Here is a 54,488-nt window from a genome sequence, read left to right on the forward strand (position 1 = left end):
CACCGGGGCCGCAAGCGCTCTTTCATCCCGCCCCGCCCCCACTCCCACCGTACAGGCCTGCCCATGTCGACCGCGATCCATCCCATGCTCAACATCGCCGTGAAGGCGGCCCGCGCGGCAGGCTCCATCATCAACCGGGCGGCGCTGGATCTGGACGTGCTCAAGGTCGGCAGCAAGGGCCCGAACGACTTCGTCTCCGAGGTCGACCGCGCCGCCGAGCAGGCCATCATCGAGACCCTGCTCGACGCCTACCCCGGCCACGGCATCCTGGCCGAAGAGTCGGGGCGCGAACACGGCTCGCGCGACAGCGAGTTCGTCTGGATCATCGACCCGCTGGACGGCACCACCAACTTCCTGCACGGCTTCCCGGTCTACGCGGTGTCGATCGCGCTGGCGCACCGCGGCGTCGTGCAGCAGGCCGTGGTCTACGACCCGACGCGCAACGACCTGTTCTACGCCTCGCGCGGCCGCGGTGCCTACGTCAACGACCGCCGGCTGCGCGTCTCCAAGCGCACGCGGCTGTCGGACTCGCTGGTCGGCACCGGCTTCCCGTTCCGCAAGGGCGACAACTTCAAGCGCTACGTGAAGATGTTCGAGGAGGTGATGCAGAGCTGCGCCGGCCTGCGCCGCCCGGGTGCTGCCGCGCTCGACCTGTGCTACGTCGCCGCCGGCTACTACGACGGCTTCTTCGAGACGGGCCTGAGCCCCTGGGACATCGCCGCAGGCTCGCTGATCATCACCGAGGCCGGTGGCCTGATCGGCAACTTCACCGGCGAGTCCGACTTCCTCTACCAGCGCGAAGTCGTCGCCGGCAACCCGAAGGTCTACGGCCAGCTGGTGCAGATCCTGGCGCCCTACACCCGCATCATCAAGGACGCCGAAGCCGCCACGCCGGCCGCGAACACCGGCGCGAAGCCGGACGCGACCGAGGCCTTCATCGCCGGCGCCGAACCGGCGGCACCGGCAGCGCCGGCCGAGAAGAAGCGCCCGCTGCGCATCCGCAAGGCTGACCTGGCCAAGCCGGGCGACGCGCCGGTCTGATCCGCGGGCGCCGTCGGCGCCCCATTTCCGGCGGCCAAGCCGCCGGGCCCCCGCACCAGAACCGGACGCCAGTCCGCACCAAATCGCCCGCGCCGGTCCGGCCGCGGGCGCCTGCGCACGTCCTTGATGCGCAGGCCTTGCATACAAGCCAGGTCGACAGCTGGCACGTTCTTCGCTGGGTGGCGGGCGGCCGATCGACGGCCGCCTCCGCATGAACTCCAGCGAGATCGCCGACCGCATCGTCCAGGCCATCCTGGCCCAGAAGCTCGCCCCGGGCAGCCGCCTGGGCGAGCAGGCCTTGTCGCTGCTCTTCGACTGCAGCCGCACGCTGGTACGCGAGGCGCTGATGCAGCTGGCCGCGCGCGGCATCGTCACCGTCAGCGCGCGCCGCGGCTGGTACGTGGTGCAGCCCTCGGAGAGCGAGGCCCGCGAGGCCTTCGAGGCCCGGCGCGTCATCGAGACCGGCCTGATCCGCAGCGCCGCGCCGATGACGCCGGCCAAGCTCGACAGGCTCAAGCGCCACATCCGCGACGAGCAGGCCTCGCTGGAATCGGACGACGTCGGCCGGCGCAGCTACCTGCTCGGTGAGTTCCACGTCTGCCTGGCCGAGTGCCTGGGCAACCAGCTGCTGGCCGACACGCTGCGCGACTACACCGCGCGCACGACGCTGATCGCGATGCTCTACCAGTCCACGCACGACGCCGCGCACTCGTGCGGCGAGCACGTCGAGATCGTGCAGGCGCTGGAGGCCGGCGACAGCGCGCGCGCCGAGACGCTGATGGCCCGCCACATCGGCAACGTGCAGCAGGCGCTGCGCCTGGACAGCACACCCGAAGACCCGCTGGCCGAACTGCGCGCCGCGCTGGCGCCTGTGGCGCCGGCCCGGGTGCCGCGCCACGGCGCGCAGCGCCCGCCGGACGACGACGACGATTCCTCACCCCCCTCCACCTACCTGGGAGCCGTTCTATGAAGACCACGAAACGCCACCTGCTCGGCCTGGCCGCGGGCCTCGCGATGGCCGCGATCGCCGGCACCGCTCAGGCCCAATCGGCGCTGGACAACGTGATGAAGTCGCGCCAGATCCGGATCGCGATCCCGACGGACTTCCCGCCCTACGGCTTCGTCGGCGTGGACATGCAGCCCCAGGGCCTGGACGTCGACATGGCCGGCTACATCGCCGCGAGGCTCGGCGTGAAGCTGGAGCTGGTGCCGGTGACCAGCGCCAACCGCATCGCCTACCTGCAAAGCCGCAAGGCCGACCTCGTGATCTCGACGCTGGGCAAGAACCCCGAGCGCGAGAAGGTGATCGACTTCAGCGCCGCCTACTCGCCGTTCTTCCAGGGCGTCTTCGCGCCGCGTTCGATCGCCGTCGCCTCGCTGCAGGACCTGGCCGGCAAGAGCATCGCCGTCACGCGCGGCGCGATCGAGGACCAGGAGCTGACGCGTCTGGCGCCGGCCGGCACCGACATCCGCCGCTTCGAGGACAACAACGCCACCGTCTCGGCCTTCGTCTCGCGCCAGACCCAGCTCATCGCCACCGGCGTGTCGGTGGCCGAGACGCTGATGCAGCGCAATCCGCAGCTCGGCGCCGAATACAAGCTGCTGCTCAAGGACAGCCCGAACTACATCGGCATCGCCAAGGGCGAAGACGCGCTGCGCGCCAAGGTCAACGAGGTCATCGCCCAGGCCAAGGCCGCCGGCGAGCTCGACAAGCTGGCGCAGAAGTGGCTGAAGCGCCCGGCGGGCAACCTGCCGCAATAAGGCCCGCGAGCGCGAGCGCACGATGTCCGTCGAGTTCGACTTCCTGGCCGTCCTGGCCGACTGGCCGCTGCTGCTCGAGGGCGCGGCGTGGACGCTGGGCCTGACCGCGGTGTCGGCGGTGCTCGGCGTGGGGCTGGGCATCGCCTGCGCCTGGGCGCGCACCGAGGGCGCGGCGCCGCTGCGCTGGGCGGTGGGCGGCTACGTGGAGCTGATCCGCAACACGCCGTTCATCGTCCAGCTGTTCTTCGTCTTCTTCGGCCTGCCGGCGCTGGGCCTGCGGCTGACGCCGGAGTGGTCCAGCGTCATCGCGATGGTGCTCAACCTGGGCGCCTATGCCGCTGAGATCGTGCGCGCCGGCATCGCCGCCACGCCGCGCGGCCAGGTCGAGGCGGCGCTGAGCCTGGCGCTCACGCGCGCCCAGACCTTCGTGCACGTCGTGCTGCCGCCGGCGCTGCGCCGCGTCTGGCCGGCGATGGTCTCGCAGATCATCATCGTGATGCTGGGTTCGGCGGTCTGCGGCCAGATCGCCACCGAGGAGCTCAGCTACACCGCCAACCTCATCCAGAGCCGCAACTTCCGCGCCTTCGAGGCCTTCATCGTCGCCACGCTGATGTACCTGGCGATGGCCGTCGCGGTGCGCCATCTGCTGGACCGCATCGGCCGGCGCCTGCTGTTCGGAGGCCGGCGCTGAGCGCCGGGGGCACGCATGGTCGAGTTCACCCTCTGGGACATCCTGCGCAACCTGCTGCTGGCGGCACGCTGGACGGTGGCGCTGTCGCTGATCGCCTTCGTCGGCGGCGGCCTCGTCGGCCTGGCGCTGCTGCTGCTGCGCTCGCTGGACCGGCCCTGGCTGCAGCTGGCGGTGCGCGCCTACGTCCAACTGTTCCAGGGCACGCCGCTGCTGATGCAGCTCTTCCTGGCCTATTTCGGCCTGGCGCTGCTGGGGCTGGACACCTCGCCGTGGTTCGCCTCGGCGCTGGCGCTGACGCTCTACGCCAGCGCCTTCCTCACCGAGATCTGGCACGGCTGCGTGCGGGCCGTGCCGCGCGGCCAATGGGAAGCGGCGCAGAGCCTGGCGCTGAACTACCTGGAGCAGATGCGCCACGTCGTGCTGCCGCAGGCCGGGCGGCTGGCGATCGCGCCGACGGTCGGTTTCCTGGTCCAGGTCATCAAGGGCACGGCGCTGGCGTCGGTCGTCGGCTTCGTCGAGCTGACCAAGGCCGGCACGATGATCACCAACGCCACCTTCCAGCCCTTTCTGGTCTACGGCTGCGTCGCGCTGCTGTACTTCGCGCTCTGTTTCCCGATCAGCCACTACTCCCGCGTCATCGAGGCCAAGCTGCATGTCAAGCATTGAAACGGCGAGCGCGCCGGCGGTCAGCATCCGGGGGCTGCGCAAGTCCTATGGCCCGAACGAGGTGCTCAAGGGCATCGACCTCGAGGTCAGTCCCGGCGAGGTCATCGCCATCATCGGCAAGAGCGGCTCGGGCAAGAGCACGCTGCTGCGCTGCATCAACGGGCTGGAGACCTTCCAGAACGGCGAACTGCAGGTTCAGGGCCAGCCGCTGCTGCATCACGACGCCCGGGCGATGCGCGAGCTGCGCCGCCAGGTCGGCATGATCTTCCAGCAGTTCAACCTGTTCCCGCACCTGAACGTCGGCCGCAACGTGATGCTGGCGCCGGGCCTGGTCAAGAAGGACAGCGGCCCGGCGCTCGAGGCGCGCGCACGCCAGCTGCTGGAGCGCGTCGGGCTGGGCGACAAGTTCGCGGCCTTCCCGGACCAGCTCTCAGGCGGCCAGCAGCAGCGCGTGGCAATCGCGCGCGCGCTGGCGATGGAGCCCGGCGTGCTGCTGTGCGACGAGATCACCTCGGCGCTGGACCCGGAACTCGTCGGCGAGGTGCTCAACGTCGTCGAGCGCCTGGCGCAGGAGGGCATGACGCTGCTGATGGTCACGCACGAGATGGGCTTCGCGCGCAAGGTCAGCGACCGCGTGATCTTCATGCACCAGGGTCAGGTGCACGAAATGGGGCCGCCGGCCGAACTGTTCGCCGCGCCGCGCACGCCCGAACTGCAGCAGTTCCTGGCGTCCATCCACTGACGCGGCGGGCGCTCAGCTGCCGCTTTCGAGCCTGAACACCGCCACCGACTCCACCAGTTGGGCCGACTGCTGACGCAGGCTGGCCGCTGCCGCGGCGCTCTGCTCGACGAGCGCGGCGACGATCTCGTGCATGCGCGTGCCGGCCTGGTCGACCAGTCCGGCGCCCGATTCGGTCTGCTCGACGCTGCTCGCGATCAAGCACTTGATCTCGCGTGCCGCAGCCGCCGCGCGCTGCGCCAGGCTGCGCACCTCCCCGGCGACGACGGCAAAGCCGCGGCCCTGCTCGCCGGCACGCGCCGCCTCGACGGCAGCGTCGAGCGCCAGGATGTTGGTCTGGAAGGCGATGCCGTCGATGACGCCGGTGATGTCAGCGATACGCTTGCTGCTGTCGCTGATGCCGCGCATCGTCTCGACGGCGCGGGCGACGACCTCGACGCCAGCGCGCGCCACGTTGCTCGCGTCCCGGGCCAGGCCGTTGGCGCGGGCGGCGCTCTCGGCGTTCTGGCGCACGGTGGACCCCAGTTCGTCCATCGTCGCCGCCGTCTGCTCCAGTGCGCTGGCCTGCATCTCGGTGCGCTGGCTGAGGTCAGCGTTGCCGGTGGCGATTTCGGCGGCGCCGGTGGCCATGCTGTCGACGTTGCGGCGCACGTTCTGCACGATCTCGGCGAGACGGTCGCGCATCACGCCGATGGCCGACATCGCACTGGCCACGTCGCCTTCGGCCTTCGGCACCTGTACCGCCAGGTTGCCTTGCGCGATCTCGCCGGCCACGCGCACCACATCGGCTCGGCTCGCCGCCGAGCTGGCGCACCAGGCCGCGGGTGATCAGCAGCGCCATCGCGACGCCGAGCCGCGCCGGCGGCACGCCGAGATGGTCGACAATCCCGGGGTTTCGCGCCGCGCCCTGCAGAAGAACGATAAGTCCTTGATCCGCATGAACAAACCCGACGCCCCCGAGCACACGCCGATGATGGCGCAGTACCTGCGCATCAAGGCCGAGTTCCCCGACACGCTCGTCTTCTACCGGATGGGCGACTTCTACGAGCTGTTCTACGACGACGCCCGGCTCGCCAACCGGCTGCTGGACATCACGCTGACGACACGCGGCCAGAGCGCCGGCGAGCCGGTGGTGATGGCCGGCGTGCCGGTGCATTCGGTCGACAGCTACCTGGCGCGGCTGCTGAAGTGCGGCCAGGCGGTCGCGGTCGCCGAGCAGGTGGGCGAAGTCGGCGCGAGCAAGGGCCCGGTCGAGCGCAAGGTGGTGCGTGTCGTCACGCCGGGCACGGTCACCGACAACGAACTGCTGGCCGAACGCTCCGACACGCTGCTGCTGGCGGTGCACCGCCAGCGCAACAGCTGGGGCCTGGCCTGGCTGGGGCTGGCCAGCGGCGAACTCGGCCTGACCGAATGCAGCGAGCGTGAACTGGCCGCCTGGCTGGCGCGGCTGCAACCGGCCGAACTGCTGCACGACGGCGAAGGGCTGCCCGCGGCACTGGCGCAGGCCAGCTGCGCCCGCACCGCGCGCCCGGCCTGGCAGTTCGACAGCACGCTGGGCGAACGCAAGCTGCGCGAGCAGTTGCAGGTGGCGACACTGGCCGGCTTCGGCGCCCAGGAGCTGAAGGTCGCGCACGCCGCCGCTGCGGCGCTGCTGAGCTTCGCGGAGCACACCCAGGGCCGCGCGCTGGCGCATCTGCGCACGGTGGCGGTGCCGCGCTCCAGCGAACTGCTCGAACTGCCGCCGGCGACGCACCGCAACCTCGAACTGGTGCAGACGCTGCGCGGCGAAGACAGCCCGACGCTGCTGTCGCTGCTGGACAGCTGCCGCAGCGGCATGGGCAGCCGCCGGCTGCGCCACTGGCTGACGCACCCGCGGCGCGAGCGCAGCGAAGCGCGTGCACGCCACGACGCGATCGCCTGCCTGATCGGCGAGGGTTTCGAGCCGCTGCGCGAAGCGCTGCGCGGCGTCAGCGACGTCGAACGCATCACTGCCCGCGTCGCGCTGCGCCAGGTGCGCCCGCGTGAACTGGCCGGGCTGCGCGCCACGCTCGCCGGCCTGCCGGCGCTGCGTGCCGCGGCCCCGGCCGGCAGCGCGCTGCTGGCCGAGTGGCAGGCGGCGCTGTCACCCGACGAGCAGCTCGCCAACATCCTGTCGGCGATAGCCGACGAGCCGGCGGTGATGCTGCGCGACGGCGGCGTCATCGCGCCCGGGGTCGACGCCGAACTCGACGAGCTGCGCGCGATCAGCCAGAACTGCGACGCCTTCCTGCTCGACCTGGAAGCGCGCGAGCGCGCTCGCACCGGCATCACCAACCTGCGCGTGCAGTTCAACAAGGTGCACGGCTTCTACATCGAGGTCACGAGTTCCGGCCGCGACAAGGTGCCGGCCGACTACCAGCGCCGCCAGACGCTGAAGAACGCCGAACGTTTCATCACGCCCGAGCTGAAGGCCTTCGAGGACAAGGCGCTGTCGGCGCAGGAACGGGCGCTCGCGCGCGAGAAGTGGCTCTACGAGCAGGTGCTGGACGCGCTGCAGCCGCAGCTGCCGGTGCTGACGGCGCTGGCGCGCGCGCTGGCTTCGCTGGACGCGCTCGCGGCGCTGGCCGAACGTGCGACGACGCTGGGCTGGTGCCGGCCCGAGTTCGTGCCCTACCCCTGCATCGAGATCGAAGCCGGCCGCCATCCGGTGGTCGAGGCCCGGCTGCGCGAGACCGGCGCCGGCCCCTTCATCGCCAACCACTGCCGGCTCGACGCGAAGACCCGGCTGCTCGTCATCACCGGCCCGAACATGGGCGGCAAGAGCACTTTCATGCGCCAGGTGGCGCTGATCGTGCTGCTGGCGGCGATGGGCTCCTACGTGCCGGCCAGCGCCTGCCGGCTCGGGCCCATCGACGCGATCCACACCCGCATCGGCGCCGCCGACGACCTGGCCAACGCCCAGTCGACCTTCATGCTGGAGATGACCGAAGCCGCGGCCATCGTGCACACCGCGACCGAACACAGCCTGGTGCTGATGGACGAGATCGGCCGCGGCACCAGCACCTTCGACGGCCTGGCGCTGGCCGCGGCCATCGCGACCCAGCTGCACGACCGCAACCGCAGCTTCACGCTGTTCGCGACCCACTACTTCGAGCTGACCGAGTTCCCGGCCGGGCACGAACGGGCGCTGAACCTGCACGTCGGCGCGGTCGAGAGCGGCCACGACATCGTCTTCCTGCACCAGATCGAGCCCGGCCCGGCCAGCCGCAGCTACGGCGTGCAGGTGGCGCGGCTGGCCGGCATGCCGGCGGCGCTGATCCGCCAGGCGCGCTCGACGCTGGAGGCGCTGGAAGCCAAGGCCCAGGCCGGCCAGGCGCAGGTCGACCTGTTCGCGGCGCCGCCGGCCGCGGCCCAGCCCGAGCCCTCGGCGGTGGAAGCGGCACTGGCGACGATAGACCCCGACCGGCTGGCGCCGCGCGAGGCGCTGGACGCGCTTTACAAGCTGAAGGCGCTGCTGGGCTGAAACCCGGGCGCGGTGCGCCGCGTGCCGAAGTCACGGCGCCGCACGCCACCCCCCGCCGCCCCGGCGGCGGGGAAGCGCGCGCCGCACGACGGGCTGTTACGCTTCGCGCCTCGTTCTTCCGCTGCCCGGGCAACCCCGCCCGCCCCCAGGCATGACCTACTGCGTCGGCATCCGGCTCGAAGCCGGACTCGTCTTCCTCTCCGACTCGCGCACCAACGCGGGCCTCGACCAGATCAGCACCTATCGCAAGATGATGATCTACGAGCGCCCCGGCGACCGCTTCATGGTGATGCTGTCGGCCGGCAACCTGAGCATCAGCCAGAGCGTGCGCGAGATCCTGCAGGTCGAGAAGCTGGACAACGGCGACGAGGAGCCGCTGACGATCTGGAACGCCCGCAGCATGTTCGACGCCACGCGTGTGCTGGGCAGCGCGGTGCGCCGCGTCTACCAGCAAGACGGCCCCTCGCTGAAGGCTGCCGGCGTCGACTTCAACGCCAGCATGATCTTCGGCGGCCAGATCCGCGGCGAGGCGATGCGCATGTTCCTGGTCTATTCGGCCGGCAACTTCATCGAGGCCACGCGCGAGACCTGCTTCTTCCAGGTCGGCGAGAGCAAGTACGGCAAGCCCATCCTGGACCGCGTGCTGACACCGGAAACGCCGCTGGCCGAAGCCGCCAAGTGCGCGCTGGTGTCGATGGACTCGACGCTGAAGTCCAACCTCTCGGTCGGCCTGCCGCTGGACCTTGTGGTCTACCGCGCCGGGGCACTCGCCGCGCCCGACCACGTGTGCATAGACGAGCACAACCCGTACTTCCGCATGATCCGCAGCACCTGGGGCCAGCGGCTGCGCGAGGTTTTCGAGTCGATAGACGACCCGCGCTGGGACGGCGGCGACGCCGCGCACCCGCTGCTGAGCCGGCATGCGCGTTACGAGCCGATGCGCAAGATCAGCCACCCCGGTGAGCGGATAGTGTGAGCCCCGGCCGCCTGGCGGCCGCCCCCTGGGGGCTACCTGACCGGACCGGGGGACCCGGATCCGGTCAGGCGCGTTAACACCGCCGCTCCCCCTGGTCGCCTGTGGCGACCTGTCCCCGCGGGGGATATCCGGGCTCGCTGTCGCTCAGCTGTCCCGCCGGAGACCTGGTCCGCGCCCCGCTTGTCGACGATCATTCGCCCGTCACGGAAACCGGAGATGGCCACGCAGCAGTTTCCCATCGTCTTCTCGCACGCCAACGGCTTTCCGGCCGGGACCTATCGCGTGCTGTTCGAGCACTGGCGTGCCGCCGGGCGCGAGGTGCTGGCCGTGCCGCGTTACGGCCACGACCCGCGCTACCCCGTCACCGGCAACTGGCCGCACATCCGCCAGCAGCTGCTCGACTTCGTCGAACAGGCGGCGCCCGGGCGGCGCGTGCACTTCGTCGGCCATTCGCTGGGCGGCTACCTGAGCCTGATGGCGGCCTGCAAACGCCCCGACAGCGCCGCCGGTGTCGTGATGCTCGACTCGCCGGTGCTCGCCGGCTGGCGCGCACACAGCGTGCAGGTGGCCAAGGCGACGCGGCTGATCGGCCGCATCTCGCCCGGCAAGGTGTCCCAGGCACGGCGCCAGCACTGGCCCACGGCCGAGGCGACGCTGCAGCATTTCGCGCAGAAGTCGGTGTTCGCCCGCTGGGACCCGCGTGTGCTCGCCGACTACGTTGCCAGCGGCACCGAACCCGACCCGGCCGGTGGTGTGCGCCTGGCTTTCCACCGCGACGTCGAGACGCGCTTCTACAACACGCTGCCGCACCACCTGGGCGAACTCGTGCGCCGGCATCCGCCGCGCTGCCCGGTGGCCTTCGTCGGCGGCACGGTCTCGGCCGAGGTGCGCCAGGTCGGCATGGCGGCGACACGTGCCGTCTGCCGCGGCCAGGTCGAGTGGATCGCCGGCAGCCACCTGGTGCCGATGGAGCAGCCGATCGCCGTCGCCGACGCGGTGCTGGCGCGGCTGGCTGCGGCCGAGGCGGCGGCATGAAGACCTTGCCGCTGCGGCTGGTGCCCGGTGCCGACCTGCGGCGTGAACTGGAGGCGGCGCTCGCGGCCCACGGCGTCGAGGCGGGTTTCGTGCTGCAGGGCATCGGCAGCCTGCAGCCGGCGGTGCTGCGCCTGGCCGGGGCCGAGGCGACGGTGTCGCCCGCAGGCAGTGTCGAGCTGCTGACGCTGGCCGGCAGCGTGGGCCCCGGCGGTTCGCACCTGCATGCCAGTGTCTCGGATGCGGCGGGCCGCGTGCTCGGCGGCCACCTGGGCTACGGCTCTGTCGTGCACACGACGGCCGAAGTGCTGCTGGCGCTGCTGCCCGACTGGGCTTTCAGCCGCGAACCCGACGCGACGACGGGCTACGCGGAACTGGTGGTCCGCCAGCGCTGAACGCTCAGGCGGCCGGCTGGCTGGCGGCGGCCATCACCGGCGCCGCGGCAGTGGCCTGGGGCGAGGCCAGGAAGTCCACGCTCTGCAGCACGCCCAGGGTCATCATGGCAGCCAGACCGAAGGCGGCGGCACGGGCGACGATGCTGTCTTTCATTTCGCTTCTCCATCGGGTGACGTTGTCGATGGAGTGAACTCTAGGCAGCACCCCGGCGTGCCGCGAGCCGCTTGCGACGAAGCGCCGGGCGCCGGCGACGAACTGCAGCCGGCGCCGCTTCAGCCGCGCCAGACGACGCACTCGCCGTGGCGCGGCGGCGCCGGCCAGTCGCGTGCGGCGAAAGCGCTGCAGCCCGGCTGCACCGAACGCAGCGTATTGAGCCAGCCGGCGTGGCCGACGAGCAGGCGCACGCCGCGCTGCGCACCGGCCCAGGCGTGCACCCGCGCGGCCAGCGCCTGCAGCGGCTCGCCGCCGCCCGGGGCGTAGGTCCAGAGTTCGTCCTGCCAGCGTTCGACCTCCTCCCAGGCGATCTCGCTCCACAGCCGCCCGTCCCAGGTGCCGAAGTCGAGTTCGACCAGGCGTGCGTCGACCTCGACGCGCCAGCCCCAGCGCCGCAGCCAGCGGCCGACGTCGCGGCAGCGCGCCAGCGGCGACACCACGGCTTCGTGCGGCAGGCCGTGGCGCCGCGCCGCGGCGCGGATGCGGTGCGCCAGGCGTTTGGCGCGGCGCCGGTCCACCGGCAGGTCGGTACGGCCCAGGCAGCGCCCGGCGGCGCCGAGCACACGCGGATGGCGCCAGGCCCAGAGTTGTGCGCCTTCAGCCATGCTGCATGCCCGCCAGGAAACAGAGATAGACCGCGAGTTCGGCGACCTGCTGGGCCGCGCCCAGCGTGTCGCCGGTGTAACCGCCCAGGCGCTTGGACAGCCAGCGCGCCGCCAGCAGCGTCACCGCGCCGACGACCAGCGCCGCCACCGTCGTGTGCGCCAGGTCCAGCCGCCACAGCACCGCCGCGGCACCGGCGGCCGCGCACCAGAGCACGACGATGGCCAGCGTGCCCCAGCTCGCCTGCTGCGCCAGCGGTTTGGACTTGGCGTGTTCCAGGTCGCCGGCGTAGCTCAGCAGCCGCAGCAGCAGCACCGGCACCGCACGCGACCAGGCGTGCGCCAGCGGCAGGATGGCCAGGGTCGCGAGGAAGTCGCGTGTCGCCAGCCCGTGCAGCGCCGCGGCCTTCAAACCGAGCATCGCGACCAGGCCGCAGGCGCCGTAGCTGCCGATGCGCGAGTCCTTCATGATCGCCAGCGCCTTCTCGCGGCTGACGGCGCCGCCGAGCGCGTCGCAGGTGTCGGCCAGGCCGTCCTCGTGGAAGGCGCCGGTCATCCAGACGGTGGCCAGCATGGACAGCCCGACCGCCACCGGCGCCGGCCACAGCGGCGCGGCGAACCACAGCACCGCGGTGCCGAAGCCGCCGACCACCAGCCCGACCGCCGGGTAGTAGCGCGAGCTGGCGTGCATCAGCTCCGGCCGCCAGCCCACCCAGGCCGGCACCGGCACGCGCGTCAGGAACTGCAGCGCGACGAAGAACAGCCTCAGCTCATGCAGCACTGCTGACCTGCGCCGATTCGAAGCTGGCCATCTGCTCGAGGATCAGCTCGCCCGACTTGATCAGCGGCCAAGCCAGTGCCGCACCCGAACCCTCGCCCAGGCGCAGGCCCAGGTCGACGAGCGGGCGCACGCCCAGCAGCGACAGCCAGCGGCCGTGGCCGTTCTCGGCCGAGCCGTGCGAGAACACGCAGGCGTCGAGCACACGCGGCTCCAGCGCCGCCGCCACCGCCACCGCCGAGGTCGTGATGAAACCGTCGACGACGACCAGGCGGCGCAGCGCCGCAGCCTGCAGCACCGCGCCGACCATGGTCGCGATCTCGGGGCCGCCGAGCGCGGCCAGCGCCGCCAGCGGCGCCGTCGCGTCGGCGTGGCGCTCGAGCGCCCGCTGCAGCACCGCGACCTTGTGCGCGACGCCGTCCGGGGCCAGCCCGGTGCCGCGGCCGGCGCACTGCTCGATCGACAGGCCGGTGAGACGCGCCATCAGCAGCGCCGCCGGCGAGGTGTTGGCGATGCCCATCTCGCCCAGCAGCAGCACGTTGCCCGGCAGGTCGCGCACGAAGGCGGCGCCGTTGGCGATCGCGGCTTCGCACTGCGACTCGGTGAGCGCGGGCGCCAGCGTGCTGTCGGCGCTGCCGTGGCAGCACTTGGCCGCGGCCAGGCCGGGCGCCGGCGCGAAGTCGGTCTTCACGCCGCAGTCCAGGATGGTCAGCGCCAGGCCGTGCTGGCGCGCCAGCACCGAGATCGCGGCGCCGCCGGCCAGCATGTTGTGCACCATCTGCACGGTGACTTCCTGCGGGAAGGCCGAGACGCCCTGCGCGGCGATGCCGTGGTCGCCGGCGAAGATCACCAGCTGCGGTGCTTCCAGCCGCGGGTTCTCGCGTCCCTGCACCAGCGCCATCTGCAGCGCCAGCGCCTCGATGCGGCCGAGCGAGCCCTGGGGTTTGGTCTTCTGGTCGAGCCGGTGCTGGACGCGCGCGGCGAGGACGGGGTCTTGGAGGTCGGGCAGGGAGAACTTCATGACGGCAGGCCGCCGGTGGCGGCACGATCGGTGGAGCGGCTCCGGCACGGCGTTCGCACGCCGCGCCGGAGGGTGTGTCGCAGGACTCGGGTGATGCGACGCCGGCCGTCCCGCGATGCCGGCGCCTCGTCCCGGGTGCACCCGGGACGGTGTTTTCAGGCGAGCAGCAGGCGTTCGAGCGCACCCGGCACGAACGCGTCCTCGATGTGGTCGGCCAGGCCTTCGAACACGCTCTGCAGCGTCGGCACGGTGTCGCCGTAGAGCGCACGCAGCACGTTCGGCGACTCGAACAGCCCGTGCGCGTAGACGCCGAGCACGCTGCCGCGCTGCCAGCCGATGGCCAGGCCCTCGGGGTCGTGCAGCACCGCTCGCGCGGCCTCGGACAGCGCGACGCTGCGGCCGCAGTGGATCTCGTAACCCGCGGCTTCGACACCGGCGAGCGCGCCCCAGGCGCCGTCGGCGGCACCGAAACGCACGCGCGCCGGCTGAACGTGTTTGTCGGCGACGAAGCCGGTGGCCAGCGGCAGCAGCCCCAGCCCGGCGGCCGAGAAGCCGGCTTCGCCGTCGTGGCCCTCGGGGTCGGCCAGCGTCTGGCCCAGCATCTGCAGCCCGCCGCAGACGCCCAGCACCGGGCCGCCGGCGGCGGCGTGGCGCTGGATCGCGCTGTCGAAACCGCGCGCGCGCATCCAGGCCAGGTCGCCGCTCACCTGCTTGGAACCGGGCAGGATGATGCAGTCGGCGCCTTCGAGCTGGGCGGCGTCGCGCACCCAGTGCAGGCGCAGGCCGTCGATGCGAGCCAACGGCTGGAACTCGTCGAGGTTGCTGATGTGCGGGTAGGCGACGATGGCCACGCGCCGGCGTGCCGGGCCGCGGCCCAGCGGCGCCTCGTCGAGCAGGCCGTCCTCCTCGGGCAGGCCGTGGTCGCGCCACATCGGCACCACCGCCAGCGTCGCCACGCCGGTGCGCTGCTGCAGCTGCTGCGGCGCCGGCGCCAGCAGCGAGGCGTCGCCGCGGAAGCGGTTCAGCACGAAGCCCGCGAGCTGCGGCCGCAGGTCCTCGGGCAGCAGCGCCCAGGTGCCGTAGAGGTGGGCGAAGGCGCCGCCGCGGTCGATGTCGGTGACGAGCAGCGCGCGTGCGTCGGCCCAGCGCGCGGTCTGCAGGTTGACGTAGTCGTGCGCGGCCAGGTTGGTCTCGGCCGGCGAGCCGGCGCCTTCGATGATCAGCAGCTCGTGGCGACGCTGCAGCCGCTCCAGGCTGTCGCGCGCGGCGGCGGCGAGCAGGGCGCTGCGTTCGCGCCAGCCGGCGCGCGACAGCCCCGGCTCGACACGCCCGTGCAGCAGCACCTGGCTGGCGGTGTCGCGCTCGGGTTTGAGCAGCACCGGGTTGTGTTCCACCGTCGGCGCCAGCCCGCAGGCCAGGGCCTGGAAATACTGCGCCGCGCCGATCTCGCCCCAGCCGCCGTCCAGCGCCGGCACGACGCGTGCGTTGTTGCTCATGTTCTGCGCCTTGAACGGCGCGACGTCGACGCCGCGGCGTGCAGCCCAGCGGCACAGCGCGGTCGCGAGCCAGCTCTTGCCGGCGCCGCTCGTCGTACCCCAGACGATCAGCGCCCTAGCCTTCTTGTCCATCTCGAATCAGGTTCCCAGGTCGGGCAGCGCCATCGGCCGGGCGCCGCTGCGGTCGATACGCACCGCGCCGCCGAAGGCGTGCACGAGCGCGGCGTGCACGACCGGGTCGTCATGGGCGCCGTGCGCGAGCACACGCCCGCCGCACAGCACCAGCAGCCGGTCGGCGTGCAGCGCCAACGGCAGATCATGCAGCACGCTGACCACCGTGTGCGTGCGCCCGAGGCGGCGGAACAGCCGGGCCAGCGCCACCTGGTGCGGCGCGTCCAGGTGCGTCGTCGGTTCGTCCAGCAGCAGCACCGGCGCTTCGGTCGCGAGCGCACGCGCCAGCAGCACACGCTGGCGTTCGCCGCCGGAGAGCTGCTGCAGCCGGCGGTACTGCCAGTCGCGGCATTCGGTGGCGTCCATCGCCGCGTCGACCGCGGCTTCGTCGCGCGCGCCGGCCGTGCCCAGCAACCCCAGGTGCGGCATGCGGCCCAGCATCACGGTGTCGCGCACGTTCAGGTCGCCGCTGGCCTCGCCGCCCTGCGCCAGCCAGGCCAGGCGCATCGCACGCTCGCGCGGCACCCAGTCGGCCAGGCGGCGGCCGTCGAGTTCGACGGTGCCGCGCTGGTAAGGCAGCAGGCCGGCGAGCACCCGCAGCAGCGTCGACTTGCCGGCGCCATTGGGGCCGACGATGGTCGTCCAGCCGGTGTCGAGCACGCAGCTGACACCCGAGAGCACTTCGCGTGCGCCCAGACGGGCACCGACGTCGACCGCGATCAGGTTCACCGCAGCCCCCGCTTGTGCAGCAGCCACAGCAGGTAGCCGCCGCCGAGCACGGCGGTCAGCACGCCGACCGGCAGCTCCTGGGGCGCGATCAGGCCGCGCGCCAGCACGTCGGCGCCCAGCATCAGCACACCGCCAGCGGCGGCGCTGGCCGGCAGCATGAACCGCTGCGGCGCCGGCGCGAAGCGCCGCACCAGGTGCGGCGAGACGAGGCCGACGAAACCGACGAGCCCGGCCTGCGACACCGCCAACGCCGTGCACAGCGCCAGCAGCACGACCAGCAGCAGCCGCAGCCGCGGCAGCGCCAGGCCGAGACTGGCGGCGCTTTCTTCGCCCAGGCCGAGTGCGTCCAGCGCACGCGCCAGGCGCCAGGCCGGCGGCAGCGCCAGCGCCAGGCCGGCGGCCAGCAGCGCCACGCTCTGCCAGCCCAGGAAACCGGTGGAGCCGAGCATGAAGCTCTGCTTGCCGCGCATCGCGTCGGGCGACCAGGTCGTGATCAGGTCGCTGGCGGCGCCGAGCACGACGCCGACGACGACACCCGACAGCAGCAGCCGCAGCGGCTCCTGCGCGCCGCGCGCCAGCACCAGGGTCAGCGAGACGCCGGCGAGCGCGCCGACGAAGGCGGCAACGACCAGACCGATGCGCGCCAGCCACTCGACGTTGGCCAGCGCCAGCGCGTGGCCGCCGGCGGCGCTGGCCGCCAGCACCAGCACCACGGCCAGCGACGCGCCCGAGCCGGTGCCCAGCAGATAGGGGTCGGCGAGCGGGTTGCGGAACAGCCCCTGTGCGATCGCGCCGGCCAAACCCAGCAGCGCGCCGACCAGCAGCGCGCCGAGGGTGCGCGGGGCGCGGATCTGGCCGACGATCAGCTCCATCGGCACGCCGGCGTCGGTGTCGCGCCGCCAGGCAGTCGGCGAGCGCGAGTGCGGCTTCGCCCATGCGCGGGCCGGGGCGGATCAGCAGCAGGTAGCGCTCAGGGCTGAAGGCGCAGACCTGGCCGGTCTTCAGCGCGCGCATGCTCGTCCAGCCGGGACGTGCCGGCATCTGCGCCGCCTCGCGCTCGACGGCCATCACGACGTCGGGCGAGCGGCGCACCAGGTATTCGGGGTTCAGGCGCGGGAACGGCCCCAGTTCGGGCGGCACGACGTTGGCCATGCCCAGGCGCGTCAGCGTTTCGCCGATGAAGGAGGTGGCGCCGGCGGCATAGGGCGCCGACTCGACCTCGAAGTAGACCGTCTTGCCGCGCAGCCGCGCCGGCACACGCGCCACGGCCGCGGCTTCGTCGCGCTGGATCGCCGCCCAGACCTGGGCCGAGCGCTGCGGCTCGCCGATCAGGCGCGCGATCGCGTCGAGCGAACGGCGCACGTCGGCGTGGCTGTCGCTGTCGAACACCAGCACCTTCAGCCCGAGCGCCTCGAAACGGTCGGCGACACGCGCCGAGCGCGCCGCCAGCACGACGTCCGGGCGCAGCGCGACGACACGTTCGATGCTGGCGTCGTCGAGCCCGCCCAGGCGCGGCAGCGCGTTCACCTGCACCGGCCAGTCGGAATAGCGGTCGACGCCGACCAGGCGCTCGCAGGCGCCGAGCGCGCAGACGGTTTCGGTCAGCGAAGGCAGCAGGCTGACGATGCGCTGCGGCGGCGCGCCGCGCCAGGCGACGCCGCGGTCGTCGTGCAGCGGCTCGGCGGCCAGCGCCACGCCGCCGCCCACGAACACGGCGGCCAGCAGCAGGCGGCGCAGCGCGGCGATCAACGCGCCCCCTTCAGCGGCAGTTCGAGCCCGGCGACCATCAGCGTCACACGCGCGCAGGCGGCGCCGATGCGCTGGTGCAACCGGCCGAGTTCGTCGACGAAATGCCGCGCCTGGCGCGACATCGGCATCACGCCCAGGCCGATTTCGTTGGAGACGAAGATCACCGGGCCGCGCGCCGCGGCCAGTGCCGCGAGCAGCGCCTCGCTCTCGGCCGAGGCGTCTGCGGGCGCGCCGTGCATCGGCATCAGCAGCCCGGTGAGCCACAGCGTCAGGCAGTCGACGACGACCAGCCGCCCCGGCGCCGATTCGGCCTGCAGCGCTGCGGCCAGCGCACGCGGCTCTTCGCGCGTGGCCAGGCCCGGCACGCGCACGGCCCGGTCGGCGCGGTGGCGCGCGATGCGCTCGTGCATCTCGTCGTCGCCGGCCTCGGCGGTGGCGATCAGCACCGCGCTGTGGCCGGGCAGCGCCAGCCAGTGCGCGGCACGCAGCTCCGCGCAGCGCGACTTGCCGCTGCGGGCGCCACCGAGGATCAGCTCGTGCATCGCGGGCCTCCTGCCGGTGGCGGCGTCAGACGCCGCCTTCGTAACGCAGGCCGAGCCAGAACTGCCGGCCCGGGCCGCGGTAGTAGGCGGCCGGCTCGATGTCCTCGTCGGTCGCGTTGAGCAGCCGGCTCTCCAGCATCCAGCCCTTGGCGAAACGCCAGCCGGCCTTCAGGTCCAGCGTGGTTTCGGCGTCGAGCGCGCGGCTGTCGGGGCGGGCCCCGACACGCAGCACGCTGGCGCCGGCGCTCCAGTCGGCGTGGTGCCAGTCGACACCCAGCGTCTCCTGGTGCGCCGCGCGCCGCGGCAGGCGCGCGCCGGTGTCGCTGTTCTTGGCGTCGAGGAAGTCGACCTGGGCGCGCAGCGCCCAGTCGCCCAGCGCCTTGGCGCCGGACAGCGTCGCGCCCTGGAGACGGGCACGCGAGGTGTTGCCGGCGCAGCCATAGTCGAAACCCGGGTCCGGCGGGCAGAAGCTGCGGTCCGGCTGGTAATTGATCAGGTTCTTCACGCGGTTGCGGAACACCGTCAGCCCGGCGCGGTCACCGCCGTCGGCCCATTCGAGACCGAACTCGAGGCTGCGGCCGCGCTCGGGCTTGATGGTGTCGACGCCGTAGTACGGGTACAGCAGGTCGTTGAACGAGGGCGCGCGGAAGCTGTTGCCGGCGAGCGCACGCAGCCGCCACTGCGGCGTCAGCGCGAAGCTGCCGCCCAGGCGGCCGGTGGTCTCGCCGCCGTAGTCGGAGCTGTCGTCGCGGCGCAGGTCGGCCTGCCAGGAGAAGCGGCCGGCCGTGCCCGTCCAGGACAGCACGCCGATGTCGGTGTCGCGCTCGCCCCGGTAGTCGTTGGTCCTGGCGTCTTCATCCAGGCGCTCGACGGCGGCGACAAACTGGCCGGCGGCGGTCTGCCAGGCCAGCTGCGCCAGCGCATGGTCGCGCGTGGTCTTGAAGCGTTGCGGGCCGAAGGTCTTGCTGCGCATGTCGTCGACGCTGCGGTCCACGCGCACCGTGGCCACCAGCCCGGCGGCCAGCGTGCCGCGCCAGTCCAGCGCAGTGGCGTCGACGTCGAGCTTGTCGCGGAAGTCGGGCGCGACGCCGCTGGCGGCGCTGTCGACCTGGGTCTCCAGCCGCGAGCGCAGCAGCGCCAGGCCGATGCGATGGCCCGGCGCGGGCGCGTAGCCGATGCGCAGTTGGCCGCTGTCGCGCGTGTAGCCGTCGTCGTCGGGGTTGTAGTTGCTGAACGGGGCGCCCGGACGCAGCGAGCTGTCGCCGTCATCGTGTTCCTGGGCCAGCGAGGCGGCGATGTCCCAGGCGCCCAGCGTGGTGCTGGCGCCGGCCGACAGCTCGCGCGCGCCGCGGCTGCCGAAGGCGGCGGCGGCGTCGAAACGCACGCCGGTGTCGGCACGGCGGGTGATGATGTTGACGACGCCGCCGACGGCGTCGGCGCCGTACAGGCTGGAGCCGGGGCCGCGCAGCACCTCGACGCGTTCGATCTGGGCCAGCGGCAGCGCCGCGACCGACGGGTCGGCGAGCGTCGCCGAGCCGATGCGCACGCCGTCGACGAGCACGACGGTCTGGCTGCCGGTGGCGCCGCGGATCATCACCGAGGTCGCGGCGCCGGGGCCGCCGTTGCGCGAGATCTGCACGCCGGCCTGCTCGCGCAGCACGTCGGCGAGCGAGGTGGCGGCCGAGTTGCGCAGCGTGTCGGAGTCGATGACGACGACGTCGGCCGCCAGTCGCGAGACCGACATCGGCTCGCGCGAGCCGGTGATGACGATGGTTTCGGCGGATTGCGCCGCGGCGGACGCCGCGACGATGGCACAGGCGACCGCGACGACGGTGCGGCGGTCGATAGGGGGAACGAACAAGATGGCCTCCAGCCGCACACCCCGTGCGGACGGTGATGAAGCAGCCATCGCCGTCGGCCGGACCACGCGCTGAGCGCACCTCGGCCCGGGTCGCGAACGGACTGGGGGCCTCGGGACTCGTGCGCGCCGCCCACCGCGACGCTGGCATCCCTGGCATCGGGCCGGTATCCGGGCTCGCGAGTGCCGGTCTTCGCGTCGATGCGAAGACCGAAGCCGTCAGCGCCTTCCCAGTCCGTAGCAGGACCAGTGGCTGCAATGCTGACCGCACCTCGCCGACCGTTGCGGGGGCAGCGCCGGTTTTGCCGCGTGATCCTCTGGAGGACACGCCGCGCACCGGCTTCCCGTTCAACCCTTCCGACACCTGCCGTGCGGAAGGGCACCTGATGCAAGCGGGGCGGAGTCTAGCACCGCCGCTGTGCCGCCCGACTCGCCCGAGTGGCGCGCCGGCGCGCCCCGGGCCCGTGGGGGCGCCCGCCTATAATCACGCTTTACCACCCGGGCACACGCTTGCGCGTAGCTGCCCCACGCGACATGACCAAGTTCGTCTTCGTCACCGGCGGCGTGGTGTCCTCCCTCGGCAAGGGAATCGCTGCGGCGTCCCTGGCGGCGATCCTCGAATCGCGGGGTCTGAAGGTCACCCTCATCAAGCTGGACCCGTACCTCAACGTCGATCCGGGCACGATGAGCCCGTTCCAGCACGGTGAGGTGTTCGTCACCGACGACGGCGCCGAGACCGACCTGGATCTCGGCCACTACGAACGCTTCATCACCACGCGGATGAAGCGCACGAACAACTTCACCGCCGGCCAGATCTACAAGAGCGTGCTCGAGAAGGAACGCCGCGGCGACTATCTCGGCAAGACGGTGCAGGTGATCCCGCACGTCACCAACGAGATCCAGGACTACGTGCGCCGCGGCGCGGTCGAGGTCGAGGTCGCGATCGTCGAGATCGGCGGCACCGTCGGCGACATCGAGTCGCTGCCCTTCCTCGAGGCCGTGCGCCAGCTGAGCCTGAAGCTCGGCCCGGCGAACACCGCCTTCGTGCACCTGACCTACGTGCCCTGGATCGCCGCCGCCGGCGAGCTGAAGACCAAGCCGACCCAGCACACGGTGCAGAAGCTGCGCGAGATCGGCATCCAGCCCGACGCGCTGCTGTGCCGCGCCGACCGCCGCATCCCCGACGACGAGCGCGAGAAGATCAGCCTGTTCACGAACGTGCCGCACCACGGCGTGATCTCGATGCCCGACGTCGACACCATCTACAAGGTGCCGCGCGTGCTGCACGAGCAGGGCCTGGACGAGCTGATCTGCATGAAGCTGCAGCTGCTGACCAAGCCCGCCGACCTGCGCCGCTGGGACATGCTGGTGAGCGAGGTCGAGCACCCGCAGGCGCACGTCAGGATCGCGATGTGCGGCAAGTACACCGACCTGTCGGACTCCTACAAGTCGCTGAACGAAGCGCTGCGCCACGCCGGCATCCACAACCACGCCAAGGTCGACATCGAGTACGTCGACGCCGAGACGCTGGACGAAGACAGCGTCGCCGAACTGGCGAAGTACGACGCGATCCTGGTGCCGGGCGGCTTCGGCAAGCGCGGCATCGAAGGCAAGATCCTGGCGGCCAAGTTCGCGCGCGAGCACGGCGTGCCCTACCTCGGCATCTGCCTGGGCATGCAGGTCGCGACGATCGAATACGCGCGCCACGTCGCCGGCCTGGCCGACGCCAACAGCACCGAGTTCGAAGCGCAGACCCCGCATCCGGTGATCGCACTGATCGAGGAATGGCAGGACCGCGACGGCTCGATCCAGAAGCGCAACGCCAGCTCCGACCTCGGCGGCACGATGCGCCTGGGCGCACAAAGCTCCGACGTCAAGCCCGGCACGCTGGCCTGGCAGATCTACGGCCCGGTCGTCACCGAGCGCCACCGCCACCGCTACGAAGCCAACGTCAACTACCTCGACCAGCTGCAGGCCGCCGGCCTCGTGATCAGCGCGCTGACGCAGCGCGAGCAGCTCACCGAGATCGTCGAGCTGCCGCAGGCCCAGCACCCGTGGTTCATGGGCGTGCAGTTCCACCCCGAGTTCAAGAGCACGCCCTGGGGCGGGCATCCGCTGTTCTCCAGCTACGTCAAGGCCGCGCTCGAACACCAGGCGCGCCGCGCCGAACCCGCACCCCAAAAGGCCGTCGCATGAAGCTCTGCGGTTTCGAGGTCGGAATAGACCGTCCCTTCTTCCTGATCTCGGGCCCCTGCGTCGTCGAAAGCGAACAGCTGCAGATGGACGTCGCCGGGCGCTTGAAGGAGATCACGGCCGCGCTCGGCATCCCGTTCATCTTCAAGTCGAGCTACGACAAGGCCAACCGCTCCAGCGGCACGTCCTTCCGCGGCCCCGGCATGGAGCGCGGGCTGGAGATCCTGGCCAAGGTGCGGCGCGAGATCGGCGTGCCGGTGCTGACCGACGTGCACACCGAGGCCGAGGTGCCGCTGGTGGCGGCCGCGGTCGACATGCTGCAGACGCCGGCCTTCCTGTGCCGCCAGACCGATTTCATCCGCGCCGTCGCCCAGTGCGGCAAGCCGGTGAACATCAAGAAGGGCCAGTTCCTGGCGCCGCACGACATGAAGAACGTCGTCGACAAGGCCCGCGCCGCGGCGCGGGAGAACGGCCTGGCCGACGACGTGTTCACGGTCTGCGAACGCGGCGCGAGCTTCGGCTACAACAACCTCGTCTCCGACATGCGCAGCCTGGCGATCATGCGCGAGACCGGCGCGCCGGTCGTCTTCGACGCCACGCACAGCGTGCAGCTGCCGGGCGGCCAGGGCACCAGTTCGGGCGGCCAGCGCGAGTTCGTGCCGGTGCTGTCGCGCGCGGCGGTCGGCGTCGGCGTCGCGGGCCTCTTCATGGAGACGCACCCCGATCCGGCGAACGCGATGTCCGACGGCCCGAACGCGGTGCCGCTGAAACACATGAAGGCGCTGCTCGAACAGCTCGTCGCCATCGACCGTGTCGTCAAGCAGCAGCCGCTGCTCGAGAACGACTTCAGCTGCTAAAGACCGCGATGCCTGCCGCCTACCTGCTGGTCGAGATGAAGATCAGCGACCCCGAACGCTACAAGCAGTACATGGCCCAGGCGCCGGCCGCGGTGAAGGCCGCCGGCGGCGAATATCTGGTGCGCGGCGGCCGCCACGAGACGCTGGAGGGCGACTGGAGCCCGGCGCGCGTGGCGATGCTGCGCTTTCCCAGCTACGAACAGGCCAAGGCCTTCTACGATGGCGAGATGTATCGTGCCGCGCGGGAACACCGTCAGGGCGCCACGGACTACTTCAACATGGTGCTCGTAGAAGGCGCCTCCGCCCCCGTCTGACGGACCAGAACATCCATTGAGAGAAAGGCAGACCCCATGAGTGCGATCGTCGACATCGTCGGCCGAGAGATCCTCGACAGCCGCGGCAACCCCACCGTCGAATGCGACGTGCTGCTGGAAAGCGGCACGATGGGCCGTGCGGCCGTGCCCTCGGGCGCTTCCACCGGCAGCCGCGAAGCGATCGAGCTGCGCGACGGCGACAAGAGCCGCTACGGCGGCAAGGGCGTGCTGCGCGCCGTCGAACACGTCAACACCGAGATCAGCGAAGCCGTGCTCGGCCTGGACGCCAGCGAGCAGGCCTTCCTGGACAAGACCCTGATCGACCTCGACGGCACCGAGAACAAGGGCCGCCTGGGCGCGAACGCGACGCTGGCCGTCAGCATGGCGGTGGCGCGCGCCGCGGCCGAGGAATCGGGCCTGCCGCTGTACCGCTACTTCGGCGGCATGGGCCGCATGAGCCTGCCGGTGCCGATGATGAACGTCATCAACGGCGGCGCGCACGCCAACAACAACCTCGACCTGCAGGAGTTCATGATCCTGCCGATCGGCGCGCCCAGCTTCCGCGAAGCGATCCGCTACGGCGCCGAGGTCTTCCACGCGCTGAAGAAGATCATCGACGCCAAGGGCATGCCGACCTCGGTCGGCGACGAAGGCGGTTTCGCGCCCAACGTCGCCAACCACGAGGCCGCGATCCAGCTGATCCTCGAAGCCATCGACAAGGCCGGCTACACCCCGGGCGAGCAGATCGCACTCGGCCTGGACTGCGCCGCCAGCGAGTTCTACAAGGACGGCAAGTACCACCTGGCCGGCGAAGGCCTGGTGCTGTCGGCCGGCGAGTGGACCGACATGCTCGCGACCTGGGCCGACAAGTACCCGATCATCAGCATCGAAGACGGCATGCACGAAGGCGACTGGGACGGCTGGAAGCTGCTGACCGAGCGCCTGGGCAGCAAGCTGCAGCTGGTCGGTGACGACTTGTTCGTGACCAACACCAAGATCCTCGAGGAAGGCATCCGCAAGGGCATCGCCAACTCCATCCTCATCAAGATCAACCAGATCGGCACGCTGAGCGAAACCTTCGCCGCCATCGAGATGGCCAAGCGCGCGGGCTACACCGCCGTCATCAGCCACCGTTCGGGCGAGACCGAGGACTCGACGATCGCCGACATCGCCGTCGGCACCAACGCCGGCCAGATCAAGACCGGCTCGATGTCGCGCAGCGACCGCATCGCCAAGTACAACCAGCTGCTGCGCATCGAGGAAGACCTGGGCGACATCGCCAGCTACCCGGGCCGCAGCGCCTTCTACAACCTGCGGTAGTCGGCGTTGCGCTGGGTCGCATTCGTGCTCGCGGGGCTGCTCGTCGCGGTGCAGGCCGACCTCTGGTTCGGCCGCTCGAGCATTCCCTACACGATGACCCTGCGCACCCAGCTGGCCGCCCAGCAGGCGGCCAACGACGAGGCGCGCGAACGCAACGCGCGCCTCGAGGCCGAGGTCAGCGACCTGAAGGAAGGGCTGGAGATGGTCGAGGAGAAGGCTCGCGCCGAACTCGGCATGGTCAAGCCCGACGAGGTCTTCGTGCAGCTCACGCCTCGACACTGAGTCCCGAAACGACGTGCTCGATGCGGTCCTAGAACCAGCGCAGCCGCTGCTGCGCGTGGCCTTCACGCTGCTTGGCAGCCCGGTGACCTGGCTGGAACTCGTCGCCTTCGCGCTCGGCGTCTGGATGGTGCTGTGCAACCTGCGCGTCAACCCGCTGGCCTGGCCGCTGGCGATCGCGAGTTCGCTGCTCTACGCGCTGCTGTTCGCCGACAGCCGGCTCTACGGCGAAGCGGCGCTGCAGATCTTCTTCATCGCCGTCGCCTTCTGGGGCTGGTGGCAGTGGCTGCGCGGCCGCGGCGAGGACGGCCGCGCGCTGGCCGTGCACCGGCTGGCGCCGGCGGCACGCTGGCGCGCCCTGGCCGCCACCGCGCTGGCGTGGCCGGCGCTGGCGCTGCTGCTGGACCACGCGACCGACAGCGACGTGCCCTGGATGGACGCGCTGCCCACCGTCGGCAGCATCGCCGGCCAGTTCCTGCTCGGCCGCAAGCTGGTCGAGAACTGGCCGGTGTGGGTGGCGGTCAACCTGGTCAGCATCGTGCTGTTCGGGCTCAAGGGCCTGTGGCTGACGGTGCTGCTGTACGCGGTGTTCGCGGTGATGGCCGCCTTCGGCTGGCGCGCCTGGCTGCGGCTGGTGGATGAAGGCCATGGCCGCTGAGGCGCTGGTCGTGGCCATCGTCGGCGCCGAAAGCACCGGCAAGACCGTGCTCGCGCAGGCGCTGGCGCAGCGCATCGCTGCCGAGACCGGCCTGGCCTGCTGCTGGGTACCCGAACAGCTGCGGCTGTGGTGCGAGCAGCACGGGCGCACGCCGCAGCCGCACGAGCAGCCGGCCATCGCCGCCGCGCAACAAGAGGCGATCGAAGCCGCCGCGCGCATGGCCGATGTCGTCGTCGCCGACACCACGGCGCTGATGACCGCGGTCTACAGCCGGCTGCTGTTCGACGACGGCTCGCTCGACACCCAGGCCGCTGACTGGCAGCGCCGCTGCGCGCTGACGCTGCTGACGGCGCTGGACATCGAATGGGTCGCCGACGGCCTGCAGCGCGACGGCCCGCAGGTGCGCGCGCCGGTCGACGCGCTGCTGCGCGAGCTGCTCGCCGCGCACGCCCTGCCCTGGGCGCTGGTCAGCGGCGGGGGCCAGGAGCGGGTCGAGAACGCACTCGACGCGATCGCCCCGCTGCTGCGCTGCCGCACCGCGCCCCGCAGCGGCCTGTTCACGCGCCTGGCCGGCCGCGACGCTGCCGACCGCCCCTGGCGCTGCGAACACTGCGACGACCCGCAGTGCGAACACGCGGCGCAGGCGGCGCGCCGCGCCTGATCACTGCATCGCGCTGGACGACGGCGGCTGGTCGCGCTGCGGCGTGAACAGCTCGCCGACGTCGACGGCGTCGAAGCGGTACTCCTGGCCGCAGAACTGGCAGCCGACCTCGACGCTGCCGCGCTCGGCGATCAGCGAGTCGCTCTCCTCGCGGCCCAGCGTCTTGAGCATCGTGCGCACGCGCTCGGCCGAGCAGGTGCAGGCGAAACGCGGCTGCTGGGGCTCGAACACGCGCAGCGTCTCCTCCCAGAACAGGCGGTGCAGGATCTCCTCGCTGGACAGCGACAGCAGCTCGTCGCGCGTCAGCGTCGCGGCCAGCATCGAGATGCGCTCGAAGGCCTCGCTCTGGCCGATGTCGTCCTCGTTGCGCTTGCCCTGGAGGTTGAGCTCGCCCTCGACCGGCAGGCGCTGGATCAGCAGCCCGGCGGCGACGCTGTCGTCGGCCGCCAGCACGAGCCGGGTGTCGAGCTGCTCGGACTGCAGCATGTAGTGCTCCAGCACTTCGGAGACCTTCTGCAGCGGCTCGCGCTGGTCGCCGTGCAGCGGCACGATGCCCTGGTAGGGCTGCTGCCCGGGCAGCCGGTCCTTGGGGTCCAGCGTGATGACGCAGCGGCCCTGGCCTTGCACGTTGACCAGCGCCTCCAGGCGCGCGTCGTCGGGCACCTCGCCGACCAGCGTCGCGGTGGCGCGGAACGACAGGTCGGGCTGGACCTCGGCCACCGCCAGCTTCACCGGCCCGTCGCCCGAGATCTGCAGCACGAGCGCGCCGTTGAACTTGATGTTGGCCTGCATCAGCGCCGCCGCGGCGCTCATCTCGCCGAGCAGCTCGCGCACCGGGCGCGGGTAGCCGCCGGCGGCCTGGCGCCGGGCGAGCATCTCGCGCCAGCCGTCTCCCAGGCGCACGAGCATGCCGCGCACCGGTAATCCTTCGAACAGGAACTTGGTCAGTTCGGACATCAGCCGATTCGCTCCAGGTGATCGCGGTGGCGAGCCGCGTTGACGACGTAATGCGCGGCACCGAGGCCCAGCCGCGCGGATTGTTCGGGTGTCAGCGTGCGCACCGCCTTGGCAGGCGCGCCGACGATCAGCGTGCCGTCTTCGAAGACCTTGCCTTCGGTGACGAGCGCGCCGGCACCGACGATGCAGCCCTTGCCGATGCGCGCGCCGTTGAGGATCACGGCGCCCATGCCGATGAGCGAGCCGCAGCCGATGCTGCAGCCGTGCAGCACGACCTTGTGGCCGACGGTCACACGCTCGCCGATCTCGAGCGCGATGCCGGCGTCGGTGTGCAGCACGCTGCCGTCCTGCACATTGCTGTCGCGGCCGACGCTGATCCAGTCATTGTCGCCGCGCAGCACCGCTCCGTACCAGACGCTGGCCCCGGCGGCGAGTGCGACACGGCCGATGACGCTGGCGCTCTCGGCGACCCAGGCGAGCGGGTCGATGCGGGGCTCGGCGTCCCCGAGGCGGTAAACGGCCACGGCGGCCTCCAGGCAAAGCGGATAATTTTACGGATGGAGTTGCGAAGCGAAGCGCTCGGGGCCTTGGCCATCGAAGACCCCGGGGCCAAGGCCGCGGCGGCGCTGGCGCTGCACGCGGCCGCGCCGGTGCCCGACACCCAGGCCGTGTTCGTCGCCCCGGGCGCCCTGCCCGGCCGGCCGCCGCGGCCGACGCTGGTGCCGCCGGCCCGGCTGGCGCGCCGCACGCCGTTCACGGCCGAGGGCCGCGCCGCGCTGCTGCACGCCGTTGCGCACATCGAGTTCAACGCCATCAACCTGGCGCTCGACGCCTGCTGGCGCTTTCCCGGCCTGCCCGAGGACTTCTACCGCGACTGGCTGCGCGTGGCCGCCGAGGAGGCGCGCCACTTCCGCCTGCTCGCCGCCCACCTGGCAACGCTGGGCCACGCCTACGGCGACTTCGACGCCCACGACGGCCTGTGGGCGATGGCCGAGAAGACCGCCGCCGACCCGCTGGCGCGCATGGCGCTGGTGCCGCGCACGCTGGAGGCGCGCGGCCTCGACGCCACGCCGCCGATGCAGGCGCGTCTGGCCAAAGCCGGCGACGCGCGTGCGGTCGAGATCCTCGGGATCATCCTGGCCGAGGAGATCGGCCACGTCGCGATCGGCAACCACTGGTACCGCTGGCTCTGCGCCCGCGAGGGGCTGGAGCCGGTCGCGACCTATGCGCGGCTGGCGGCGCAATACGGTGCACCGCGGCTGAAAGGGCCGTTCAACACCGCCGCGCGCCGCGCCGCCGGCTTCGACGACGCCGAACTCGCGGCGCTGGAGGCGCTGGGCTGATGCGGGTTCTCGTCGCCGGTTTCCAGCACGAGACCAACACCTTCGCACCGACCAAGGCCGGCTGGCCGGCATTCGTTGCTGGCGACGCCTTCCCCGAGTTCACGCGCGGCGCGGCGATGCTCGAGCGCCTGGCGCCGACCTCGCTGCCGATGGCCGGCTTCATGCACGACGCGGCCGAACGCGGCTGGACGCTGGTGCCCTCGATCTGGGCCGGCGCCTCGCCATCGGCGCAGATCCGGCGCGAGGCCTTCGAACACATCGCCGCGATGCTGCTCGAGGACGCGCGCCGCGAGCACTACGACGCCGTCTACCTCGACCTCCACGGCGCCGCCGTCGCCGAACATGTGGACGACTGCGAAGGCGAGCTGCTCGCGCGCCTGCGCGCCGTCACCGGGCCGGCGCTGCCCATCGTCTGCAGCCTGGACCTGCACGCCAACGTCGGTGCCCGGCTGCTGCGCCACGCCGGCGCGCTGACGGTGTTCCGCAGCTATCCGCACGTCGACATGGCCGAGACCGGCGCGCGCGCCGCCGGGCTGCTGTCCGAGCTGGTCGGCCGCGGGACCTTCGTCACGCGCTCGCGGCGCCTGCCCTTCCTGCTGCCGATCCACACCCAGTGCACGCTGCTCGACCCGGCCGCCGGCGTCATGGCCGACCTCGCGACGCTCGAAGCGCAGAGCGGCGTGCACCTCGGCCTGGCCTTCGGTTTCCCGGCGGCCGACGTGCCCGAGTGCGGCCCGGTGGTCTTCGGCCACGGCCACGATGCCGAGGCGGTCGAGGCCAACGTGCTGGCGCTGGCCGAGAACCTGATCGCCGAGGCCGCGTCCTTCGCCGTCGAGCTGCCGGACGCAGGCCGGGCCGTCGCCCGGGCGCTGCGCGCGGCGGCCACCGCGACACGCCCGGTCATCGTCGCCGACACCCAGGACAACCCGGGCGCCGGCGCCGACGCCAACACCACCGGGCTGCTGCACGCGCTGCTCGATGCCGGTGCCGGCAGGCGCTTTCCCGGTGCAGTGGCGCTCGGGCTGATGCACGACCCCGAGGCCGCGGCCGCGGCGCACGCGGCCGGCGTCGGCGAGCGGCTGCCGCTGCGGCTGGGCCGCAGCGTGCGCTGCCCGGGTGGCCGCGACAGCGAGCCGCCGGTTCAGGCGCTGGCCACGGTGCTGGCGCTGCACGCCGGCGACGTCGCGCTGGCCGGCCCGATGACCGCGGGCAACACCGTGCACCTGGGGCCCAGCGCCTGCGTCGAGATCGACGGCGTACGCGTGCTCGTCACCAGCGGCAAAGGCCAGCTGATCGACGAGGCGCTGTGCCGTTTCCTCGGCGTCGAGCCGCGGGCACTGAAACTGCTTGTCGTGAAGAGCTCGGTGCATTTCCGCGCCGCGTTCGCGACGATCGCCTCCCGCATCATCGTCGCGCGCGCGCCCGGGCCCATGCCCGCCGACCCGGCCGAGCTGCCGTGGACCCGCCTGCCGCAGGACATCGCGCGGCGCCCTTGACCTGGAGCGCCGTTCGTGCTGCAAAAACAGGCGGACCCACGAGTACACTGCGCGGGCCTCAACCTTCCTGTCCCAACCCCATGACCCAGATTACGACCCGTCGCTTCCTGCAGACGGCCGCGGTTCTCGCGGCCGGCATCGTGCTCGCCGCCTGCGGCAAGAAGGAGGAACCGGCTCCCGTCGAGCAGGCCGCCTCGGCCCCCGCTCCGGCCCCGGCACCGACTGTCTACACCGTCGGCACCGACGCCGCCTACGCTCCGTTCGAGAGCCAGGACGAGAAGGGCGAGATCGTCGGCTTCGACATCGAAGTGCTGTCTGCCGTCGCGAAGAAGGCCGGCTTCGAGGTCAAGTTCGTCAACACGCCGTGGGAAGGCATTTTCAACTCGCTCGGCCAGGGTGACCGCGACATCATCATCTCGGCGGTGACGATCACCGACGAGCGCAAGCAGACGCTGGACTTCAGCGACGCCTACTTCGACGCCGCCCAGCTGATCGCCGTGCGCGACAACAGCAAGGTCGCCAAGTTCGCGGACCTGAAGAAGCTCAAGGTCGGCGTGCAGACCGGCACCACCGGCGACGAGGCCACCACCAAGCTGATCGGCAAGGCGAGCACCAACATCAAGCGCTTCGAGTCGACGCCGCTGGCGCTGAAGGAACTCGAGTCGGGCGGCGTCGACGCGGTCGTCGCCGACAACGGCGTGATCATCCACCACGTCGCCAACAACCCCGGCGCCAAGTTCAAGACCATCAGCGACCCCGAGTTCGCGCCCGAGCATTACGGCATCGCCGTGAAGAAGGGCAACACCGCGGTCCTGGAGAAGATCAATCAGGGCCTGGCCGGCATCAAGGCCGACGGCACCTACGACCAGATCTACGCGAAGTACTTCGGCGCCGCGCCGGCCAAGGCGCAAGCCCCGGCATCGGCCGCGTCGAACTAAGCCGGATCGGCGATGGATCTTCGTTGGGAGATCCTCGCCGGCTACGGGCCGCTGTTCGCCAGCGGCCTGCTGATGACGATCCAGCTGACGCTGGTCGCCATCGGGGCCGGGCTGATCCTGGGCGTGGGCCTGGGACTCGTCAGCAGCTCGGTCGATGCGCCGCAACCCAAGTCGGTCCCGATGGCCATGCTGGTTCGGCTGGCCCGCGGGGTGACGATCGCCTATGTCACGTTTTTCCGTGGCACGCCGCTGTTCGTCCAGATCCTGCTCGTGCACTTCGCGCTGATGCCGGCGCTGGTGCACCAGGACCACGGGTTGCTGATATCCGGTGAGACCGCACGCCTGTTCCGCCAGGAACACGGCGCATTCCTGTCCGGCTGCGTCGCGCTGAGCCTGAATTCGGGCGCCTACATCAGCGAGATCTTCCGCGCCGGCATCCTCTCGATCCACCGCGGGCAGACGCAGGCCGCCTACAGCGTCGGGCTGAACCACGCGCAGGCGATGCGCTACGTGATCCTGCCGCAGGCCTTCCGGCGCATGGTGCCGGCACTGGTCAACGAGGGCGTCACGCTGATCAAGGACTCCTCGCTGGTGTCGGCGATCGGCCTGGCCGAGCTGGCTCTGGCCGCGCGCACCGTGGCCGGCGCCTATTCACGCTACTGGGAACCCTACCTCGCGATCTCCGCGCTGTACCTGGTGCTGACGCTGACGCTGTCGCTGCTGGCCAAGCGCCTGGAGGCGCCCGCGCACCTGCGCGGACGCTGACACCGCCACGCGCTGCGCGCGTCACCAGAGGGCCGGCGCCGACAGGCTTCCGGCCCTTTGTTTTGTCTCTTCCCGGCGAACCCAGCCAGGGACGGAACAGATCAAGCTCCGCCGCGGAGCCGGCTCTGCCGGGCCGCTGGCGGGCAGCCCCCTCGGGGGGTAGCGAGCGCGAGCGAGCTTGGGGGCCTCAGGTCTCGAAAAAGTAGCGTTTGAGGCCGGCCAGGATCATCTCGATCGCGACGGCGGTCAGCACCAGGCCCATCAGCTTCTCGATCGCGGCGACCATCGACGAGCCGAGCAGGTTGCGGATGCGGTCGGCCGCCAGCAGCACGATGCCCGAGACCAGCATCGCCGCGGTCAGTGCGCCGAACCACTGCAGCATGTTGTCGGGCTGGCGCGAGGCCAGCAGCAGCACCGTCGCCATCGCCGACGGGCCGGCCAGCAGCGGCACCGCCAACGGGAAGATGAAGGGTTCGCGCCCGCGGCCATCGGCCGCGTAGACCTCGCCGCCGGTGGCGAAGATCATGCGGATCGCAATGATCAGCAGGATGACCCCGCCGGCCACCTCCAGCGAACGTTCGGACAGGCGCATCAGCGACAGGAAGGCCTGGCCGCCGACCATGAAGACGGCGAGGACGAAGAACGCGATCGTCGCCTCGCGCACGGCGACGCGCCGGCGCCGCACCGGGTCGACACCACGAAGGACGGAAATGAAGATCGGCAGGCTGCCGAAAGGGTCCAGCACCAGCAGCAGCAGGACGAAAGCCGAGAGAAAGTCGTGATCCATGCCGTCATTTTCGCCTCAGGCGTGACACGCCCCATTGCGGTGCACCTGTTGCGTGAAAGCCGCAGTCCGCCGTCATCAACAGGCCATATGACAGGCTCATACCGGGTTTGTCCGAGGCAGCGCCGTAGACTAGCCGCGAACCCCGGAGACAGACTTCACGAAGAGCTCCGCGGTCTAACGTAAAGGACGAAACGACTATGAAGCGCACCCTGATCGCTCTCGCGTGCCTGGCCTCGACGGCCGCTTTCGCGCAGAGCAATGTCACGATCTACGGCCGCCTGAACACCTCGGTCGAGTACCAAAAGAACATCGACACGACCGATTCCAAGGCTGTTCTGCAGAACAACGCGTCGCGTCTGGGCTTCAAGGGCACGGAAGACCTCGGTGGTGGCCTGAAGGCGCTGTTCATGATCGAACACCGCTTCAACAGCGACACCGGCACCGCCGCCACGGAATTCTGGTCCGGTGACGCCTTCGTCGGCCTGCAAACCCCGTACGGCACGGTCCGCGCCGGCCGTATCACGAGCCCGGCGTACTACGCCACGGCCGACTACGTCAGCCTGCACAACCACGACACCGGCACGTCGGAAGACAAGCTCTACGTCGCCGCCAGCTCGCCGAAGAACACGGTCGCCTACCTGACCCCGTCGTTCGGTGGCCTGACCGCTGAATTCGCCGCTTCCGCCGGCGAAGGCACGGACGCCAACAAGTCGTGGCAAGCCGCCGTCAACTACGACGCCGGTGCTCTGCACCTGGGCGCCGGTTACGACGAAAACGACCCGGGCGACAAGCAAGTCGCGCTGCGTGCCCTGTACGAACTGGGTGCCTTCACCTTCGGCGGCTACTACCAGCTGGCCGACAGCGTCGACTTCGGCAAGCGCAACTCGGTCCGTGGTTCGCTGCAGTACACGCTGGGCGCGAGCGAGTTCCACGTCAACGTCGGCTGGGCCGACGACTGGGACGACGTGAGCAAGAGCGGCGCGATCCAGTACACGGTGGGCTACAACTACAACCTGTCCAAGCGCACCAAGGTCTACGCGTTCTACACGGCCGTGGAAAACGACAGCAATGTCGCCTACGGCACCTCGTTCACCGGCAAGGACCCGAGCTCCTTCGCCGTCGGCGTGCGCCACAACTTCTGATCGGTTTCCAACCGACAGCCGAAAGCCGGTCGCAAGACCGGCTTTTTTCATTTCCGCGGCACACACCGCGGCGGTGGCGGGCTCAGCCGCCGCAGGCGCGCAGCGCCGATGCGAAGGCGGCGACGGCGAAGTCGATCTGCGCCGGCGCTATGACCAGCGGCGGCGCCAGGCGCACCACCGTGCCGTGCGTGTCCTTGGTCAGCACGCCTTCGGCCATCAGCGCCTCGCAGACCACACGCGCCGAGGCGAAGTCGGGCGCCAGCTCGACACCGACCAGCAGCCCGCGGCCGCGCACCTCGCGCACGGCAGGGTGCGCCAGCGCCCGCAGGCCCGCCATCAGCCGCTCGCCCGACGCGGCGGCGCGTTCGGCCAGGCCTTCACGTTCCATCACGTCGAGCGCCGCCAGCCCGACGGCCGCCGCCAGCGGATTGCCGCCGAAGGTGCTGCCGTGGTCACCCGGTGTGAACTGCGCCATCACGTCCGCACGCGCCAGGAAGGCGCTGACCGGCAGCAGCCCGCCGCCGAGCGCCTTGCCCAGCGTCAGGCCGTCCGGCACCACACCTTCGTGGTCGAGCGCCAGCCGGCGCCCGGTGCGGCCGAGCCCGGTCTGGATCTCGTCGCAGATCAGCAGCACGCCGCGGCGGGTGCAGATCTCGCGCGCAGCGCGCAGATAACCCGGCGGCGGCACGACGATGCCGGCTTCGCCCTGGATCGGCTCGAGCAGCACGGCGCAGGTGTCGTCGCCGATCGCGGCCTCCAAAGCCGCCGCGTCGCCGAAGGGCACGGTGTCGAAGCCCGGCGCGAACGGCCCGAAGCCGTCGCGGTACTGCGCCTCGCTGGAAAAGCCGACGATGGTCGTGGTGCGACCAGCGAAGTTGCCGGCAGCGACGACGATGCGTGCCCGGCCCGCGGCGATGCCCTTGACCTTGTAGCCCCACTTGCGCGCGGCCTTGAGCGCGGTCTCGACGGCCTCGGCGCCGCTGTTCATCGGCAGCGCCCGGTCCATGCCGGTGAGCATGCACAGGCGCTCGAGGAAAGGCCCGAGCCGGTCGCTGTGGAAGGCGCGCGAGGTGACGGCCAGCCGCCCGGCCTGCTCGACCAGCGCCGCCACCAGCGCGGGGTGGCCGTGGCCGAAGCTCACTGCCGAATACGCGCTCATCATGTCCAGGTAGCGCCGGCCGGCGCTGTCCCAGAGCCACACGCCCTCGCCGCGTGTCAGCACGACGGGCAACGGGTGGTAGTTGTCGGCGCCCCAGCGCCGTTCGAGTTCGATCGCGGGATGAGGCGCGGCGGTGGCGTGCAGACGGTCGTTCATGTCCACACTGTGCCCAAGCCGGCTAGAAATGTGCTTTCCATAAACTGCGCCGAATACCGGTTTAGGTGAAACAATATTGCACCGATACGACGATATTTGAGATCCATGAACGATTTGGACGCCATTGACCGCAAGATCATCGCCGCGATGCAGGCCGATGGCCGGATCTCCAACGTCGAGCTCGCCAGCCGCGTGCACCTGTCGGCGCCGCAATGCCTGCGACGCACCCGTGCGCTCGAGGAACGCGGCGTGCTGCGCGGCTACGGCGCGCGCGTCGACGCCCAGGCACTGGGTTACGGCGTCACCGCCTTCGTCAGCCTGAACATCCACGGCGGTGCTTTCGACCGCGTGCGCGACATCGAGGCGAGCATCCGCGCTTTTCCGCAGATCCTCGAATGCCACACCGTCAGCGGCGACTGCGACTACCTGCTGAAGGTGGTCGCGCGCGACCTGAAGTCGCTGTCGCAGTTCCTGACCGACCGGCTGATGCAGATCCCGGGCGTCGACGACGTGCGTTCGATGATCTGCCTGGAGGAGATCAAGCCGCAGTCGCCGCTGCCGACGGATGGCTGAAATCAGGCTCTGGGGTGGTGGCGCGAATGCAGCAGGCGCAGCCGCTCGCGTGCGACGTGGGTGTAGATCGTCGTCGTGCCGATGTCGGCGTGGCCCAGCAGCAGCTGCACCGCACGCAGGTCGGCGCCGTGGTTCAGCAGATGGGTCGCGAAGGCGTGGCGCAGCGTGTGCGGCGACAGCGGCGCCAGGATGCCGGCTTCGCGCGCGTACTTCTTCACCAGCAGCCAGAAGGCCTGGCGCGTCATCGGCCCGCCGCGCGCGGTGACGAAGAGTGCGTCGCTCGCCTGGCCGCCCAGGATGACGGCCCTCGCCTCGGCGAGGTAGCGCCGCAGCCAGCCGTGCGCTTCTTCGCCGAACGGCACGATGCGCTCCTTCGAGCCCTTGCCGAGGACACGCAGCACGCCGTCGGGCAGGCTCAGGTGCACGCTCTTGGAGCCGACGAGTTCGCTCACGCGCAGGCCGCTGGCGTACATCAGCTCGATCATCGCGCGGTCGCGCAAACCCAGCGGCGTGTCGACCGCGGGCGCTGCCAGCAAGGCCTCGACCTGGCGCTCGCTCAGGCTCTTGGGCACACGCAGCGGCTGGCGTGCCGACAGCAGCCGCAGCGTCGGGTCGCCCGCGACCAGGTGCTCGCGCAGCGCCCAGCGGAAATAACGCTTGAAGACGGTGAGCCGCCGGTTGGCCGTGGTCGCGCGGGTCGCGACATGGCGTTCGGCGATGTAGCCCAGCAGGTCGGTCTCGGTGCTGGCGTCCAGCGCCTTGGCGTGGCGGCGGGCCAGCCAGCCGGCATACAGCGTCAGGTCGCGACGGTAGGCCGCCAGCGTCAACGACGCCAGGCCGTCCTCGATCCAGAGCGCGTCGACGAAACGGTCGATCGAGGCGGCGCTCGCCGCCTCGACCGGGCCGGGCGCCGCCAAGGCGGCGACGTCGACGCCCGCCGTGTTCACTCCAGCGACAGCTTGGCCGTCTGCACGACCTTCTTGTAGACCTCGTACTCGGCCTTGATCTGGTCGCCGAACTCCTTGGGCGTGTTGGCGACGATGAGCGAGCCGGTGTCCTCGATGCGCTTCTTCACGTCGGGCAGCGCAACGGTGGTGCGCACGGCGGCGTTGATCTTGTCGACGACTTCCTTGGGCAGGCCCTTGGGGCCGTAGATGCCGTAGAAGGCCATGCGGTTGACCGGCTCCAGGCCCACCTCCTTGAAGGTCGGCACGTTCGGCAGCACCGCCAGGCGCTGCGGCGCGGCGACGACGATCGCGACCAGCCGGCCGTCCTTGATGAAGGGCAGCGCCGACGGCAGGTTGTCGAACATGATCTGCACCTGCCCGGCGACGGTGTCGTTGAGCGCCGGGCCCGCACCGCGGTACGGGATGTGGGTGATGAAGACGCCGGCCAGGCTCTTGAAGAGCTCGGTCTGCATGTGGCCGATGCCGCCGGTGCCCGAGCTCGCGTAGCTGTACTTGCCCGGATTCTTCTTGACCTCGGCGAGGAAGCCCTTGTAGTCGCGCGCCGGGAAGCTGGGGTGCACGACGATGACGTTGGGCGTCGCGGCGATGTTGATGATCGGCGTGAAGTCGGTCAGCGGGTTGTAGGGCACCTTCGGGTTGATCGCCGGGTTCGATGCCACCGAGGACACGGTGGCGACGCCGAGCGCGTAGCCGTCGGGCGTGGCCTTGGCGGTCTCGTTGGCGCCGATGATGCTGCCGCCGCCGGCCTTGTTCTCGACGACCATCGTCTGGCCCAGCGCGGGCGAGATCTTGTCGGCGATGGTGCGCGCGATGATGTCGGTCGTGCCGCCGGGGGCGAAGGGCACGACCAGCCTCACGGTCTTCGTCGGGTAGCCCTGGGCCCAGGCAGCCAGCGGTGCGACCAGACAGGCCAGGAACAGCGCGGGCAGCGTTCTTCTCTTCATGCGGGCAGTCTCCATCTCGGTGGTGGGTGGGAAACGGGGTCTGCGCCGATTGTGTGTGATCAGGCCGCCGGCTGTCCGAGCAATCCGGCCTTCAGCCGCGTGTCCACGGGGCGATCGCCGAGGAAGATGCCGAGCACCGCGGCGTAGAGGTCCTCGCCCTGCAGGTCCGGGCCGGTCTGGCGATCGTTCAGCGTGAAGACCAGCCCGCGCCCGGGCACGAAGTCGAGGTTGACGACGTCGCCCTTCTTCACCTGGCGCATCGCCTGCACCTGGCGGTTCAGCGCCGCCTGGCGCTGCGCCAGCGCCGGCTGTTCGGCCGCCGGGGTGTTGCGCCGGAAGCCTTTGTCGATCGCCTTCACGAACTCCTTGGCCGGCGCCTCCTGCAGCATGCGCAGCTGGATGCGCTTGGCCCCGGGCGTGGCCAGCACCTGTGCCGGGCTGGTGGCGCGGCGCGTCAGGTAGAGCCCGGCGGCATAACCGTGGATCCAGGCGACCGAACGCGTACCGACGCCGTTGAGCACCAGGTCGGCGTTGCCGACGCGCATCGTCGCCGGGAAGGTCTCGCCGACGATGGTGAGCTGGGCAGCAGCCGGACGGGCGAGCAGGCCGCCGGCGGCGGCGGCGAGCAGGAGACGGCGACGGTTGATCATGGATCGGTCCCGGTTGGTGTTCGGCAGCTTCTACAACGCGAACGCTTGACCCGTCGCCGACCGGGGCGCTGGCACACTGGCGCCCGATGCCCGACCTCCTGCTGCTCGCCCCCGACTTCCTGCTGATCATCGCCGGCTTCCTGATCTGCCGTCACACACCGCTCGGGCGCGGTGTCTGGGACGGTGCCGAGCGCCTGGTCTATTACGTGCTGTTCCCGGCGCTGCTGTTCGGCTCGATCGTGCGCGAGCCGATCGCGTTCGGCAGCATGCTGCCGCTGGCCGGCAGCGGCCTGGCGATCGTCGGCGCCGGCGTCGCCCTGGCCTATGCGCTGGCACTCGTGCCCGGCGTCGATGCGCGGCTGCACGCCTCGGGCGCGCAGACCGCGTTCCGCTTCAACTCCTACGTCGGGCTGGCGGTCGCGGCGCGCATCGCCGGGGCCGACGGCGTCGCCTGGACCGCGCTGCTGATCTCGCTGTGCGTGCCGCTGTGCAACATCGCCGCCGTCTGGCCGCTGGCACGCCACGGCGGCCACGGCTATGCGCGCGAGCTGCTGCGCAACCCGCTGATCCTGGCGACCGCCTCCGGGCTCGTCTTCAACCTGCTGGGGCTGCGCCTGCCCGAGCTGCTGGCCGGCGCGATGGGCCGCGTCGGTTCGGCCGCGGTGCCGCTCGGGCTGATGGCCGTCGGTGCCGGCCTGCAGTTCGGCGCTTTGCGCGAAGGGCCCGGCCTGGCCGGGGCGCTGCTGGCGATCCGCCACCTGGCGCTGCCGGCGCTGGCGATCGCACTCGTGCTCGGGCTCGACCTGCCGCCGGCGCAGCAGGCGACCCTGGTCGCCTTCGCGGCGCTGCCCACCGCGTCCAGCGCCTACGTGCTGGCCACGCGCATGGGCGGCCACGGCGGCTACGTCGCCGGCCTGGTGACGCTGTCGACGCTGGTGGCGATGGCCGGGTTGCCGCTGGCGCTGCTGCTGCTGGGGCTGCTGCGCTGAGCCAGCGCCCAGGCCACGTGTTCGGCGGCGCGCTCGCCCGCGGCGTCGCGGCCGGCGGCCAGCGCCGCCGCCAGCAGCGGGTCGTCTTGCCGGCGCAGCGTATTGCCGGCGGCCACGGCGAGGTTGCGGCGCCAGCGCTGCCAGCCGATGCGGCGTATCGGGCTGCCTTCGGTGCGTTTCAGGAACGTGGCCTCGTCCCAGGCCCAGAGTGCGAGCAGCGTCGGTGCCGCGAGATCGGCGCGCAGGTCGAAGTCAGGCAGCGGCGCGCGGCGCGCGAACTTGTTCCAAGGGCAGGCGAGCTGGCAGTCGTCGCAGCCGTAGATGCGGCTGCCCAGCGCCGGGCGCAGTTCGAGCGGGATGGGCTCGTCGCTCTCGATCGTCAGATAGCTGATGCAGCGCCGCGCGTCGACGCGGTAGGGCGCGACGATGGCGCCGGTCGGGCAGGCGTCGAGGCAGGCCGTGCACTGGCCGCAGTGCGCCGTCTCCGGCGCCGTGACCGGCAGCGCCAGATCGACGTAGATCTCGCCCAGGAAAAACATCGAGCCGGCGTCGCGCGCCAGCGTCAGCGTGTGTTTGCCGCGCCAGCCCAGGCCGCAGCGCGAAGCGAGTTCGACTTCGAGCACCGGCGCCGAGTCGACGAAGACGCGGTGGCCGAAAGGCCCGATCTCGGCCGCCAGACGGTCGGCCAGGCCCTGCAGCCGGCTGCGCAAGACCTTGTGATAGTCGCGGCCGCGGGCATAGATCGAGATCACCGCCTCACCGGGTGCGTCGACGCGGCGGCGTTCGGTCTCGACCCAGTCGGCGGGTGTGTCGCGCGCCAGGTAGTCCATGCGCGCGCTGATCACACGCACCGTGCCCGGCACCAGTTCGGCCGGGCGTGCGCGCTTCATGCCGTGTGCCGCCATATAGGCCATCGAGCCATGGAAACCGGCCTCCAGCCAGGCGCGCAAACCCGGCTCGGCGGCAGCCAGATCGATGTCGGCCACGCCGATCTGGGAGAATCCCGCCTCATGCGCCCAGATCCGGAGTCGCTCGAGCAACGAGGGCCCGTCGACGTGTCGTTCGGTTCGCATCCGTCGATTCTAGAAACCCGCAGCGTCCCCTGGCCCGACGAGGCCGCCTGTGCCGCCTGGGCGGCGGCGCTCGCCTCGCGGCCGGCGATCCGCGACGCCTGCATCGAGCTCGACGGCCCGCTGGGCGCCGGCAAGACCACCTTCGTGCGCCACCTGCTGCGCGCGCTCGGTGTCACCGGCCGCATCAAGAGCCCCACCTACGCCGTCGTCGAACCTTATGCGCTGCCCGGGCTGGCGATCTCGCACTTCGACTTCTACCGCTTCGACGACCCGCGCGAGTGGGAGGACGCGGGCTTTCGCGAGCTGTTCGCGAACCCGGGGCTGAAGCTGCTCGAATGGCCCGAGAAGGCGCGCGCGATGCTGCCGCCACCCGACCTGCGCCTGGAGATCACGCCGCAGGACGACGCCAGCCGCCGGGTGCTGGCCCAGGCCTTCAGTGCGCGCGGCGTCGCGCTGCTGCGATGAAACGCCGCCGCCTCGTCACCGGTGCCGGCCAGCTCGTGCTGCTGCTGGCCGCGCCCCAGCTGGCCTGGGGTGCCGGCATCGTCGCGGTGCGTGTCTGGCCGGCGAGCGACTACACCCGGGTCACGATCGAGTCCGACGGCGCACTCGTCGCCCGGCACTTCGTCACCGAAGCGCCGGAGCGCCTGGTCATCGACCTCGAAGGGCTGGAACTGAGCCCGATGCTGCGCGACATCGTCGGCAAGATCCGCCCCGACGACCCCTACATCGCCGGCGTGCGCGTCGGCCAGTTCCAGGCCCGTGTCGTGCGGCTGGTGCTGGACCTGAAGCGCCCGGTCGCCCCGCAGCAGTTCACGCTGGCGCCGGTGGCCGCCTACCAGCACCGGCTCGTCTTCGACCTCTACCCGACCGAGGTCCAGGACCCGCTGCTGGCGCTGATCCGCGACAAGGAAGCCGCCGAGCGCCAGGCCGCCAAGGCGGTGGAAGATGCGCTCGGCGAGCTGATCGCACGCGTCGACAAACCCGGCATCCCGCAGTCGACGGCGCCCAAGCCGCCGGTGCCGGTGCCGCCGCTGCAGACGCCAGCGCCAGCGCGCGAGACGCCGCCGACCGACGCCGAACGGCGCCGCGTCGACCGCCTGATCATCGTCGCGCTCGACCCCGGCCACGGCGGCGAGGACCCGGGCGCGATCGGCCCGACCGGGCTGCGCGAGAAAGACGTGGTGCTCGCCGTCGGCCTGGCACTGCGCGAGAAGCTCAACGCCGTGCCCGGCATGCGCGTGATGATGACGCGCGACGCCGACTTCTTCGTGCCGCTGCAGGACCGCGTGCGCAAGGCGCGGCGGGTGCAGGCCGACCTGTTCGTGTCGATCCACGCCGACGCCTTCCTGCGCCCCGAGGCGCGCGGCGCCAGCGTCTTCGCGCTCTCGACCAAGGGCGCCTCCAGCACCGCCGCACGCTGGATGGCGCAGCGCGAGAACGCCGCCGACCTGGTCGGCGGCGTCAACGTCGCCACCGTGCGCGACGCCCAGCTGCGCCAGGCGCTGCTGGACATGAGCACGACGGCGCAGATCAAGGACAGCGTCAAGCTCGGGCGCGAAGTGCTGTCGCGGCTGGACCGCGTCGGCCGGCTGCACAAGAAGGACGTCGAGCAGGCCGGCTTCGCGGTGCTGAAGGCACCCGACATCCCGTCGATCCTGGTCGAGACCGCCTTCATCTCGAACCCGGAAGAAGAGACGCTGCTGCGCGATGCCGGCTACCGCACGCGCCTGGTCGACGCGCTCGCCACCGGCATCCGCCACTACTTCGCGAAGAACCCGCCGCTGGCGCGGCAGCGCTCGCTGTAGCGGCGGGCCGCCGCCCTCAGGCGGCTTCGGGCCCGGCGCGGCGCGCCTTCCAGGCGCCGTAGAGCACGAACAGCCCGGGCACCAGGATCATCGCCCAGATGATCTTGCTGAGGTTGTCCTTCACCCACGGCAGGTTGCCGAACAGGTAGCCGGCGCTCGTCAGGCTGCCTATCCACAGCACCGCGCCGGTGACGTCGAACAGCGTGAAGCGGCTGCGCGTCATTTGCGCCACCCCGGCGACGAACGGCGCGAAGGTGCGGATGAACGGCATGAAGCGCCCGGCGATCAGAGTAAACCCGCCGTAACGTTCGTAAAAAGCGTGAGTGCGATTGAAAGCATTCCGATTGAAGAACCTCGACTGGTTCCAGCCGAATACACGCGGTCCGACCACCCGGCCGATCGTGTAGTTGCACTGGTTGCCCAGCACCGCCGCCGCGATCAGCAGCAGCATCGCCAGCGGCAGGTTCATCAGGCCGACACCACACATCGCCCCGACGACGAACAGCAGGGAGTCCCCGGGCAGAAAGGGCATCACGACGACGCCGGTCTCCACAAAGATGACGATGAAAAGCAGCGCATAGACCCAGGCGCCGTAAGCCTGGACGAATGCCGCCAGATGCAGGTCCACATGAAGGACGAAGTCCATCAACCATTGCACATATTCCATGACCCGGGATTATCGACCGCTGGTTATGCTCCCGGCGCAATGACGACACTGGAACAGGCGTCGCCGGACATCGAGAGCCTGGTGCAACGCCGGCTGTTGTGCACGGCCTTGCGCAATGCGACCCGGGGCGTGTGGATGCTGCTGGTCGCGATGGGGCTGGTGGCCGCCCTCGGCTGGATGGCCGGGCGACCGCTGGCCGCCGCCGGCGCGGCGACCGTGGGCGGCATCGCGGCGCTGCTGCGGCGCTCGCTCGCACGCCGCCACGCCGACTCGCCGCCCGCCACCGATGCCGAGCTGGCGCGTGTCGCGCGCTGGCTGGACGCCACCGCGATCGCGGTCGGCACGATGTGGGCCGTCTGCACGGTCGCCGTCTATCCCGGCCTGGACGAGCAGGCGCGCACGCTGTACCTGGTGATGGTCTGCGGCTCGATCGCCTACTCGGCGCAGTTCATGGCGATGGCCGGCCGCTCCTTCGCCTGGCTGACGACGCTGCAGATCGGCGCCATCTGCGCCGTCAGCCTGCTCGTCGCGCCGGTGCGTTCGCTGCCGCTGGCGCTGCTGGCGCCGATCTACGGCCTGGCGATGCTCAGTGCCGCACGCGAGCTGCGGCTGACGATCGCCGAGTCGCTGCGCCGCGGGCTCGAGGCCGAGGCCGTCAACGTCTCGCTGCAGCGCGCCAAGCAGGCGGCCGACGCCGCCAGCATCTCCAAGTCGCAGTTCCTGGCGACGATGAGCCACGAGATGCGCACGCCGATGAACGGCATCCTCGGTGCGCTCGACCTGATGCGCGACACCCCGCTGGACAAGCGCCAGCGCAGCCTGGTGCGCACCGCGGTGGCATCGGGCGAGTCGCTGCTGTGCATCATCGACGACGTGCTCGACCACTCGACGATCGAGTCAGGCAAGCTGAAGCTGGGCCCGGCGCCGATGTCGGTGCACGCGGTCGCCGCGTCGGCGGCGGCACTGCTGCGCTCCACCGCCGAGCAGCGCGGCCTCAAGGTCGAGCTGCAGATCGCGCCCGAGGTGCCCGACGCCGTGATCGGCGACGCCTCGCGGCTCAAGCAGGTGCTGCTGAACCTGATCGGCAACGGCATCAAGTTCACCGAACGCGGCGGTGTCACGCTGCGCCTGAACCCGGCATCGGCGCCCGAAGGCCGGCGCGGCGTGCGCTTCGAGGTCGCCGACAGCGGCATCGGCATCCCGGCCGACGCGATTCCGCGCCTGTTCCAGCCCTTCTCCCAGGTCGACGCCACGCGCAGCCGCAGCCACGGCGGCACCGGCCTGGGCCTGGCGATCAGCCAGCGCATCATCGAGGCGATGGGCGGGCACATCGTCGTCGAGAGCACCGAGGGCCGCGGCTCGCGCTTCGGCTTCACGCTCGCGCTGCCGCCGGCGCCCGAGCCGGTGCCGCTGCACTCGCCGATGCTCGACTCGGGGCTGATGCCGCTGGCGCCGGCACCGGCGCTGCACGGGCGCGTGCTGCTGGTCGAGGACAACCCGGTGAACCGCCTCATCGCCGCCGAGATGCTGAAGACCTTCAGCCTCGACGTCGTCGAGGCCGAGGACGGCCAGCAGGCGCTGGAGCGCATCGACCGCGAGCACTTCGACATCGTGCTGATGGACATCCAGATGCCGGTGCTAGACGGCTACGCCGCCACCCAGCGCATCCGCGAGCGCGAGGCGCGGCTGCGGCTGGCGCGGGTGCCGATCGTCGCGCTGACGGCCAACGCCTTCGACGAGGACGCTGCCCAGTCGCTGGCCGTCGGCATGGACGCCCATCTATCCAAGCCCTACTCGCGCGAACAGCTGCGCACGCTGCTCAAGCAGTGGCTGTAGCCGGGGCCGGGCGGCGGCGCCGGACGCGGCGCGCGACACCCCCCTCCTACAATCCCGCCGGATGACAGAAGCGCCGCCGCCCCGCCGTCCGATCCGCGAACTGCCCGACGAACTGGTGAGCCAGATCGCCGCCGGCGAGGTCGTCGAACGGCCGGCTTCGGTGGTGCGCGAGCTGGTCGACAACGCGCTCGACGCCGGCGCCCGCGCCGTCGTCGTGCGCCTGGCCGCCGGCGGCGTGCGCAGCATCGTCGTCGAGGACGACGGTTGCGGCATCCCGGTCGAGGAACTGCCGCTGGCGCTCAAGCGCCACGCCACCAGCAAGATCGGCTCGCTGGGTGAGCTGGAAGCGGTGCGCACGATGGGTTTTCGCGGCGAAGCGCTGGCCGCGATCGCGTCGGTGTCGGAGATGGCGATCACCAGCCGCACGGCCGACGCCGGGCACGGCTGGCGCGTCGACGCGCGCAGCGGCGAGCTGCAGCCGGCGGCACGCGCCGCCGGCACCACGATCGAGGTCCAGGAGCTGTTCTTCTCGACCCCGGCGCGGCGCAAGTTCCTGAAGAGCGAAGCGACCGAACTCGCGCACGCCGTCGAAGCGGTGCGCCGGCACGCGCTGGCCCGGCCCGACGTCGGCTTCGCCGTCTGGCACGAAGGCCGCGTCGTCGCCCAGTGGCGTGCCGCCGGCATCGAGCAGCGCCTGGCCGACGTGCTCGGGCGCGAGTTCATCGCCGCCAGCCGCACGCTGGAGGTCGCGGCCGGGCCGCTGATGCTGGCCGGCCGCGCCGGCCAGCCCGAGGCCGCGCGCAACCGCACCGACCTGCAGTACCTGTTCGTCAACGGCCGCTACGTGCGCGACCGCCTGGTTTCGCACGCGGTGCGCGCCGCCTACGAAGACCAGCTGCACGGCAGCAAGCAGCCGGCCTATGCGCTGTTCCTGCAGATCGAGCCCGAACTCGTCGACGTCAACGTGCATCCGACCAAGATCGAGGTGCGTTTCCGCGACGGGCGCGCGGTGCACCAGGCGGTGCAGCGGGCGGTGGTGCAGACGCTGGCGGCGACACGCGCGGCGGTCGCCGCGCCGGTGGCCGAGGCCTCGCCGCCCGCACCGCCGGTCGCCGCCCTGCCGGTGGCCGACGAGACCCCGGTGCTCACGCGCCCCTCCTTTCAGCCCTCGCTGCCGCTGGTCGCGCGCGATACCCAGGCGCCGTGGCGCAGCGACGGCGCGCGCAGCACGCCGCAGGGCAGCGGCGGCCTGGCCGCATGGTCGGCGCTGCGGCCGACGCCGGCGGCGGTCGAGACCGTGCTCGAAGCGCCCGCCGCCGCGGCGCGTTCGCTGCCCGAGGCCGAACCCGCCGCGCATCCGCTGGGCGAGGCCATAGGCCAGGTCGGCGGCGTCTACGTGCTGGCGCGCAACGCCCACGGGCTGATCGTCGTCGACATGCACGCCGCGCACGAACGCATCGTCTACGAGCGCCTGAAGCAGGCGGCCGCCGCCAGCACCGCGCTGCCGGCGCAGCCGCTGCTGCTGCCGGTGAGTTTTGCCGCCACCGCGGCCGAGATCGCCACCGCCGAGGCCGAACGCGAAGCGCTGCTGGCGCTCGGGCTGGACGTGGCGCCACTGGCGGCGACGACGCTGGTCGTGCGCAGCCGCCCGGCGGCGCTGCCCGACGCCGACGTCGCCGAGCTCGCACGTTCGGTGCTGGCCGAGTTCGAGCAGACCGGCGCCAGCCGCGCCGTCGAACGCTCGCGCGACGAGTTGCTGGCGACCATGGCCTGCCACGGCGCGGTGCGCGCCAACCGCCGGCTGACGCTGCCCGAGATGGACGCGCTGCTGCGCCAGATGGAGGCCACCGAACGCGCCGACACCTGCAACCACGGCCGGCCGACCTGGCGCCAGCTGACGATGAAGGAACTGGATGCCCTCTTCCTGAGGGGGCGCTGAAGCCGCTGCCGTCACGGCAGCGCCACGGGCCTGACCTAGCGTCGCGATCGCCGGACATGAGCCGGTGACGACCAACCCACAGGAGAGAGCCCGATGAAGTCCCACCCGATTCGCGCGCTGGCCACGGCCGCCGCGCTGGTGCTGCCGGCGCTGGCCGCGCAGGCCGCCCCTTCGGCCGTCATCCCGCCGGCGGCCCAGCTCGGCCCGCGCCCCTTCTTCCTCGTCGACGACATGGCCGACAGCGCGCTGAAGACCGCGCTGCAGGCCTGCGCCGCCCAGCGCAGCGTGTACACCCGCAGCGACTTCGCGATCGGCCACCGCGGCGCGTCGCTGCAGTTCCCCGAGCACACGCGCGAGTCCTACATCGCCGCCGCACGCATGGGCGCCGGCATCGTCGAGTGCGACGTCGTCTTCACCAAGGACAAGCAGCTCGTCTGCCGCCACGCGCAGAACGACCTGCACACGACGACCAACATCCTCGCCACCGAGCTGGCGGCCAAGTGTGTCAAGCCCTTCACGCCGGCCGCCTTCGACGCCGCGGGCAACCTGGTCGCGCAGGCCAGCGCCGAATGCCGCACCAGCGAGCTGACGCTGGCCGAGTTCAAGAGCCTGCGCGGCAAGATGGACGGCTACAACCCGCGCGGCCGCACGGTGGCCGAATACATGGCGGGCACGCCCGACTGGCGCACCAACCTGTATGCCGGCCCGACCAGCGGCACGCTGCTGACGCACAAGGAGAGCATCGAGCTCTTCAAGCAGCTGGGCGTGAAGATGACGCCGGAGCTGAAGTACCCCGCCGTGGCGATGCCTTTCGACGGCTTCACGCAGCAGGCCTACGCGCAGAAGCTGATCGACGAATACAAGGCCGCGCGCGTGCCGCCGGCGCGTGTGTTCCCGCAGTCGTTCTACCTGCCCGACGTGCAGTACTGGGTGCAAAACACCGCCTACGGCAAGCAGGCGGTCTACCTGGACGACGCGGCGACGCCGGCCGACCTGCCCAATGCGGCGGAACTCGCCGACTACAAGGCCCAGGGCATCAACATCGTGGCGCCGCCGATCTTCGCGCTGCTCGCGACCGATGCCGCCGGCAACATCGTGCCCTCGCAGTACGCCAAGGACGCCAAGGCCGCGGGCCTGGACATCATCAGCTGGTCGCTGGAGCGCTCGGGCATCCTGGCCGACGGCAACAACGGCTCGTACTACCAGACCTTCGACAGCGCGATCAAACGCGAAGGCGACATGCTGGTGGTGCTGGACGTGCTCGCGCGCCAGGTCGGCATCCGCGGCATGTTCAGCGACTGGCCGGCGACGCCGGCCTTCTACGCCAACTGCATGAAGTGAGCGCGCCGGGCGCCGGCAGGCGCCCGCGTGCTCAGCCGATCCAGGGCTTCAACCAGCCCAGGCCCTGGGAGGTGCCGCCCGCCACCGCGCCGCGGCGCGGGCGGTACTCGCAGCCGATCCAGCCCGGGTAGCCCAGTTCGTCCAGCAGCTCGAACAGGTAGGGGTAATAGATCTCGCCGACGTCGGGCTCGTGCCGCGTCGGCACGCCGGCGATCTGCAGGTGGCCGACCTGGCCGGTGGGCAGCCAGCGGCGGATGTTGGCCGCCAGGTCGCCTTCGACGATCTGGCAGTGGTACAGGTCCATCTGCACCTTCAGGTTGGGCGCGCCGACCTCGGCGACGATGGCGTGCGCCTGATCCTGGCGGTTCAGGAAGAAGCCCGGCATGTCGCGTTCGTTGATCGGCTCGATCTGCACGGCCAGGCCCAGCTTGGCCGCCTCGGTGGCAGCGTAGGCGAGGTTGGCGACGTAGGTGGCGCGCAACGCCTCGCGCGTCTGGCCGGCGGGCAGCAGGCCGGCCATCACGTGGATGCGCGGGCAGTCGAGCGCACGGGCGTAGGCCAGCGCCTGGGCGATGCCGTCGCGGAACTCGGCTTCGCGCCCGGGCAGGCAGGCGATGCCGCGCTCGCCGGCGTCCCAGTCGCCCGGCGGCGCGTTGAACAGCACCTGCTGCAGGCCGTTGGCCTTGAGCTGGGCGGCGAGCTGCTCGGTCGTGAAGGCGTAGGGGAAGAGGTACTCGACGGCCTTGAAGCCGTCGCGTGCGGCGGCGGCGAAACGGTCGAGGAAGTCGTGCTCGTTGTAGAGCATCGACAGGTTGGCGGCGAAACGGGGCATGGTGGACTCGCGGTCGTGATGCGGGCTCGGCCCGCGGTGTTCAGGAATGGAAATGCCTCACCAGGAGGCACCGAAGCTGTCGCGCAGGGTCTGGATCCGGGCCTCGTCCAGCGGGCAGTGGCAGGCCTCGGGCACCAGCAGCGCCAGGCGTGCGGTCTCCTCGAGTTCTTCCAGCACCGCCATCGCCGCGGCCGGGCTGTCGTGCCAGACGTTGGGGCCCAGCCGCGCCAGCATCACGGCGCGGATGGGCCTGCCGGCGGCGGCGTAGCGCGTGATGGATTCGGCCACCGCGTCGGCGGCTTCGGGCGCGCCCGGGCGCTGGTAGGCGATGTGCGGCACGCGGCCCACCTTCATGACGAAGTACGGCGTGATCGGCGGCAGCAGTTCGCCCTCGGCCGGCACGCTGCCGGCCGCGGCCCGCAGCGAGCACGCGACCAGATGCGTGCTGTGGGTGTGGATGATGCAGCGCGCCGGCTGCGCCGTCGCCTCGCTGGCGGCGTAGATGCGCCGGTGCAGCACGATGGTCTTGCTGCCGCGGTCGCCGGCGAGTTGCCGGCCCTCGGCGTCCAGCCGCGCCAGGCGGGCCGGCTCCAGCGTGCCCAGGCAGGCGTCGGTCGGCGTGATCAGGTAGCCGTCGGCCAGGCGCACGCTGATGTTGCCGGCCGTGGCGTGCACGTAGCCACGCTCGAACAGACTGCGGCCGACGCGGCAGATCTCGGCGCGCGCGAGGTCTTCGTCGAGGAACGGCGTGTGCATCGTGTTCAACCCTGCAGCAGGGTGAAGGCCTTGGTGAAGAAGTCGTCGGTGCCGAAGTTGCCCGACTTCAGCGCCAGGTGCAGCCCGCCCGGCGCTGCCGGGCTGGCCGCGTGGCACCAGGGCACGCCGGGGTCGATCTGGCCACCGATGCGCAGCTGGGCGATGCCCAGCGCCTGCACGCAGGCGCCCGAGGTCTCGCCGCCGGCGACGACCAGCTGGCGCACGCCGGCCTCGACCAGGCCTTGCGCGATGCGCGCAATGGTCTGCTCGACCAGGCCGCCGGCCTGCTCGACGCCCAGCTGGGCCTGGATGGCGCGCACCGCGGCCGGCTCGGCGGTCGAGTACACCAGCACCGGGCCGCTGGCCAGGTGTTGGCCGGCCCAGGCCAGCGCCTCGGCGGCGACGTCTTCGCCGGCGGCGATGCGCAGCGGGTCGATCGCCAGCGCCGGCCGGCCCGAGCGGATGAAGTCCAGCACCTGGCGGTTGGTGGCCACCGAGCAGCTGCCCGAGACCACCGCCTGCAGCCCTTCGGCCGGCGGCAGCTCGGCGGCCTGCGACGAGGGCGCCAGGCCGTGGTTGCCCGGCAGGCCGATCGCCACGCCCGAACCCGCCGTCAGCAGCGGCAGCTCGGCCAGCGCCGGCGCCAGACGCAGCAGGTCGGCATTGGAGACGGCGTCGACGATCGCGATCGCCACGCCCTGGGCCTTCAGCTCGGCGATGCGTGCACGCACCGCGTCGGCGCCCTGCCCCACCACCTGGTAGTCGATCAGACCGACCTTGCGCTTGCACTGCGCCTGCAGCACGCGCACGAGGTTGGCGTCGGTCATCGGCGTCAGCGGGTGGTCCTTCATGCCGCTGTCGCTGAGCAGCAGGTCGCCGACGAAGAGGTGGCCCTTGAAGACCGTGCGCTGGTTCTCCGGGAAGGCCGGCGTCGCGATCGTGAACGGAACATCCAGCGCGTCCATCAGCGCCTCGGTGACCGGGCCGATGTTGCCGCGCGCCGTGCTGTCGAAGGTCGAGCAGTACTTGAAATAGAACTGCGTCGCACCCTGCGCCTGCAGCCAGCGCAGCGCGGCCACCGACTGCGCCACCGCGTCCTCGGCCGCGATGGTGCGCGACTTCAGCGCGACGACGACGGCGTCGACGTCGGCGTCCAACGGACCGGGCGGCACGCCGATCGTCTGCACGACGCGCATGCCGGCACGCACCAGGTTGTTCGCCAGGTCGGTGGCGCCGGTCGAGTCGTCGGCGATGCAGCCGAGCTTGAGCCGCGAGCTCACGGCGCGTCCTTCTTCGCCGGCAGCGTGATGCCCGGGAAGATCTTGATCACGGCGCTGTCGTCTTCCTTGGCGAAGCCGGCGGTCGAGGCCTGCATGAACATCTGGTGCGCGGTGGCCGCCAGCGGCAGCGGGAACTTGCTCGCACGCGCCGTGTCGAGCACCAGGCCCAGGTCCTTGACGAAGATGTCGACGGCAGACAGCGGCGTGAAGTCGCCGGCCAGCACGTGCGCCATGCGGTTCTCGAACATCCAGCTGTTGCCGGCGCTGTGCGTGATGACCTCGTAGATCGCGGCCGCGTCGACGCCTTCGCGCAGGCCCAGCGCCATCGCCTCGGCGGCGGCGGCGATGTGCACGCCGGCCAGCAGCTGGTTGATGATCTTCACCTTGGAGCCGGCACCGGCCTTGTCGCCCAGGCGGTAGACCTTGCCGGCCATGCCGTCGAGCACCGCACCGGCGGCGGCGTAGGCCGCGGGCCTGGCCGAGGTCATCATCGTCATCTGGCCCGCGGCGGCCTTGGCGGCGCCGCCGGAGATCGGGGCGTCGATGTAATGGATGCCAGTGGCCTCGAGCTTGGCCTCGAGCGCGATCGACCAGTTCGGGTCGACCGTCGAGCACATGATGAAGGTCGAGCCCGGGCGCATCGCCGCGGCGGCACCGCCTTCGCCGAAGAGCACGGTCTCGGTCTGCGCGGCGTTGACGACCACCGACACCAGCGTGTCGCAGGCCGCGGCCAGCGCCGCCGGGTTGGCGCAGGCGACACCGCCTTCACGCGCGAAGGCTTCGGCGACGCCGGGGCGCACGTCGCAGACGTGCACCTTGAAACCGTTGCGGCGAAGCGTCTGGGCGATGCCCACGCCCATGGCGCCGAGGCCGATCACGCCGACATTCTGGCTAGTCATGATGAGGTCGATTCGAGTGGAGGGTCCGTGAGGACGAAGTGCGGCGGATGGGGCGCCGGCTCAGGCCAGCACCGCCCACAGGCCGCAGGTGATCAGGAAGCCGGCCAGGCCGAGCACGGTGGTCAGCACCGTCCAGCTGCGCAGGCCGTCGGCAACGGAGAGGCCCAGGTAGCGGGTGACGATCCAGAAGCCCGAATCGTTCACGTGCGACAAGCCCAGGCCGCCGAAGCCGATGGCCACCGTCAGCAGCGCCACCTGCAGCGGGCTGTAGCCGCCGCCGGTGATGGCCTCGGCCAGCAGGCCGCAGGTGGTGAGGATGGCGACCGTGGCCGAACCCTGCGCGGCGCGCAGCACCAGCGAGATGACGAAGCCGGCGAGGATCAGCGGCAAGTGCGCCGCGGCGATGCTCGAGGACAGCGCGGCGCCGATGCCGCTGGCCGTCAGCACCTTGGCGAACACGCCGCCGGCGCCGGTGACCAGGATCACGGTGGCCGCCGGCGGCAGCGAGGACTCCATCACCTGGTTGGTGTGCGCCATGCTCCAGCCCAGGCGGCGCGCGATGAGCCAGAACGACAGGCCGATGGCGACCATCAGCGCGAAGATCGGCGAGCCGATGAAGGCCAGCACGTTGCGCAGCGCGTCGCCCTTGGGCAGCAGCGTGGCGCCGGTGGTGCCGATCATGATCAGCGCCAGCGGCACCAGGATCAGCGTCAGCACGACGCCGACGCCCGGGGCATGCAGCTTGGCGGCGCCGGGCTCGCCTTCGCCGCCGAAGTTCGCGAACTGCTCGGCGGTGGTCGGCAGCATCTCGTAGCGGCGGCGGTTGAGCCACTTGCTGACGTACTGCGACAGCACGCCCAACGGCAGGCAGACCAGCAGGCCGATGATCGTCACCCAGCCGACGTCGGCGCTCAGCACCGCGGAGCCGCCGACGATGCCCGGGTGCGGCGGCACGACGACGTGCACCGCCAGCATGATGCCGGCCACCGGCAGGCCGAACTTCACCGGGTCCACCTTTGCGGCCTTGCAGAAGCCGTAGACGATGGGCACCAGGATGATGAAGCCGACGTCGAAGAAGACGGGAATCGCCAGCACCAGCGCGGCGGCGGTCAGCGCCGCCGGCACGCGCGTCGGGCCGAGGATCTGCGTGAAGCGGCCGGCGAGGTTCGCAGCGCCGCCGGAGACCTCGATCATGCGGCCGAGCATCGCGCCCAGCGCCACCAGGATGGCAACGCTGCCCAGCGTGCCGCCCATGCCGGCGATCAGCGTGCCGATGATGTCGCCGATCGGCATGCCGACGGACAGGGCGACGAGCAGGCTGACCAGCATCATCGCGACGAAAGCGTGGACCTGCCAGCGGATGATCAACAGCAGCAGCAGGGCGATGCCGGCCGCGCCTATGCCGAGCAGGATGGGGGTGGACATTCGATTTGTCTCCTCGGGCGCTTGGAGTGTGTGGAAGGTGCGGCCGCGTACGGGTGATGGCCGGCGCCATGAACCAATCAGTTCATATGGTCATCGTACAAATTTCAGACAGGTTACACCCTAGGGTTAACCCGTACGCACGTCGTTGAAGCCGGAACGGCGGTTTTGGCCCCCGTTGGGTGCAAAACACGGCGTACAGCGCCCGCCATCGTGGCTCGGCGCCCCGCGGCGAGGCGATCGGGAACCACACGGATACAGGGCGCCGGACGGCGTTGCAGGCAGAACCAGACAAAACGAGTGCGCGCCGCGGCGCGCGGCTCAACCCGGCAGGGTCGGCGGCACCAGCACCGCGGCCAGCCGCGCGCCGTCCTGACGCCAGAAGCTGGCGTCGGCGTGCTGCAGGCGCAGCATCGCGTTGTTCATGTGCTGCGCCGCGGCGTGGCGCGCCGCTGGCGCGTCGCCGGCTTCGATGGCTTGAACGACCGCCTCGTGCTCGCGTTTGACCTGCTCGGCGAACTCGCGGTGGCGGGCTTCGTTGGCGCGCGTCACGCGCGTCACGCCCTGCAGGAACTGGGCGAGGTAGTCCAGCGTGCGGATCAGAAAGGGGTTGCCGGCGGCTTCGCCGATCGCGCGGTGGAAACGCACGTCCTCGACGGCGCCGTCGCCGCCGCTGGTCACCGCGTCGGCGATGGCCTGCAGCGCCTCGCGGATCGCCTGCGCCTGCGCCGGCGTGCGCCGCTGCGCGGCGAGTTCGGCGACCTCGGCCTCGAGCGCCCGGCGCAGTTCGATGATCTGCAGCACCGCCTCGCGCGAGGCAGCCGCCGTCGGCTCGAAGCTCAGCGGCTCGCAGCCGGCGGCGAGCACGTAGACGCCGCTGCCCTGGCGCGAATCGACGAGGCCGCGCGACTTCAGCTGCTGCACGGCTTCGCGCACGACGGTGCGGCTGACGCCGAACTGCTGCACCAGCGCCTGCTCGGTCGGCAGCTTCTGCCCCGCGGCCAGGCCGCCGGAACGGATCTCGGCTTCGAGCGCACTGGCCACCTGATCGGCCAGCTTCAGGCCCGGTCTGATCGTCGAGAAGGAAACCGACATGGACTTCAATGTCTCGTATGGCCGCGGCGGCCGGCAGCGGCCACCGCGGGCAGCCTCTCAGCTGAGCTTCACTGTAACGCGGCCGGCAGCCCGCGCTGCGCCGGGTTCAGGCACTCGCGACGCGGTTGCGCCCGGCCGCCTTGGCCGCGTAGAGCGCCTGATCGGCGCGGCTGATGGTGGCCGAGAAGCCTTCTTCGCCATGGTGTTCGGCCAGGCCGAAGCTCGCCGTCAGCGCCACCCTCTGCTCGCCGACACGGTCGATCGTGCTGACCGCGTGGCGGATGCGCTCGACGATGACCAGCGCCTGATCCAGCGGCGTCTCGGGCAGCAGCATCAGGAACTCCTCGCCGCCCCAGCGTCCGCAGTGGTCGTACTTGCGCAGGCCGGTCTCGACGGCGCGTGCGATCGCCTGCAGCACCAGATCGCCG

The 54,488-nt window shown here is 71.3% G+C and carries 53 protein-coding genes, 3 pseudogenes and 1 riboswitch (1 of these 57 running past the window's edge); of the genes and pseudogenes, 29 read left to right on the forward strand and 27 right to left on the reverse strand.

The genetic code is table 11. The features are described from left to right. The first annotated feature begins 63 nt into the window (after positions 1–63). The 6 genes from CKO43_RS01380 to CKO43_RS01405 all read left to right on the forward strand — a co-directional run bounded on the left by CKO43_RS01380 (position 64) and on the right by CKO43_RS01405 (position 4,901). Entirely contained in the window at positions 64–1,041 is a 978-nt protein-coding gene (locus tag CKO43_RS01380) for an inositol monophosphatase family protein (RefSeq protein WP_200232220.1), read from the forward strand. 211 nt (positions 1,042–1,252) lie between these two features. Further along, entirely contained in the window at positions 1,253–2,011 is a 759-nt protein-coding gene (locus CKO43_RS01385) for a GntR family transcriptional regulator (RefSeq protein WP_200232221.1), read from the forward strand. Beyond that, positions 2,008–2,802, forward strand: coding sequence for a transporter substrate-binding domain-containing protein (locus CKO43_RS01390; RefSeq protein ID WP_200377653.1), 795 nt, complete (start codon positions 2,008–2,010; stop codon positions 2,800–2,802). Before CKO43_RS01385 ends, CKO43_RS01390 begins: the two co-directional genes overlap by 4 nt. Positions 2,803–2,824: 22 nt before the next feature. Then, positions 2,825–3,493, forward strand: a complete 669-nt coding sequence (locus CKO43_RS01395) for an amino acid ABC transporter permease (protein ID WP_200232223.1) — start codon at positions 2,825–2,827, stop codon at positions 3,491–3,493. Positions 3,494–3,508: 15 nt separating this feature from the next. Further along, entirely contained in the window at positions 3,509–4,159 is a 651-nt protein-coding gene (locus CKO43_RS01400) for an amino acid ABC transporter permease (RefSeq protein ID WP_200232224.1), read from the forward strand. Continuing rightward, positions 4,146–4,901, forward strand: coding sequence for an amino acid ABC transporter ATP-binding protein (locus CKO43_RS01405; protein WP_200377654.1), 756 nt, complete (start codon positions 4,146–4,148; stop codon positions 4,899–4,901). Before CKO43_RS01400 ends, CKO43_RS01405 begins: the two co-directional genes overlap by 14 nt. Positions 4,902–4,913: 12 nt before the next feature. Here CKO43_RS01405 and CKO43_RS01410 read toward each other — a convergent pair. Beyond that, positions 4,914–5,687, reverse strand: a pseudogene (locus CKO43_RS01410) (methyl-accepting chemotaxis protein); the annotation flags it as partial. A 148-nt stretch (positions 5,688–5,835) separates the two neighbouring features. Between CKO43_RS01410 and mutS the strand changes: the two are divergent. From mutS to CKO43_RS01430, 4 genes are all read left to right on the forward strand, one after another. Further along, positions 5,836–8,400 (forward strand): DNA mismatch repair protein MutS, encoded by a 2,565-nt coding sequence (mutS, locus tag CKO43_RS01415; RefSeq protein ID WP_200377655.1) that lies wholly within the window; start codon positions 5,836–5,838, stop codon positions 8,398–8,400. A 151-nt stretch (positions 8,401–8,551) separates the two neighbouring features. Next, the gene (locus CKO43_RS01420) at positions 8,552–9,376 is read left to right on the forward strand and encodes a proteasome-type protease (RefSeq protein WP_200226705.1); all 825 of its coding nucleotides are present in this window, start codon (positions 8,552–8,554) and stop codon (positions 9,374–9,376) included. 216 nt (positions 9,377–9,592) lie between these two features. Beyond that, positions 9,593–10,411 (forward strand): alpha/beta hydrolase, encoded by an 819-nt coding sequence (locus CKO43_RS01425; RefSeq protein WP_200377656.1) that lies wholly within the window; start codon positions 9,593–9,595, stop codon positions 10,409–10,411. Beyond that, positions 10,408–10,803, forward strand: coding sequence for a PPC domain-containing DNA-binding protein (locus CKO43_RS01430; RefSeq protein WP_200226708.1), 396 nt, complete (start codon positions 10,408–10,410; stop codon positions 10,801–10,803). The genes CKO43_RS01425 and CKO43_RS01430 overlap by 4 nt, the downstream gene beginning before the upstream one ends. 4 nt (positions 10,804–10,807) lie before the next feature. Here CKO43_RS01430 and CKO43_RS01435 read toward each other — a convergent pair whose 3' ends face one another. From CKO43_RS01435 to CKO43_RS01480, 10 genes and pseudogenes are all read right to left on the reverse strand, one after another. Next, on the reverse strand, positions 10,808–10,957 hold the full coding sequence (locus CKO43_RS01435) for a hypothetical protein (protein ID WP_200377657.1): 150 nt from the start codon (positions 10,955–10,957) through the stop codon (positions 10,808–10,810). 119 nt (positions 10,958–11,076) lie between these two features. Continuing rightward, the gene (locus CKO43_RS01440; protein ID WP_200377658.1) at positions 11,077–11,622 is read right to left on the reverse strand and encodes a histidine phosphatase family protein; all 546 of its coding nucleotides are present in this window, start codon (positions 11,620–11,622) and stop codon (positions 11,077–11,079) included. Then, entirely contained in the window at positions 11,615–12,400 is a 786-nt protein-coding gene (locus tag CKO43_RS01445) for an adenosylcobinamide-GDP ribazoletransferase (RefSeq protein WP_200226712.1), read from the reverse strand. Before CKO43_RS01445 ends, CKO43_RS01440 begins: the two co-directional genes overlap by 8 nt. Continuing rightward, positions 12,390–13,418: a nicotinate-nucleotide--dimethylbenzimidazole phosphoribosyltransferase gene (gene cobT, locus CKO43_RS01450; RefSeq protein ID WP_200226713.1), complete on the reverse strand. Its 1,029-nt coding sequence runs from the start codon at positions 13,416–13,418 to the stop codon at positions 12,390–12,392. Before cobT ends, CKO43_RS01445 begins: the two co-directional genes overlap by 11 nt. A 155-nt stretch (positions 13,419–13,573) precedes the next feature. Further along, positions 13,574–15,046 carry a cobyric acid synthase gene (locus tag CKO43_RS01455; protein WP_200377659.1) on the reverse strand — a complete coding sequence of 491 codons (1,473 nt, stop codon included), beginning with the start codon at positions 15,044–15,046 and terminating at the stop codon, positions 13,574–13,576. A 6-nt stretch (positions 15,047–15,052) separates the two neighbouring features. Continuing rightward, positions 15,053–15,814 (reverse strand): ATP-binding cassette domain-containing protein, encoded by a 762-nt coding sequence (locus CKO43_RS01460; protein WP_200226715.1) that lies wholly within the window; start codon positions 15,812–15,814, stop codon positions 15,053–15,055. Continuing rightward, positions 15,811–16,707 (reverse strand): annotated as a pseudogene (locus CKO43_RS01465) (FecCD family ABC transporter permease); the annotation flags it as partial. The gene CKO43_RS01460 and the pseudogene CKO43_RS01465, both read right to left, overlap by 4 nt. Before the next feature lie 151 nt (positions 16,708–16,858). Further along, positions 16,859–17,527, reverse strand: a pseudogene (locus CKO43_RS01470) (ABC transporter substrate-binding protein); the annotation flags it as partial. Between the two features lie 32 nt (positions 17,528–17,559). Beyond that, positions 17,560–18,105, reverse strand: coding sequence for a bifunctional adenosylcobinamide kinase/adenosylcobinamide-phosphate guanylyltransferase (cobU, locus tag CKO43_RS01475; RefSeq protein WP_200226718.1), 546 nt, complete (start codon positions 18,103–18,105; stop codon positions 17,560–17,562). A 25-nt stretch (positions 18,106–18,130) separates the two neighbouring features. Continuing rightward, the gene (locus CKO43_RS01480; RefSeq protein WP_200377660.1) at positions 18,131–19,966 is read right to left on the reverse strand and encodes a TonB-dependent receptor domain-containing protein; all 1,836 of its coding nucleotides are present in this window, start codon (positions 19,964–19,966) and stop codon (positions 18,131–18,133) included. Between the two features lie 142 nt (positions 19,967–20,108). Next, positions 20,109–20,365, reverse strand: a riboswitch (cobalamin riboswitch). A 132-nt stretch (positions 20,366–20,497) separates the two neighbouring features. On the opposite strand from CKO43_RS01480, the gene CKO43_RS01485 reads away from it, so the two are divergent. The 7 genes from CKO43_RS01485 to CKO43_RS01515 are packed head-to-tail and all read left to right on the forward strand — an operon-like array spanning position 20,498 to position 26,245. Continuing rightward, positions 20,498–22,159, forward strand: a complete 1,662-nt coding sequence (locus CKO43_RS01485) for a CTP synthase (protein WP_200226720.1) — start codon at positions 20,498–20,500, stop codon at positions 22,157–22,159. After that, positions 22,156–23,013, forward strand: a complete 858-nt coding sequence (gene kdsA / locus CKO43_RS01490) for a 3-deoxy-8-phosphooctulonate synthase (RefSeq protein WP_200377661.1) — start codon at positions 22,156–22,158, stop codon at positions 23,011–23,013. Before CKO43_RS01485 ends, kdsA begins: the two co-directional genes overlap by 4 nt. An 8-nt stretch (positions 23,014–23,021) precedes the next feature. Next, positions 23,022–23,327, forward strand: a complete 306-nt coding sequence (locus tag CKO43_RS01495) for a DUF1330 domain-containing protein (protein WP_200226722.1) — start codon at positions 23,022–23,024, stop codon at positions 23,325–23,327. A gap of 36 nt (positions 23,328–23,363) precedes the next feature. Further along, a complete protein-coding gene (eno, locus tag CKO43_RS01500) occupies positions 23,364–24,647 on the forward strand; it encodes a phosphopyruvate hydratase (RefSeq protein ID WP_200377662.1) in 1,284 nt (427 codons plus the stop codon). Between the two features lie 6 nt (positions 24,648–24,653). Then, positions 24,654–24,929, forward strand: coding sequence for a cell division protein FtsB (ftsB, locus tag CKO43_RS01505; protein ID WP_200226724.1), 276 nt, complete (start codon positions 24,654–24,656; stop codon positions 24,927–24,929). A gap of 13 nt (positions 24,930–24,942) precedes the next feature. After that, positions 24,943–25,584: a nicotinamide riboside transporter PnuC gene (gene pnuC / locus CKO43_RS01510; RefSeq protein WP_200226725.1), complete on the forward strand. Its 642-nt coding sequence runs from the start codon at positions 24,943–24,945 to the stop codon at positions 25,582–25,584. Then, a complete protein-coding gene (locus CKO43_RS01515; protein ID WP_200377663.1) occupies positions 25,574–26,245 on the forward strand; it encodes an AAA family ATPase in 672 nt (223 codons plus the stop codon). Before pnuC ends, CKO43_RS01515 begins: the two co-directional genes overlap by 11 nt. Here the strand turns inward: CKO43_RS01515 and hslO are convergent, their stop codons facing one another. After that, on the reverse strand, positions 26,246–27,202 hold the full coding sequence (gene hslO / locus CKO43_RS01520) for an Hsp33 family molecular chaperone HslO (RefSeq protein ID WP_200226727.1): 957 nt from the start codon (positions 27,200–27,202) through the stop codon (positions 26,246–26,248). It abuts the gene before it with no gap. Next, the gene (locus tag CKO43_RS01525) at positions 27,202–27,726 is read right to left on the reverse strand and encodes a gamma carbonic anhydrase family protein (protein WP_200226728.1); all 525 of its coding nucleotides are present in this window, start codon (positions 27,724–27,726) and stop codon (positions 27,202–27,204) included. Before CKO43_RS01525 ends, hslO begins: the two co-directional genes overlap by 1 nt. A 33-nt stretch (positions 27,727–27,759) precedes the next feature. On the opposite strand from CKO43_RS01525, the gene CKO43_RS01530 reads away from it, so the two are divergent. The 4 genes from CKO43_RS01530 (at position 27,760) to CKO43_RS01545 (ending at position 31,744) form a co-directional block, all read left to right on the forward strand. Continuing rightward, positions 27,760–28,545, forward strand: a complete 786-nt coding sequence (locus CKO43_RS01530) for a ferritin-like domain-containing protein (protein ID WP_200226729.1) — start codon at positions 27,760–27,762, stop codon at positions 28,543–28,545. Continuing rightward, positions 28,545–30,041, forward strand: a complete 1,497-nt coding sequence (locus tag CKO43_RS01535; RefSeq protein WP_200377664.1) for a M81 family metallopeptidase — start codon at positions 28,545–28,547, stop codon at positions 30,039–30,041. The genes CKO43_RS01530 and CKO43_RS01535 overlap by 1 nt, the downstream gene beginning before the upstream one ends. 80 nt (positions 30,042–30,121) lie before the next feature. Continuing rightward, positions 30,122–30,979 carry a basic amino acid ABC transporter substrate-binding protein gene (locus CKO43_RS01540; protein ID WP_200226732.1) on the forward strand — a complete coding sequence of 286 codons (858 nt, stop codon included), beginning with the start codon at positions 30,122–30,124 and terminating at the stop codon, positions 30,977–30,979. A 12-nt stretch (positions 30,980–30,991) separates the two neighbouring features. Beyond that, positions 30,992–31,744 carry an amino acid ABC transporter permease gene (locus tag CKO43_RS01545; RefSeq protein WP_200226733.1) on the forward strand — a complete coding sequence of 251 codons (753 nt, stop codon included), beginning with the start codon at positions 30,992–30,994 and terminating at the stop codon, positions 31,742–31,744. A gap of 187 nt (positions 31,745–31,931) precedes the next feature. Here CKO43_RS01545 and CKO43_RS01550 read toward each other — a convergent pair whose 3' ends face one another. Continuing rightward, positions 31,932–32,531, reverse strand: a complete 600-nt coding sequence (locus tag CKO43_RS01550; RefSeq protein ID WP_200226734.1) for a MarC family protein — start codon at positions 32,529–32,531, stop codon at positions 31,932–31,934. A 197-nt stretch (positions 32,532–32,728) separates the two neighbouring features. Between CKO43_RS01550 and CKO43_RS01555 the strand changes: the two genes are divergently transcribed. Further along, a complete protein-coding gene (locus tag CKO43_RS01555) occupies positions 32,729–33,673 on the forward strand; it encodes a porin (protein ID WP_200226735.1) in 945 nt (314 codons plus the stop codon). A gap of 82 nt (positions 33,674–33,755) precedes the next feature. Here CKO43_RS01555 and rocD read toward each other — a convergent pair whose 3' ends face one another. After that, entirely contained in the window at positions 33,756–34,988 is a 1,233-nt protein-coding gene (gene rocD / locus CKO43_RS01560) for an ornithine--oxo-acid transaminase (RefSeq protein WP_200226736.1), read from the reverse strand. A 105-nt stretch (positions 34,989–35,093) separates the two neighbouring features. Between rocD and CKO43_RS01565 the strand changes: the two genes are divergently transcribed. Then, positions 35,094–35,561, forward strand: a complete 468-nt coding sequence (locus CKO43_RS01565) for an Lrp/AsnC family transcriptional regulator (protein ID WP_200226737.1) — start codon at positions 35,094–35,096, stop codon at positions 35,559–35,561. A 2-nt stretch (positions 35,562–35,563) separates the two neighbouring features. On the opposite strand, the gene xerD is transcribed toward CKO43_RS01565, so the two are convergent. From xerD to CKO43_RS01580, 3 genes are read right to left on the reverse strand one after another with little or no spacing between them, the layout of a single operon-like run. Next, the gene (xerD, locus tag CKO43_RS01570) at positions 35,564–36,508 is read right to left on the reverse strand and encodes a site-specific tyrosine recombinase XerD (RefSeq protein WP_430699135.1); all 945 of its coding nucleotides are present in this window, start codon (positions 36,506–36,508) and stop codon (positions 35,564–35,566) included. Next, positions 36,505–37,473: a tripartite tricarboxylate transporter substrate binding protein BugE gene (locus tag CKO43_RS01575; protein ID WP_200226739.1), complete on the reverse strand. Its 969-nt coding sequence runs from the start codon at positions 37,471–37,473 to the stop codon at positions 36,505–36,507. Before CKO43_RS01575 ends, xerD begins: the two co-directional genes overlap by 4 nt. 59 nt (positions 37,474–37,532) lie before the next feature. Next, on the reverse strand, positions 37,533–38,123 hold the full coding sequence (locus CKO43_RS01580) for a chalcone isomerase family protein (RefSeq protein ID WP_200226740.1): 591 nt from the start codon (positions 38,121–38,123) through the stop codon (positions 37,533–37,535). Positions 38,124–38,209: 86 nt separating this feature from the next. On the opposite strand from CKO43_RS01580, the gene CKO43_RS01585 reads away from it, so the two are divergent. Beyond that, positions 38,210–39,112, forward strand: coding sequence for an AEC family transporter (locus CKO43_RS01585; RefSeq protein WP_200226741.1), 903 nt, complete (start codon positions 38,210–38,212; stop codon positions 39,110–39,112). Here CKO43_RS01585 and queG read toward each other — a convergent pair. Continuing rightward, positions 39,025–40,185, reverse strand: coding sequence for a tRNA epoxyqueuosine(34) reductase QueG (gene queG, locus CKO43_RS01590; protein WP_200226742.1), 1,161 nt, complete (start codon positions 40,183–40,185; stop codon positions 39,025–39,027). The two genes, CKO43_RS01585 and queG, sit on opposite strands and share 88 nt — an antisense overlap. On the opposite strand from queG, the gene tsaE reads away from it, so the two are divergent. After that, complete coding sequence (gene tsaE / locus CKO43_RS01595; RefSeq protein WP_200377666.1) at positions 40,123–40,650, forward strand: tRNA (adenosine(37)-N6)-threonylcarbamoyltransferase complex ATPase subunit type 1 TsaE; 528 nt, start codon at positions 40,123–40,125, stop codon at positions 40,648–40,650. The two genes, queG and tsaE, sit on opposite strands and share 63 nt — an antisense overlap. After that, positions 40,647–41,993, forward strand: coding sequence for an N-acetylmuramoyl-L-alanine amidase (locus CKO43_RS01600; RefSeq protein ID WP_200377667.1), 1,347 nt, complete (start codon positions 40,647–40,649; stop codon positions 41,991–41,993). The genes tsaE and CKO43_RS01600 overlap by 4 nt, the downstream gene beginning before the upstream one ends. Before the next feature lie 16 nt (positions 41,994–42,009). On the opposite strand, the gene CKO43_RS01605 is transcribed toward CKO43_RS01600, so the two are convergent. Continuing rightward, on the reverse strand, positions 42,010–42,660 hold the full coding sequence (locus CKO43_RS01605) for a DedA family protein (RefSeq protein WP_200377668.1): 651 nt from the start codon (positions 42,658–42,660) through the stop codon (positions 42,010–42,012). Positions 42,661–42,699: 39 nt separating this feature from the next. Between CKO43_RS01605 and CKO43_RS01610 the strand changes: the two genes are divergently transcribed. The 3 genes from CKO43_RS01610 to CKO43_RS01620 all read left to right on the forward strand — a co-directional run bounded on the left by CKO43_RS01610 (position 42,700) and on the right by CKO43_RS01620 (position 47,776). Continuing rightward, positions 42,700–44,496, forward strand: a complete 1,797-nt coding sequence (locus CKO43_RS01610; protein WP_200226747.1) for an ATP-binding protein — start codon at positions 42,700–42,702, stop codon at positions 44,494–44,496. Between the two features lie 61 nt (positions 44,497–44,557). Beyond that, positions 44,558–46,435 (forward strand): DNA mismatch repair endonuclease MutL, encoded by a 1,878-nt coding sequence (gene mutL / locus CKO43_RS01615; protein WP_200226748.1) that lies wholly within the window; start codon positions 44,558–44,560, stop codon positions 46,433–46,435. 93 nt (positions 46,436–46,528) lie between these two features. Further along, positions 46,529–47,776, forward strand: coding sequence for a glycerophosphodiester phosphodiesterase family protein (locus CKO43_RS01620; protein WP_200377669.1), 1,248 nt, complete (start codon positions 46,529–46,531; stop codon positions 47,774–47,776). Between the two features lie 31 nt (positions 47,777–47,807). Here the strand turns inward: CKO43_RS01620 and otnI are convergent, their stop codons facing one another. The 7 genes from otnI to siaD all read right to left on the reverse strand — a co-directional run. After that, positions 47,808–48,608 (reverse strand): 2-oxo-tetronate isomerase, encoded by an 801-nt coding sequence (gene otnI, locus CKO43_RS01625; protein ID WP_200377670.1) that lies wholly within the window; start codon positions 48,606–48,608, stop codon positions 47,808–47,810. A gap of 57 nt (positions 48,609–48,665) precedes the next feature. Then, positions 48,666–49,364, reverse strand: a complete 699-nt coding sequence (locus tag CKO43_RS01630; protein ID WP_200377671.1) for a class II aldolase/adducin family protein — start codon at positions 49,362–49,364, stop codon at positions 48,666–48,668. A 5-nt stretch (positions 49,365–49,369) separates the two neighbouring features. Beyond that, on the reverse strand, positions 49,370–50,644 hold the full coding sequence (otnK, locus tag CKO43_RS01635; RefSeq protein WP_200377672.1) for a 3-oxo-tetronate kinase: 1,275 nt from the start codon (positions 50,642–50,644) through the stop codon (positions 49,370–49,372). After that, the gene (gene ltnD, locus CKO43_RS01640) at positions 50,641–51,543 is read right to left on the reverse strand and encodes an L-threonate dehydrogenase (RefSeq protein ID WP_200226754.1); all 903 of its coding nucleotides are present in this window, start codon (positions 51,541–51,543) and stop codon (positions 50,641–50,643) included. The genes otnK and ltnD overlap by 4 nt, the downstream gene beginning before the upstream one ends. A 60-nt stretch (positions 51,544–51,603) precedes the next feature. Continuing rightward, positions 51,604–52,968 carry a GntP family transporter gene (locus CKO43_RS01645; RefSeq protein ID WP_200226755.1) on the reverse strand — a complete coding sequence of 455 codons (1,365 nt, stop codon included), beginning with the start codon at positions 52,966–52,968 and terminating at the stop codon, positions 51,604–51,606. A 318-nt stretch (positions 52,969–53,286) separates the two neighbouring features. Next, on the reverse strand, positions 53,287–54,060 hold the full coding sequence (locus CKO43_RS01650; protein WP_200226756.1) for a FadR/GntR family transcriptional regulator: 774 nt from the start codon (positions 54,058–54,060) through the stop codon (positions 53,287–53,289). 106 nt (positions 54,061–54,166) lie between these two features. Beyond that, on the reverse strand, positions 54,167–54,488 hold the 3' end of the coding sequence (gene siaD / locus CKO43_RS01655; protein ID WP_200226757.1) for a biofilm regulation diguanylate cyclase SiaD. Its footprint extends 476 nt past the window's final position; 322 of the gene's 798 nt are visible here — the last part of the coding sequence; its start codon lies beyond the right edge, outside the window — the gene reads right to left on this strand; it ends in the stop codon at positions 54,167–54,169.

This window comes from Rubrivivax gelatinosus, from assembly GCF_016583785.1.
GTDB classification, from domain to species: Bacteria; Pseudomonadota; Gammaproteobacteria; order Burkholderiales; family Burkholderiaceae_C; genus Rubrivivax; species Rubrivivax gelatinosus_B.

Excerpts from the sequence above, each read along its gene's own strand:
- CKO43_RS01420 (WP_200226705.1), top strand. The coding sequence starts at position 8,552 with ATGACCTACTGCGTCGGCATCCGGCTCGAAGCCGGACTCGTCTTCCTC.
- CKO43_RS01385 (WP_200232221.1), top strand. The coding sequence starts at position 1,253 with ATGAACTCCAGCGAGATCGCCGACCGCATCGTCCAGGCCATCCTGGCC.
- CKO43_RS01585 (WP_200226741.1), top strand. The coding sequence starts at position 38,210 with ATGCCCGACCTCCTGCTGCTCGCCCCCGACTTCCTGCTGATCATCGCC.
- ltnD (WP_200226754.1), bottom strand. The coding sequence starts at position 51,543 with ATGACTAGCCAGAATGTCGGCGTGATCGGCCTCGGCGCCATGGGCGTG.
- CKO43_RS01515 (WP_200377663.1), top strand. The coding sequence starts at position 25,574 with ATGGCCGCTGAGGCGCTGGTCGTGGCCATCGTCGGCGCCGAAAGCACC.
- CKO43_RS01565 (WP_200226737.1), top strand. The coding sequence starts at position 35,094 with ATGAACGATTTGGACGCCATTGACCGCAAGATCATCGCCGCGATGCAG.
- CKO43_RS01485 (WP_200226720.1), top strand. The coding sequence starts at position 20,498 with ATGACCAAGTTCGTCTTCGTCACCGGCGGCGTGGTGTCCTCCCTCGGC.
- hslO (WP_200226727.1), bottom strand. The coding sequence starts at position 27,202 with ATGTCCGAACTGACCAAGTTCCTGTTCGAAGGATTACCGGTGCGCGGC.
- CKO43_RS01540 (WP_200226732.1), top strand. The coding sequence starts at position 30,122 with ATGACCCAGATTACGACCCGTCGCTTCCTGCAGACGGCCGCGGTTCTC.
- CKO43_RS01455 (WP_200377659.1), bottom strand. The coding sequence starts at position 15,046 with ATGGACAAGAAGGCTAGGGCGCTGATCGTCTGGGGTACGACGAGCGGC.
- CKO43_RS01395 (WP_200232223.1), top strand. The coding sequence starts at position 2,825 with ATGTCCGTCGAGTTCGACTTCCTGGCCGTCCTGGCCGACTGGCCGCTG.
- CKO43_RS01400 (WP_200232224.1), top strand. The coding sequence starts at position 3,509 with ATGGTCGAGTTCACCCTCTGGGACATCCTGCGCAACCTGCTGCTGGCG.
- queG (WP_200226742.1), bottom strand. The coding sequence starts at position 40,185 with ATGCGAACCGAACGACACGTCGACGGGCCCTCGTTGCTCGAGCGACTC.
- CKO43_RS01610 (WP_200226747.1), top strand. The coding sequence starts at position 42,700 with ATGACGACACTGGAACAGGCGTCGCCGGACATCGAGAGCCTGGTGCAA.
- cobU (WP_200226718.1), bottom strand. The coding sequence starts at position 18,105 with ATGCACGAGCTGATCCTCGGTGGCGCCCGCAGCGGCAAGTCGCGCTGC.
- CKO43_RS01495 (WP_200226722.1), top strand. The coding sequence starts at position 23,022 with ATGCCTGCCGCCTACCTGCTGGTCGAGATGAAGATCAGCGACCCCGAA.
- kdsA (WP_200377661.1), top strand. The coding sequence starts at position 22,156 with ATGAAGCTCTGCGGTTTCGAGGTCGGAATAGACCGTCCCTTCTTCCTG.
- CKO43_RS01535 (WP_200377664.1), top strand. The coding sequence starts at position 28,545 with ATGCGGGTTCTCGTCGCCGGTTTCCAGCACGAGACCAACACCTTCGCA.
- CKO43_RS01650 (WP_200226756.1), bottom strand. The coding sequence starts at position 54,060 with ATGTCGGTTTCCTTCTCGACGATCAGACCGGGCCTGAAGCTGGCCGAT.
- CKO43_RS01600 (WP_200377667.1), top strand. The coding sequence starts at position 40,647 with ATGAAACGCCGCCGCCTCGTCACCGGTGCCGGCCAGCTCGTGCTGCTG.
- mutL (WP_200226748.1), top strand. The coding sequence starts at position 44,558 with ATGACAGAAGCGCCGCCGCCCCGCCGTCCGATCCGCGAACTGCCCGAC.
- rocD (WP_200226736.1), bottom strand. The coding sequence starts at position 34,988 with ATGAACGACCGTCTGCACGCCACCGCCGCGCCTCATCCCGCGATCGAA.
- tsaE (WP_200377666.1), top strand. The coding sequence starts at position 40,123 with ATGCGCCCAGATCCGGAGTCGCTCGAGCAACGAGGGCCCGTCGACGTG.
- CKO43_RS01435 (WP_200377657.1), bottom strand. The coding sequence starts at position 10,957 with ATGAAAGACAGCATCGTCGCCCGTGCCGCCGCCTTCGGTCTGGCTGCC.
- CKO43_RS01575 (WP_200226739.1), bottom strand. The coding sequence starts at position 37,473 with ATGAAGAGAAGAACGCTGCCCGCGCTGTTCCTGGCCTGTCTGGTCGCA.
- CKO43_RS01630 (WP_200377671.1), bottom strand. The coding sequence starts at position 49,364 with ATGCACACGCCGTTCCTCGACGAAGACCTCGCGCGCGCCGAGATCTGC.
- CKO43_RS01555 (WP_200226735.1), top strand. The coding sequence starts at position 32,729 with ATGAAGCGCACCCTGATCGCTCTCGCGTGCCTGGCCTCGACGGCCGCT.
- otnI (WP_200377670.1), bottom strand. The coding sequence starts at position 48,608 with ATGCCCCGTTTCGCCGCCAACCTGTCGATGCTCTACAACGAGCACGAC.
- CKO43_RS01380 (WP_200232220.1), top strand. The coding sequence starts at position 64 with ATGTCGACCGCGATCCATCCCATGCTCAACATCGCCGTGAAGGCGGCC.
- mutS (WP_200377655.1), top strand. The coding sequence starts at position 5,836 with ATGAACAAACCCGACGCCCCCGAGCACACGCCGATGATGGCGCAGTAC.
- CKO43_RS01550 (WP_200226734.1), bottom strand. The coding sequence starts at position 32,531 with ATGGATCACGACTTTCTCTCGGCTTTCGTCCTGCTGCTGCTGGTGCTG.
- cobT (WP_200226713.1), bottom strand. The coding sequence starts at position 13,418 with ATGAAGTTCTCCCTGCCCGACCTCCAAGACCCCGTCCTCGCCGCGCGC.
- CKO43_RS01545 (WP_200226733.1), top strand. The coding sequence starts at position 30,992 with ATGGATCTTCGTTGGGAGATCCTCGCCGGCTACGGGCCGCTGTTCGCC.
- CKO43_RS01580 (WP_200226740.1), bottom strand. The coding sequence starts at position 38,123 with ATGATCAACCGTCGCCGTCTCCTGCTCGCCGCCGCCGCCGGCGGCCTG.
- eno (WP_200377662.1), top strand. The coding sequence starts at position 23,364 with ATGAGTGCGATCGTCGACATCGTCGGCCGAGAGATCCTCGACAGCCGC.
- CKO43_RS01620 (WP_200377669.1), top strand. The coding sequence starts at position 46,529 with ATGAAGTCCCACCCGATTCGCGCGCTGGCCACGGCCGCCGCGCTGGTG.
- CKO43_RS01405 (WP_200377654.1), top strand. The coding sequence starts at position 4,146 with ATGTCAAGCATTGAAACGGCGAGCGCGCCGGCGGTCAGCATCCGGGGG.
- CKO43_RS01425 (WP_200377656.1), top strand. The coding sequence starts at position 9,593 with ATGGCCACGCAGCAGTTTCCCATCGTCTTCTCGCACGCCAACGGCTTT.
- CKO43_RS01530 (WP_200226729.1), top strand. The coding sequence starts at position 27,760 with ATGGAGTTGCGAAGCGAAGCGCTCGGGGCCTTGGCCATCGAAGACCCC.
- CKO43_RS01605 (WP_200377668.1), bottom strand. The coding sequence starts at position 42,660 with ATGGAATATGTGCAATGGTTGATGGACTTCGTCCTTCATGTGGACCTG.
- CKO43_RS01645 (WP_200226755.1), bottom strand. The coding sequence starts at position 52,968 with ATGTCCACCCCCATCCTGCTCGGCATAGGCGCGGCCGGCATCGCCCTG.
- CKO43_RS01390 (WP_200377653.1), top strand. The coding sequence starts at position 2,008 with ATGAAGACCACGAAACGCCACCTGCTCGGCCTGGCCGCGGGCCTCGCG.
- CKO43_RS01440 (WP_200377658.1), bottom strand. The coding sequence starts at position 11,622 with ATGGCTGAAGGCGCACAACTCTGGGCCTGGCGCCATCCGCGTGTGCTC.
- CKO43_RS01430 (WP_200226708.1), top strand. The coding sequence starts at position 10,408 with ATGAAGACCTTGCCGCTGCGGCTGGTGCCCGGTGCCGACCTGCGGCGT.